Annotated in this window: 55 protein-coding genes and 1 tRNA gene (2 of these 56 running past the window's edge); 17 read left to right on the top strand and 39 right to left on the bottom strand. The window is 41.7% G+C overall.

Features of this window, described 5'->3' with window-relative positions:
• The 19 genes from OK344_RS01030 to glyA all read right to left on the bottom strand — a co-directional run.
• Positions 1 to 395, bottom strand: partial view of a glycosyltransferase family 2 protein gene (locus tag OK344_RS01030; protein WP_265143036.1) — the 5' portion only. Its footprint begins 547 nt before the window's first position; 395 of the gene's 942 nt are visible here — the first part of the coding sequence; it begins with the start codon at positions 393 to 395; its stop codon lies beyond the left edge, outside the window.
• Positions 396 to 402: 7 nt separating this feature from the next.
• On the bottom strand, positions 403 to 1,302 hold the full coding sequence (locus tag OK344_RS01025; RefSeq protein WP_265143035.1) for a glycosyltransferase family 2 protein: 900 nt from the start codon (positions 1,300 to 1,302) through the stop codon (positions 403 to 405).
• On the bottom strand, positions 1,299 to 2,465 hold the full coding sequence (locus OK344_RS01020) for a polysaccharide pyruvyl transferase family protein (protein ID WP_265143034.1): 1,167 nt from the start codon (positions 2,463 to 2,465) through the stop codon (positions 1,299 to 1,301). The genes OK344_RS01025 and OK344_RS01020 overlap by 4 nt, the downstream gene beginning before the upstream one ends.
• Positions 2,466 to 2,775: 310 nt before the next feature.
• A complete protein-coding gene (locus OK344_RS01015) occupies positions 2,776 to 3,927 on the bottom strand; it encodes a polysaccharide pyruvyl transferase family protein (RefSeq protein WP_265143033.1) in 1,152 nt (383 codons plus the stop codon).
• Positions 3,927 to 4,805: a glycosyltransferase gene (locus tag OK344_RS01010; protein ID WP_265143032.1), complete on the bottom strand. Its 879-nt coding sequence runs from the start codon at positions 4,803 to 4,805 to the stop codon at positions 3,927 to 3,929. The genes OK344_RS01015 and OK344_RS01010 overlap by 1 nt, the downstream gene beginning before the upstream one ends.
• Positions 4,805 to 6,253 (bottom strand): oligosaccharide flippase family protein, encoded by a 1,449-nt coding sequence (locus OK344_RS01005; RefSeq protein ID WP_265143031.1) that lies wholly within the window; start codon positions 6,251 to 6,253, stop codon positions 4,805 to 4,807. Before OK344_RS01005 ends, OK344_RS01010 begins: the two co-directional genes overlap by 1 nt.
• Before the next feature lie 33 nt (positions 6,254 to 6,286).
• Positions 6,287 to 7,387 carry a DegT/DnrJ/EryC1/StrS family aminotransferase gene (locus tag OK344_RS01000; RefSeq protein ID WP_265143030.1) on the bottom strand — a complete coding sequence of 367 codons (1,101 nt, stop codon included), beginning with the start codon at positions 7,385 to 7,387 and terminating at the stop codon, positions 6,287 to 6,289.
• Positions 7,384 to 7,869, bottom strand: a complete 486-nt coding sequence (locus OK344_RS00995) for an acyltransferase (protein WP_265143029.1) — start codon at positions 7,867 to 7,869, stop codon at positions 7,384 to 7,386. Before OK344_RS00995 ends, OK344_RS01000 begins: the two co-directional genes overlap by 4 nt.
• Entirely contained in the window at positions 7,862 to 8,278 is a 417-nt protein-coding gene (locus OK344_RS00990; protein ID WP_265143028.1) for a sugar 3,4-ketoisomerase, read from the bottom strand. Before OK344_RS00990 ends, OK344_RS00995 begins: the two co-directional genes overlap by 8 nt.
• The gene (locus OK344_RS00985) at positions 8,268 to 8,669 is read right to left on the bottom strand and encodes a sugar 3,4-ketoisomerase (RefSeq protein ID WP_265143027.1); all 402 of its coding nucleotides are present in this window, start codon (positions 8,667 to 8,669) and stop codon (positions 8,268 to 8,270) included. Before OK344_RS00985 ends, OK344_RS00990 begins: the two co-directional genes overlap by 11 nt.
• Positions 8,670 to 8,700: 31 nt before the next feature.
• Complete coding sequence (locus OK344_RS00980; protein ID WP_265143026.1) at positions 8,701 to 9,867, bottom strand: nucleotide sugar dehydrogenase; 1,167 nt, start codon at positions 9,865 to 9,867, stop codon at positions 8,701 to 8,703.
• A 6-nt stretch (positions 9,868 to 9,873) separates the two neighbouring features.
• Complete coding sequence (locus OK344_RS00975) at positions 9,874 to 11,247, bottom strand: nucleotide sugar dehydrogenase (protein ID WP_265143025.1); 1,374 nt, start codon at positions 11,245 to 11,247, stop codon at positions 9,874 to 9,876.
• A gap of 1,504 nt (positions 11,248 to 12,751) precedes the next feature.
• Positions 12,752 to 13,720: an SDR family oxidoreductase gene (locus OK344_RS00970; protein ID WP_265143024.1), complete on the bottom strand. Its 969-nt coding sequence runs from the start codon at positions 13,718 to 13,720 to the stop codon at positions 12,752 to 12,754.
• A 309-nt stretch (positions 13,721 to 14,029) separates the two neighbouring features.
• Positions 14,030 to 16,354, bottom strand: coding sequence for a GumC family protein (locus OK344_RS00965; RefSeq protein ID WP_265143022.1), 2,325 nt, complete (start codon positions 16,352 to 16,354; stop codon positions 14,030 to 14,032).
• A gap of 4 nt (positions 16,355 to 16,358) precedes the next feature.
• The gene (locus tag OK344_RS00960) at positions 16,359 to 17,162 is read right to left on the bottom strand and encodes a polysaccharide biosynthesis/export family protein (protein ID WP_265143020.1); all 804 of its coding nucleotides are present in this window, start codon (positions 17,160 to 17,162) and stop codon (positions 16,359 to 16,361) included.
• A gap of 73 nt (positions 17,163 to 17,235) precedes the next feature.
• The gene (locus OK344_RS00955) at positions 17,236 to 17,877 is read right to left on the bottom strand and encodes an outer membrane beta-barrel protein (RefSeq protein WP_265143019.1); all 642 of its coding nucleotides are present in this window, start codon (positions 17,875 to 17,877) and stop codon (positions 17,236 to 17,238) included.
• A 1,530-nt stretch (positions 17,878 to 19,407) separates the two neighbouring features.
• Positions 19,408 to 19,821, bottom strand: coding sequence for a regulatory protein RecX (locus tag OK344_RS00950; RefSeq protein WP_265143597.1), 414 nt, complete (start codon positions 19,819 to 19,821; stop codon positions 19,408 to 19,410).
• Between the two features lie 62 nt (positions 19,822 to 19,883).
• Positions 19,884 to 20,249, bottom strand: coding sequence for a four helix bundle protein (locus tag OK344_RS00945; RefSeq protein WP_265143018.1), 366 nt, complete (start codon positions 20,247 to 20,249; stop codon positions 19,884 to 19,886).
• 148 nt (positions 20,250 to 20,397) lie between these two features.
• Positions 20,398 to 21,663: a serine hydroxymethyltransferase gene (glyA, locus tag OK344_RS00940; protein WP_265143017.1), complete on the bottom strand. Its 1,266-nt coding sequence runs from the start codon at positions 21,661 to 21,663 to the stop codon at positions 20,398 to 20,400.
• Positions 21,664 to 22,412: 749 nt separating this feature from the next.
• Between glyA and OK344_RS00935 the strand changes: the two genes are divergently transcribed.
• Positions 22,413 to 22,733, top strand: a complete 321-nt coding sequence (locus OK344_RS00935; protein WP_265143016.1) for a DUF6370 family protein — start codon at positions 22,413 to 22,415, stop codon at positions 22,731 to 22,733.
• Positions 22,734 to 22,846: 113 nt separating this feature from the next.
• On the opposite strand, the gene OK344_RS00930 is transcribed toward OK344_RS00935, so the two are convergent.
• The gene (locus tag OK344_RS00930; RefSeq protein WP_265143015.1) at positions 22,847 to 23,341 is read right to left on the bottom strand and encodes a Smr/MutS family protein; all 495 of its coding nucleotides are present in this window, start codon (positions 23,339 to 23,341) and stop codon (positions 22,847 to 22,849) included.
• 272 nt (positions 23,342 to 23,613) lie between these two features.
• Here OK344_RS00930 and OK344_RS00925 point away from each other — a divergent pair, with 272 nt between their 5' ends.
• Together OK344_RS00925 and OK344_RS00920 are read left to right on the top strand one after the other, a co-directional pair.
• On the top strand, positions 23,614 to 24,333 hold the full coding sequence (locus OK344_RS00925; RefSeq protein ID WP_265143014.1) for a DUF3822 family protein: 720 nt from the start codon (positions 23,614 to 23,616) through the stop codon (positions 24,331 to 24,333).
• Positions 24,334 to 24,498: 165 nt separating this feature from the next.
• Positions 24,499 to 25,092 carry an RsmD family RNA methyltransferase gene (locus OK344_RS00920; RefSeq protein WP_265143013.1) on the top strand — a complete coding sequence of 198 codons (594 nt, stop codon included), beginning with the start codon at positions 24,499 to 24,501 and terminating at the stop codon, positions 25,090 to 25,092.
• 182 nt (positions 25,093 to 25,274) lie between these two features.
• On the opposite strand, the gene murI is transcribed toward OK344_RS00920, so the two are convergent.
• From murI to OK344_RS00895, 5 genes are all read right to left on the bottom strand, one after another.
• A complete protein-coding gene (gene murI, locus OK344_RS00915; RefSeq protein ID WP_265143012.1) occupies positions 25,275 to 26,105 on the bottom strand; it encodes a glutamate racemase in 831 nt (276 codons plus the stop codon).
• A gap of 201 nt (positions 26,106 to 26,306) precedes the next feature.
• The gene (gene hemW / locus OK344_RS00910) at positions 26,307 to 27,431 is read right to left on the bottom strand and encodes a radical SAM family heme chaperone HemW (protein WP_265143011.1); all 1,125 of its coding nucleotides are present in this window, start codon (positions 27,429 to 27,431) and stop codon (positions 26,307 to 26,309) included.
• A gap of 139 nt (positions 27,432 to 27,570) precedes the next feature.
• Positions 27,571 to 28,521 (bottom strand): PorP/SprF family type IX secretion system membrane protein, encoded by a 951-nt coding sequence (locus OK344_RS00905; protein ID WP_265143010.1) that lies wholly within the window; start codon positions 28,519 to 28,521, stop codon positions 27,571 to 27,573.
• Positions 28,522 to 28,564: 43 nt separating this feature from the next.
• On the bottom strand, positions 28,565 to 29,635 hold the full coding sequence (locus tag OK344_RS00900) for an RluA family pseudouridine synthase (RefSeq protein ID WP_265143009.1): 1,071 nt from the start codon (positions 29,633 to 29,635) through the stop codon (positions 28,565 to 28,567).
• 56 nt (positions 29,636 to 29,691) lie between these two features.
• Entirely contained in the window at positions 29,692 to 30,738 is a 1,047-nt protein-coding gene (locus OK344_RS00895; protein ID WP_265143008.1) for a PASTA domain-containing protein, read from the bottom strand.
• A 130-nt stretch (positions 30,739 to 30,868) separates the two neighbouring features.
• Between OK344_RS00895 and OK344_RS00890 the strand changes: the two genes are divergently transcribed.
• The 6 genes from OK344_RS00890 (at position 30,869) to lnt (ending at position 36,370) form a co-directional block, all read left to right on the top strand.
• The gene (locus tag OK344_RS00890; RefSeq protein ID WP_088468039.1) at positions 30,869 to 31,726 is read left to right on the top strand and encodes a YicC family protein; all 858 of its coding nucleotides are present in this window, start codon (positions 30,869 to 30,871) and stop codon (positions 31,724 to 31,726) included.
• Between the two features lie 60 nt (positions 31,727 to 31,786).
• Positions 31,787 to 32,350 carry a guanylate kinase gene (gene gmk / locus OK344_RS00885; RefSeq protein ID WP_265143007.1) on the top strand — a complete coding sequence of 188 codons (564 nt, stop codon included), beginning with the start codon at positions 31,787 to 31,789 and terminating at the stop codon, positions 32,348 to 32,350.
• The gene (locus OK344_RS00880; RefSeq protein WP_265143006.1) at positions 32,347 to 33,078 is read left to right on the top strand and encodes an NAD(P)-binding domain-containing protein; all 732 of its coding nucleotides are present in this window, start codon (positions 32,347 to 32,349) and stop codon (positions 33,076 to 33,078) included. Before gmk ends, OK344_RS00880 begins: the two co-directional genes overlap by 4 nt.
• A gap of 2 nt (positions 33,079 to 33,080) precedes the next feature.
• Positions 33,081 to 34,100 carry a quinolinate synthase NadA gene (gene nadA / locus OK344_RS00875; protein WP_265143005.1) on the top strand — a complete coding sequence of 340 codons (1,020 nt, stop codon included), beginning with the start codon at positions 33,081 to 33,083 and terminating at the stop codon, positions 34,098 to 34,100.
• 53 nt (positions 34,101 to 34,153) lie between these two features.
• Positions 34,154 to 34,513, top strand: a complete 360-nt coding sequence (folB, locus tag OK344_RS00870) for a dihydroneopterin aldolase (protein ID WP_265143004.1) — start codon at positions 34,154 to 34,156, stop codon at positions 34,511 to 34,513.
• Between the two features lie 225 nt (positions 34,514 to 34,738).
• On the top strand, positions 34,739 to 36,370 hold the full coding sequence (gene lnt / locus OK344_RS00865; RefSeq protein ID WP_265143003.1) for an apolipoprotein N-acyltransferase: 1,632 nt from the start codon (positions 34,739 to 34,741) through the stop codon (positions 36,368 to 36,370).
• Positions 36,371 to 36,377: 7 nt separating this feature from the next.
• Here the strand turns inward: lnt and OK344_RS00860 are convergent, their stop codons facing one another.
• Complete coding sequence (locus OK344_RS00860; protein WP_265143596.1) at positions 36,378 to 38,501, bottom strand: helix-turn-helix domain-containing protein; 2,124 nt, start codon at positions 38,499 to 38,501, stop codon at positions 36,378 to 36,380.
• A 133-nt stretch (positions 38,502 to 38,634) separates the two neighbouring features.
• On the opposite strand from OK344_RS00860, the gene OK344_RS00855 reads away from it, so the two are divergent.
• On the top strand, positions 38,635 to 39,090 hold the full coding sequence (locus tag OK344_RS00855) for a hypothetical protein (protein WP_265143002.1): 456 nt from the start codon (positions 38,635 to 38,637) through the stop codon (positions 39,088 to 39,090).
• Here OK344_RS00855 and OK344_RS00850 read toward each other — a convergent pair whose 3' ends face one another.
• Entirely contained in the window at positions 39,091 to 40,026 is a 936-nt protein-coding gene (locus OK344_RS00850) for a YihY/virulence factor BrkB family protein (RefSeq protein WP_088468046.1), read from the bottom strand.
• Between the two features lie 375 nt (positions 40,027 to 40,401).
• Positions 40,402 to 40,917, bottom strand: coding sequence for a gamma carbonic anhydrase family protein (locus OK344_RS00845; RefSeq protein ID WP_265143595.1), 516 nt, complete (start codon positions 40,915 to 40,917; stop codon positions 40,402 to 40,404).
• 121 nt (positions 40,918 to 41,038) lie between these two features.
• Between OK344_RS00845 and OK344_RS00840 the strand changes: the two genes are divergently transcribed.
• Both OK344_RS00840 and hemH read left to right on the top strand, forming a co-directional pair.
• Complete coding sequence (locus OK344_RS00840; protein ID WP_265143001.1) at positions 41,039 to 41,917, top strand: NifU family protein; 879 nt, start codon at positions 41,039 to 41,041, stop codon at positions 41,915 to 41,917.
• Between the two features lie 66 nt (positions 41,918 to 41,983).
• On the top strand, positions 41,984 to 43,006 hold the full coding sequence (gene hemH / locus OK344_RS00835; RefSeq protein WP_407936696.1) for a ferrochelatase: 1,023 nt from the start codon (positions 41,984 to 41,986) through the stop codon (positions 43,004 to 43,006).
• Positions 43,007 to 43,119: 113 nt separating this feature from the next.
• Here hemH and OK344_RS00830 read toward each other — a convergent pair whose 3' ends face one another.
• A complete protein-coding gene (locus OK344_RS00830) occupies positions 43,120 to 44,331 on the bottom strand; it encodes a type IX secretion system plug protein (RefSeq protein ID WP_265143000.1) in 1,212 nt (403 codons plus the stop codon).
• A 93-nt stretch (positions 44,332 to 44,424) separates the two neighbouring features.
• On the opposite strand from OK344_RS00830, the gene OK344_RS00825 reads away from it, so the two are divergent.
• Positions 44,425 to 45,060, top strand: coding sequence for an MBL fold metallo-hydrolase (locus tag OK344_RS00825; protein ID WP_265142999.1), 636 nt, complete (start codon positions 44,425 to 44,427; stop codon positions 45,058 to 45,060).
• A gap of 78 nt (positions 45,061 to 45,138) precedes the next feature.
• Here the strand turns inward: OK344_RS00825 and OK344_RS00820 are convergent, their stop codons facing one another.
• The 10 genes from OK344_RS00820 to OK344_RS00775 all read right to left on the bottom strand — a co-directional run bounded on the left by OK344_RS00820 (position 45,139) and on the right by OK344_RS00775 (position 53,427).
• Entirely contained in the window at positions 45,139 to 45,699 is a 561-nt protein-coding gene (locus OK344_RS00820) for a thioredoxin family protein (protein ID WP_088468052.1), read from the bottom strand.
• Between the two features lies 1 nt (position 45,700).
• A complete protein-coding gene (gene miaA / locus OK344_RS00815) occupies positions 45,701 to 46,618 on the bottom strand; it encodes a tRNA (adenosine(37)-N6)-dimethylallyltransferase MiaA (protein WP_265142998.1) in 918 nt (305 codons plus the stop codon).
• A gap of 249 nt (positions 46,619 to 46,867) precedes the next feature.
• Positions 46,868 to 47,206, bottom strand: coding sequence for a YkvA family protein (locus OK344_RS00810; RefSeq protein WP_265142997.1), 339 nt, complete (start codon positions 47,204 to 47,206; stop codon positions 46,868 to 46,870).
• 76 nt (positions 47,207 to 47,282) lie between these two features.
• Positions 47,283 to 47,834, bottom strand: coding sequence for a TlpA family protein disulfide reductase (locus tag OK344_RS00805; protein ID WP_265142996.1), 552 nt, complete (start codon positions 47,832 to 47,834; stop codon positions 47,283 to 47,285).
• A gap of 1 nt (position 47,835) precedes the next feature.
• Positions 47,836 to 48,396 carry a thioredoxin family protein gene (locus tag OK344_RS00800; RefSeq protein WP_265142995.1) on the bottom strand — a complete coding sequence of 187 codons (561 nt, stop codon included), beginning with the start codon at positions 48,394 to 48,396 and terminating at the stop codon, positions 47,836 to 47,838.
• A 29-nt stretch (positions 48,397 to 48,425) separates the two neighbouring features.
• Positions 48,426 to 49,487 (bottom strand): chorismate synthase, encoded by a 1,062-nt coding sequence (aroC, locus tag OK344_RS00795; protein ID WP_265142994.1) that lies wholly within the window; start codon positions 49,485 to 49,487, stop codon positions 48,426 to 48,428.
• A gap of 60 nt (positions 49,488 to 49,547) precedes the next feature.
• Positions 49,548 to 51,182, bottom strand: coding sequence for an LIC_10190 family membrane protein (locus OK344_RS00790; RefSeq protein ID WP_265142993.1), 1,635 nt, complete (start codon positions 51,180 to 51,182; stop codon positions 49,548 to 49,550).
• A gap of 59 nt (positions 51,183 to 51,241) precedes the next feature.
• Entirely contained in the window at positions 51,242 to 51,781 is a 540-nt protein-coding gene (locus OK344_RS00785) for a YMGG-like glycine zipper-containing protein (protein ID WP_265142992.1), read from the bottom strand.
• Positions 51,782 to 51,919: 138 nt separating this feature from the next.
• A tRNA-Cys gene (locus OK344_RS00780) sits at positions 51,920 to 51,990 on the bottom strand.
• Between the two features lie 63 nt (positions 51,991 to 52,053).
• On the bottom strand, positions 52,054 to 53,427 hold the full coding sequence (locus tag OK344_RS00775) for a DUF4403 family protein (protein ID WP_265142991.1): 1,374 nt from the start codon (positions 53,425 to 53,427) through the stop codon (positions 52,054 to 52,056).
• Positions 53,428 to 53,573: 146 nt separating this feature from the next.
• On the opposite strand from OK344_RS00775, the gene OK344_RS00770 reads away from it, so the two are divergent.
• The 4 genes from OK344_RS00770 to OK344_RS00755 all read left to right on the top strand — a co-directional run.
• Positions 53,574 to 54,575 carry an LLM class flavin-dependent oxidoreductase gene (locus OK344_RS00770; RefSeq protein WP_265142990.1) on the top strand — a complete coding sequence of 334 codons (1,002 nt, stop codon included), beginning with the start codon at positions 53,574 to 53,576 and terminating at the stop codon, positions 54,573 to 54,575.
• Between the two features lie 189 nt (positions 54,576 to 54,764).
• Entirely contained in the window at positions 54,765 to 55,886 is a 1,122-nt protein-coding gene (ribB, locus tag OK344_RS00765; RefSeq protein ID WP_265142989.1) for a 3,4-dihydroxy-2-butanone-4-phosphate synthase, read from the top strand.
• Between the two features lie 137 nt (positions 55,887 to 56,023).
• Entirely contained in the window at positions 56,024 to 57,280 is a 1,257-nt protein-coding gene (locus OK344_RS00760) for a putative DNA modification/repair radical SAM protein (protein WP_265142988.1), read from the top strand.
• Between the two features lie 3 nt (positions 57,281 to 57,283).
• Positions 57,284 to 57,671 carry the 5' portion of a TIGR03915 family putative DNA repair protein gene (locus OK344_RS00755; RefSeq protein WP_265142987.1) on the top strand. 377 nt of this gene lie beyond the right edge of the window, so only the first 388 of its 765 coding nucleotides appear in the window; its start codon is at positions 57,284 to 57,286; its stop codon lies beyond the right edge, outside the window.

Below are 57,671 nucleotides of genomic sequence, written 5' to 3'. Positions count from 1 at the left end.
AAATAATCTAAGGTGTTATTTTTTATTTCCAGTTCAGATTTATTTCTTGTATAATGTGATCCTATTATTTTTACATCAGTTTCATTATTGATTATTTCAGCATTACACGCTAAATAAAAAGGACTCCAATAATCATCCGCATCCAAAAAGGCAATATAATCATGGGTGGCTGCTGCAATTCCTGTATTTCTTGCTGCTGAAACTCCTTGGTTATCCTGTTGAATTAAATGGACTTTCCCCGAATATTTTTCTTCAATAAGCTGTGCAACATCATCTTGGGAACCATCATCTACCAAAATAATTTCAAAGTCTTGATAACTTTGCGCCAATACCGCACCAATACACCTTTCGATGTATTTTCTTTTTTTGTAATAGGGGATGATTACTGAGAACATAAAAAATTTAGATGATTTGTTGTGTCTTATACGATTCTCTTATTTTTTTTATTGAAGATTTTGAGAAAATTGGATAAGTAAATAATTCGTACGCACCGGAAAAATTCCTTTTAAAAACCTGTTGTCCTGCATAACGGTACAAAGTGCTTACTGCTTTATTATATTCAACATTAACATTCATCATAATCTCAACTTTCTTGATTGAAAGTTTCTTTTTCTCGAACTCAATACTCATTTTACCTGCTCTTTCTTCTCTTAGATGGTGTATAAAAGAATTAGGGACAATAACACATTCTTTTTTATGAAATCTTAACCTGGAAAGAAAATTCGAATCTTCGCCATAATGGAAAAAAGCGGATGAAAATAACCCTCCCATTTTCTTGACTGTTTCGATGCTGATTAGCCAAGCTGCGGCGTTTACAAAGCCAATAGAATAATATTCTTTTGGATTGCCTAAAGACATATCCGAAATGTAATTAGGACAAGAACCTGAGGTGATATATTCTTCAAACTTTTTGTCTAATTTATCACCATTGTCGTTTAAATGCAGAGGCGACACTACCCCAATTGCAGAATTACTCTCATGAATTTTGATAAGCTTTTCTATAGTATTGGGATAACTTATGGTATCCTGATTTAATAAGTAAACAAAATCGGCGTTGTTCTTTAAAGCCATTTCATAGCCAATATTATTTGCGCCTGAAAACCCTAAATTATCATGCTGAGGCAAAATTTTAATATCTGGAAAATTCTCTTTTATATATTCCACAGTTCCATCTGTAGAATTATTATCAATAACAACTATTTCTAATTGAATATGATCTTCTTTAATCGTTGCGATACATTTATCAATCCACCTCATTGCATTATAAGTAACAATAATGCAGTAAACTTTATAATAACTCATGTGAAAAATATGGTATTTAAGTTTTTATAAATAAGATCTTTCTGCTTTTGAGTGTTAATTTTTTCCTTTTCTGCATCGTAATTCAGAAAGCTCTTTTCTATTTTTGAAGTATCGGAAAAATGCCCCTGTATATCTTCTGGGTTATCAAACCATGTATCTACATAGATTTTAAGTTTGCCAATTTTCTCAGGAAAAATAAAAAAGGGGACATTAAAACTTTGAGCGGTAACAACACCATGCAAGGAAGTCCCAATATACATCTTAGTATTCTTTAGAAGATACATTGTTTCATACAAATTTTTAGGTTGATAATAATGCATGTTGGGAAACTTTGCTTTTATATATTGTAAAACAATATCGTCGCCATGATCCAAAGCCAATCCAATAGGACAAAGTATAATTTCCAACGAGAACTTATTTGCAAAAGTTTGAATTTTATTCATAAAATCAGCTATATTTTCAGGCCCTTTCTTATCTCCAATTTGAAAAAAAACATAGTTTTTACACGCTAGTTTTTTACATGAATCTGTAACAAACTCTTCTAATTCATATATAATTAAATCGGACATAATTAATGCAGAGTCCGGCACTAATGAATATTCAATATTGAAATCCTTGAAAATCTCTGCAGAGTTATTATCCCTAACACTCAAATGCTTAATGTTCCTGAAATAGGTTTGATAAATATTTCTATTGGTCAATAATTTTTTAGATCCTTGTGCTCCTATTGAATTATAATAAATATGATCTTTGGAAAATATACTTCCATCAACAATAAATGGGCGACTTTGTCCTGCCTTGTAGAGCATATACTTTTCCAACAATCCTATTTTATTGATCAAATATCTAAAGTATTTATTATGATGCAATTTGTTCCAAAATTCACTTACAAATCGCAAGATATTTAGCCATCCTCCTCCGATTACTTCGCCACCCGCAATAATAATTTTATTATTTTGATCGTTTTTATAATTTGCCGCCAGATCAATTGAAGACAAAGTTGGTAATGCTCCAAAGTAACTTAAATCAGAAGCTATAACGCCATAATTATATATTGAAAATGTAATGTTTTTCGATTCCAAATACTTTTTGATAATTATTGGAAATAATAAATCTCCGTAATTATTTCGATCTCCTGCTGATAGTACATAAATATTCATCATGATTTTTATAATAATTAACTTTTTTTTTGATCAGTTTTGCCGCTACTCTAGCCGCTAAAAATTTTGCAAGAACATCTTTGGTCATCAAAGACCCTTAGTACGATTGCCCAGCCATCTACTATTTGCACTCATCCGGGTATCCTTTTTGCCGATTCATACGTAATTTCTAATAAACATCGACTGAGTTAGTTCTCTATCATATTATCTTTTGTAAAATCACCTATCAAAATAATTTTAATGTCCCTAGTTTTACACCATTACCGCATCACTCTATCAACGTATTATATTTTATTTTTGTAGGCGGGGATAATTACTGAGAACGTTGGTTACATGAATTAATTATTTTATCCAATTCTACAAAATGATTTTGAGATTTTGTTACTATAGAATTATCAACGAAAAACTTCTTCGGAATAACTTTACTAACATCAACATTTTTTGCAATATCTTGGATATTAATATAATTACCTGTATAACCTATATCATCTAATACATTCAACATTTTTTTGCTATAAATAAATGGCACAATTTTCTGTTCGCCTAACAGACTTAATATTGTCGCGTGAAAACGCGTAGTATACATTATTTCAACGCTTAAATAGGTCCGGAGAAAATCATCGATATTACCTTCATAAAAAACTTTATTGACCGATTTTTGGTACGGTAAACTAAGTTTTTGAGAAATTCTTTCTATAGCTCTTGTATCGCCTTCGTAAGTACAAAATGAGAAAAGATTTATGGTATAACCAAGTTCAATATATTTTAAAATTAATCCTAAACAATAATCTTCATAAACTTGTAAATACATTTTTAAATCAGGACGATAAAATAAGTCTATAATAGAAAAACCGATAGTTTTTGGTATTTTCTCCACCTTTGGAATTTTATATCCAAATATAATATCGGGAGCCATTCTGGTATTTGGTAAATCATCAAAAAGAGATACTGAATAAGAATCTCTAAAACAAACATCTGAATATTTGCCAAGCAAATTTCTGTAGAATTCGCGGAATTCTATAGATTTGTACGGTCCAAAATTAGTTCCAAGAATAAAAGTTGGTTTATTTGAGAAAATTCGCTGGAGAAGATCTAATGTATTCAATTGAGGGATGATTTCATTTTTCCCTTCCATAAAAATAGAACCTCCAATTACCACCAATATATCGTTTTCATTTTTGGTTCTATTTAGAAATTTCTCTGTATAACCAGTGATTAATTTAATCCAAAGTGGTCTATTTAACTTTACAAATATTTTCTTTATAAATTTATTTTCAAATAAGCTTTTTCGCCGAGCAATTGTCTTGACATTATGATTAGGGAATATATTATTATAACTACTATTCTGAGATAATAAACAAAAGTGGATCTCGGGATACCTTTCGAAAAGCATCTTGAGAAATAAATCATCACCTAAATTCTTATGGGTATATGCTTTTACAAGAATTCTTTTCTTATTTACCATTATTGAAATTTATATTTGATTTTTATTAACCTTCGTTTAATAATTTTTATATATTTATTTAGATCAGAATATATAATTATTCTCCTTTTGTGTTCATATTCAAATCTCGCTAATAGTCTTAGCAGAAATTCGTCTGAAATAAGGGAATTGTCATAAAGTGTAATTGCATCCTTTATGTATTGGGAAACAATTCTTATGTTTGACATTTTTTTTAGATTCGCTTCTGTGGAAACATTTTCGGAATGTCTTCTGTATAAAATAGGTGATTTGTTTAACCTGCAATGCTTTCCAAGCAAAAGCGACCGTACCACCAATACAGAATCTTCTGTAGGACATTGGTGTGAAATGGGAAAAAAATAAGATAATAATTCCTTTCGTATCATACGACCAGGAGCAAAAGATGGGACTGCTTCTAATGCCAAGTAGTTTTCTAAACCGCTTAGTTTTTGATCATATTCCAAATCGGTCGCTCTTCTTGAAATCACTCCATTTTCATCGATGATATCTGCATTCACATCGACCATCATGATCTGGTTATCTTTCTCAAATACGGCTAAAACTTCTGCAAAGTAATCGTCCTTGATTGCATCATCACCTCCTAATGTAACCAAAAAATCTCCCGTTGCTAATTCCCCAAAAGTCTTATTGAAATTACCGGCTAAACCTAAATTGATTTCATTTCTGTTGAGAATAATATGATGGGACGATTGCGCATGAGCAACAATATCCTGCACAATTTGGTAGGTATTATCTTTTGAACAGTCGTCAGAAACAATAATTTCTAAATTGTCATATTTTAATGCAAGAACACTATGCAAACATTTTGCAATGAATTTTTCGTGATTAAAGGTCAGAATACCTATTGTAATTTTATTCATTACGATTTCCTAATTTTATTTTTTAAACCTTTTATCATATCTGTCTTTTTATTTAACTGATAAAATGAAAAAGCAGAAACCATAATCACCATGGTACCACCCAGCAAATATGCCGGTAATTCCTTAAGGTTTTGTACGATGCTAAAGCATAATATTCCGATAGCGAGAAATAATACAAATTGCTTAGCCACTCCCTGTTCTAAATTGAATCCATATTTTATTTTGGTAAAGAAATAGATTTGTAGAAAATAAATAAAGTAGCCGACTAAAAAACTAATTCCCAACCCTTTTAATCCAAAGAAATAGTACCCCAAAATATTAAAAATCAGCAAATAGATATTTGCTGTCAGTTCGTTCCAAAAATAATGTTTTGAATGCCCTTTTGCCGCTACCAAGACACCAATTGCCCAACCTAAAGTTTTAAAAAAAATTGCCAGTATTCCCCACTGTATCATTTCTACAATTGCTAAAAATTTAGAAGAATAAATAAGAATAATAATCCAATTCACAAAGATTAAAAAGGCACATATCAGGGGTGAAACGATATACAGAGCAACTTCTATCTGCTGGTTCATCATAGTATTGAATTTTGTATTATCTTGCTGGACCGCTGCCAAGCGTGGATAATAATCAGTAATCATAGCGGAGAACACCATTCCCACATACGTATTAATAATGGCGAAACCTGCAGTATATAAGCCCACATCTTCCAAACTTCCTGAGTGTGAAATAAAAATACGAATCAAATACGAGGCGCCCGTGGAAATTAACCCATTCAGACCCAGCACTATTCCTAACTTAATCATTCCATTCCCTTTTTGGAAAGCTTGTTTAAAAGTTAAAGGCTGTGTTCTTATATTAATTCTCTTTGCGAAATAATGCTGGATAAAAAAAACTGAAACAGAAGAAACAAGAATGGCAGGAACGATTCCTTTTATCCCATATAAATAATACAATGGAATGCTGGTGATTAATCCAATAACAGCGGAATAAATCCCTGCTTTAGCGAGCCAAGTTATTTTTCGTAACCCTTGTAATAACACACTTTGCCCTACCGTAAGTTGCCCAATAAGTAATGTAGAAGACAAGAAAACAAAACTAAAGGTATAATCATAATTTCCAAAAGTTAGTAAACTTAATAAGGGCGAGAGTACAAGAGTCGCTATCAAACCGATGCCACCGGTAAGCCAGACCAGTTTTCTGAAAACCGATACAGTTTCGCTAATTTTATCTTCGTCATTAGTAGCATTGGCGGCAGAAACATCACGAACAGCACTTCTGGCCAATCCTAAATTGGTAATCGAAGACATTAAACCCAATGTAGTAGTAAACAAGCCGGCAATTCCCATCCCCGCAGGACCTAATAAAATTGCCACCAATTTTGAACGAATGATTGTTATCAAAATGTTGAATACCTGCACTCCTCCAAAAATGGAGGTCGCTTTCATAATTTGGCGGTATGAGGATTGGTTTTCGGACACTTAATAATTGTTTAGCGCATCGATGACAACACCAACCTCTTCATCGGTCATCACCGGCGAAATGGGCAAACTCAGCACCTCTGCATGGATTTTTTCCGTAATCGGGAATGATAAATCATTCCAATCTTTGTAGGCCTCCTGCTGATGCGGTGGAATCGGATAATGAATTAACGTTTGTACTGCATTTTCGGTTAAATATTTCTGCAGACTTTCTCTTTCCGTTGTTCTGATGACAAATAAATGCCAAACATGCTCATTTTCATCGGCAAGATTTTCAGGAAGGATGAATTTCGGATTGTTTATTTCAGCTAAATAACGATGGGCAATTTCTCTTCTTCTTTGATTCTCGGCATCAATGTATTTCAGTTTTACATCTAAAACTGCCGCCTGTATTTCGTCCAAACGGGAATTCAAGCCTTGGTAAATATTAACATATTTTTGATTGGAACCGTAATTGGCCAGCGCACGTATGGTTTTTGCAAGTTCCTCGTCATTCGTGGTAATTCCTCCCGCATCGCCAAGGGCACCCAAATTTTTCCCGGGATAAAAACTGAAACCGGCTGCGCCACCCAAATTTCCGGTTTTCACGCCAGTCCATTCCGCACCGATGGCCTGGGCATTGTCTTCTATAATTTTCAGCTGATGTTTTTGAGCCAGTGCCCTCAGGTCTTCTGAAAAGACAACCCTTCCGTACAGATGCACAATCATCAGTCCTTTGGTGCGGGAAGTCATTTTTTCTTCAATTTTTGAAAGATCAATATTGTAGGTGCTGATATCAGGTTCTACCAAAACAGGTACCAGTCCGTTATCGGAAATCGCCAGAATAGAAGCGATATAAGTGTTTGCCGGAACGATGATTTCATCCCCTTTCTGCATCACCCCCATTTCAATATAAGCTCTTAAAATAAGACGCAACGCATCCAACCCGTTGGCCACACCAATGGCATGCTGGGATCCTATATATTTCGCTAAATTATCTTCGAAAGATTTTACTTCGTTGCCCAGAAGATACCAGCCTGAACGGAAAGTCTGTAAGAGTTTTTCTTCAATTTCCTGCTGATGGGCAAGATTGATTTTCTGTAAGTCTAAGAATTTAATCATTGGTAAGTTATATTTCCTTTTTCATCTATGGTTCCTCTCTGTTTTGCCGGGTTGCCAAACCAAACCGTGTTGGCAGGCACCTCCTTGGTTACCACACTGCCTGCACCGATCAGTGCAAATTCACCGATTGTATTTCCGGCGACAATGGTGGCATTGGCTCCGATGGAAGCGCCTTTTTTAACCAAAGTTTTTGCAAAGGCTTCAGGATACTGTTTCGATCTCGGCACCAGATCATTCGTGAACGTCACATTAGGACCAATAAAGACGTTATCTTCTAAAGTCACCCCATCCCAAATCTGAACACCGGGTTTGATGGTGACATTATCTCCAATTTTCACATCATTTTCTATGAATACCTGACAGTTAATATTGCAATGATCACCAATGACTGCGTCTTTTAAAATAACGCAGAACTGCCATACGGAGGTATTGTCGCCGATATTCAGCGTCTGAACATCTGCAAGGGGATGGATTTTAGCCATTTCTGAAATTTAAAAATTCCTGGTAATTTCTTAGATAATCACTTTCATTATAAGCTTGTGAAGCTAAGACAAGGCAGATCGCTCCCGAAGAAAAATTAATTTCAGAAGCCCACACCCCGGGTGGAATATGCAGTCCTATATTGGGACGGTTCAGGAAGACTTGTCTTTGGTAAATGCCATCATCCAGACTCACTTCAAAACTGCCACTTGCTGCGATGAGGAACTGATGACATTCTTTGTGGGCATGTGCGCCTCTGCTCTCACCTCCTGCAATATCGTATAAGTAAAAAACCCTCTTCACATCAAAAGGAAAAGCGGAATTATTTTCTACTACTGTGAGATTTCCTTCGGCAAAATTGACTTTCCCGAGATCAATAACCGAACAGTCAAATACTGATTTATTGTCCATTTCTAAACTGTTTAAATTCTTCAAAATCCCTGATATAGTCTTGATCATCAAAATGCCTGTCAGAAACAATAAGCGCTAAAGCATTCGTAGAAAAGTTCTCGAGTTTTCTCCAGTACATTTTGGGAACGTATAAGCCGTAATACGAACGGTTTAACGGGAATTTTATTTCCTGGGTTCCATCATGAAGCACAATATCAAAACTTCCAGACAATGCTACAATAAATTCCTGCTGTTCTTTGAAAGCATGACTTCCACGCGTTTCACCGCCGGGTACATCATAAATCCAGTAGGTTCTTGCAATCTCAAAAGGAAGCTGTTTCGGGCTTTCAAAGAAAGAAAGATTCCCGCGGGGATCTACTATTTTGGGGAGTTGTATAATCTGAGGAATCATATCTATTTTTTTAATCCATTAAAATCGTGCATCAATCATTCCCAAACAAATCTCTTGTATAGACTTTCTCTTCCACATCGGCGAGTTCGGGGGCTTTGCGGTTGGAGATGATGACATCGCATTCCTGTTTAAAACTTTCCAAATCTTTGGTGACGCGGGAACCGAAGAAGGTTTCTTCTTTCATTACGGGTTCGTACACCACCACTTCCACGCCTTTGGCTTTGATGCGCTTCATCACGCCCTGGATCGCTGAAGCCCGGAAATTGTCGGAACCGGATTTCATAATTAAGCGGTACACGCCCACTTTCCTGGGATTTCTCGCAAGCACCGAATCCGCGATAAAATCTTTTCTGGTTCGGTTGGCATCCACAATGGCCTGAATGATATTGTTCGGCACGCTGTCGTAATTCGCCAAAAGCTGCTTGGTATCTTTCGGAAGGCAATAACCACCATAACCAAAAGACGGGTTGTTGTAATGAGAACCAATGCGGGGATCCAAACCTACGCCTTCGATAATCTGGCGGCTGTCGAGCTGATGCGTCTGCGCATAACTGTCGAGTTCGTTGAAATACGCCACCCTTAATGCAAGATAGGTATTGGAAAAGAGTTTAATCGCTTCGGCTTCTGTGGAATGGGTGAATAACACCGGAATGTCTTTTTTGATCGCGCCTTCTTTAAGGAGTTCGGCAAAAACCTCTGCTCTTTGGCTTTGTTCGCCAATAATGATTCTTGAGGGATATAAATTATCATACAACGCCTTACCTTCCCGCAAGAATTCCGGTGAAAAGATGATATTCTGAAAATCCAGTTTCTTTTTTAAATCTTCAGTAAAACCCACCGGTACCGTGGATTTGATGATGACCACCGCTTGCGGTCGGTATATTTTAACGTCAGCAATCACCGTTTCCACGCTGCTGGTGTTGAAGTAATTGGTTTTCGGATCGTAATCGGTCGGAGTCGCCACGATCACATAATCGGCGTTCTGGTACGCTTCCTGCTGATCGGTTGTGGCTTTGAACTGTAAAGCTTTATTTTGAAGAAAATCACTGATTTCGTGATCCTCAATGGGCGACACCTGTGCATTGAGCATCGCCACTTTTTCAGGAACAATGTCCAACGCCACCACTTCATGGTGCTGCGCCAGTAAAAGCGCATTGGAAAGCCCTACGTAACCGGTACCGACAACTGTGATTTTCATAACTTCTTATAATGTGTTTTCTGCTCCTTCCAAAACGCCCTTAACATCATACACCACCGCTTTTTCTTTAAGGCTGAGGTTGAGGTTGAGGTTGAGGAATTCGTTGTGTGCTACTCCGAGGACTACTGCATCGTATTTCTCGATGGATGCTGAGGTGCTTTCCAGCTGCGCGGCGGAAAGAGATTCCTCGCTGCGCCCGGAATGACAGGGTAAAGTATTATAACAGGTCAATCCGTACTCATGTTTTACTTCTTCCGGTTTTGCCCAGGGGTCGTAAATGGTGACCTTCATGCCGTAGTCTTTCAATGCGGCTACAACATCTACAATCTTGGTATTGCGGACATCCGGACAGTTTTCTTTAAACGTGATTCCCAGCATCAGCACTTCGGCACCGTTCACCGCAATGTCTTTTTTGATCATGGCTTTTACGACCTGAGAGGCGACATAGGCGCCCATGGAATCATTCATGCGTCTTCCTGCCAGGATAATCTCGGGATGATAGCCAAACTCCTGCGCTTTCTGCGCCAGATAATAGGGATCCACGCCAATGCAGTGTCCACCCACAAGGCCGGGTTTAAAAGGAAGGAAATTCCATTTGGTGCCGGCTGCTTCCAGCACATCATGGGTATTGATGTCCATAAGGTTGAAGATCTTCGCCAGTTCATTCACAAACGCGATATTGATGTCGCGCTGGGAGTTTTCAATAACCTTAGCTGCTTCCGCCACTTTAATCGTCGGTGCGAGATGGGTTCCTGCGGTGATGACCGATTTATACAGATCATCAACGGCTTTTCCAATCTCCGGCGTAGAGCCTGAGGTCACTTTTAATATTTTTTCTACGGTATGCTCTTTATCGCCAGGATTGATCCGTTCCGGAGAATACCCCGCAAAGAAATCTTCATTATATGTAAGTCCTGAAACTTTTTCGAGCACCGGAATACACTCCTCCTCAGTAGCACCCGGATACACCGTAGATTCATAAATCACAACATCTCCTTTCTTCAGGACTTTCCCAACAGTCTCGCTGGCTTTATAAAGTGGCGTAAGATCGGGTTTATTGTTCTTGTCCACCGGCGTTGGGACGGTAATGATGTAGGTGTTGGCGTCTGCGATATCAGAAAGTTCGTGGGTGCAGTACAGTCCGGGATGCGGGATGCGGGATGCGGGATGCTGGGAGCCGGAAGCCATCGGGTTCTCCGAAACAAGTACCGATTTGAGCAGATTTTCTTCCACCTCGAGGGTGAAATCATTTCCGGCATTGAGTTCCGCAATCCGCTGTTGGTTGATATCGAACCCTACAACTGGGTATTTCGTAGCGAAAAGTCGGGCCAAAGGAAGCCCTACATAGCCAAGGCCGATGATGGCGATTTGATGTGTCATATAAATACTTTAAAAGAACGGTATTAAACAATAAAATATTGGTTTAAAAGTATTTACAATAAAATACTTCCGGTACTTTTCTGTTTTTTGAAGCGACAAAGGTAAGTATTTATTTGCAAATGTTGCGGTGTTGTGAAGGGAAGTTAACATAATTATTGGGGCGGGGTGTGATGGAGTGGTTGAATGATCTGGTGGATTAGCGGCCTCTATAATAAAAATTTTCTGAGCCTTATCTCGCCGGCGGCAGTCAATCGTCTGTTTGCTGAAACCACATTGTAAAAAATATCTTTTGCCATTCCGTAGGGGCTTCACCGCGCCGGAGGTGAAATGGTGCAATAATACTGTTCTTTTTTTCTTGATAAAAAAAGAACGAAAAAAATCAAGACTGGATCTTTATGCTAAAAAATCAAGATTTCTTCTAAGAAAATCCCCAAAACTCGGGCGGATACGCCACTGGGATGTTCAAGGAAAAGTTTTGCCGCCACTCAAACAGTGGGGATTTTTAGGCAGTTATTATTAAGAAGAGCGGTACACGAAGAAATCTCGATTTTTCTTTACGCATAAAGCTCCTAAGTCGGTGGCTGAGTTGAAAGATAAATTTATTAAAAATAGATTTTTCTTGAGTCTAAAATTCGTTAAATGGTTTGGTTAGGTTACTCTACACGCAAAATCACTGTTTTTTTTTCTTTTTGTCTTGACCCAACTGCGAAGCATATCACGAATACCAAGAAAAATAAATAAGAGGATGAGTAAAAAAGAACGAAAAAATGACTCCTCTTCTCTATTTATTTTATTTGAATCGTCGAAACTTCGTTTTCAATACTGGATCTTTTTGCCTCATTGTGTTTATATTTTTAATGGAATCGGCGATCCGCCTATGGCGGATTGCTAAAAAAGTTGAATTTCTTCTAAGAAATTAACTCCCTGCGTTCGTTTAACCACTCCGGTAGATTTCCCCAAAATTGACTCCCGCTGGTCGTCGAACCGCAAGCGGTTTGACTCCCTGCCATCGTTGAAGCACAAGCGGTTTAACTCCCTTCGGTCGTTGAACCACAAGCGGTTTAACTCCCTTCGGTCGTTGAACCACAAGCGGTTTAACTCCCTTCGGTCGTTGAACCACTTCGTTAGGTTTCGGGCGGGTAGGACGATTATCGCTTTTAAAGAAATGTACTTCCGCCACTCGAACAATGGGGATTTTTATGTCTGATTATTGAAAAAGCAGTTACGGAAGAAATTCAACTTTTTCTTAACGCAAATAACTCCTAGGTCAATTGTTTGTAGAATTTCAGGGAAGTAAATTTCTTCTGAATTGCAACAAATCTTTAACAAGAGTGTTTGTCACCCCCGTAGGAAACCTAGCGCAGCGGTTCGACGAAGTCAATCTCACCGAGCCGAAGGCGTGACGGTGCAGTCACCCAACTTCCAGCATCCAGCTTCCAGCTTCCAGCCTCCCTCACTAACCCACTAACCCACTACACCACTACACCACTAACCCACTCCTCCACTACCTCAGATTCTCCCAATACCACGTCACCGCCTCTTTCAATCCGGCTTGTATGTTGTGCGTAGGTTCGTAACCTAAGAGTCTTTTCGCCTTTTCTACGGAGGCCAGCGAATGCGGGATATCCCCTGCGCGCTCCGGACCGTAAATGGTTTCCACTTTCAAAATTTCCGGATCGAAATTGCCGAGATATTCTTTGAGATAGGCGACCAATGTATTCAGCGTGGTGCGGTCGCCCACTGCCGTATTATAAACGGTGTTCACCGCCGCCGGGTTCTCGGAAAGCATCGCCTTCTCATTCATCTGGATGACATTGTCGATATACGTAAAATCACGGGAATAATCCCCTGTACCGTTGATGACCGGACTGTCATGGTTCATGAGCTGAATGACAAATTTAGGAATCACCGCGGCATAGGCTCCGTTCGGGTTTTGCTTCCTCCCAAAGACATTGAAATAGCGCAGACCGATACACTCCATACCGTAAGTTTTTGAAAACACATCAGCGTAAAGTTCATTCACATACTTGGTGATGGCATAGGGTGACAAGGGTCTGCCGATCACCTCCTCCACTTTGGGCAGGGAAGCGGAATCTCCGTAGGTCGAAGAACTGGCGGCATAGATAAAGCGTTTCACTTTCGCGTCGCGCGCAGCCACGAGCATATTCAGGAAACCGCTTACATTCACGTCATTACTTGTAACAGGATCATTGATGGACCTGGGAACCGAACCCAGCGCGGCCTGATGCAGCACATAATCCTGACCTTCGCAGGCTTTGGCGCAGGTTTGCGGATTACGGATGTCGCCTTCGATCAAGGTAAACTGCGGATGCTCCAGCAGATGCTCGATATTATGCATAAAGCCGGTTGCGAAATTATCGAGACAGGTGACCTGATCGCCTTTTTCGATGAAATATTCGCAGAGATTCGAGCCGATGAATCCGGCACCGCCGGTAATGAGTATTTTTTTCATAGTATAATGGTGAACAGAATGCCCCGTTCCAATAATGTTAACAGGCCGCAAATTTACAAAATACAGACCAGTATGGGTGAGGTTTGTGGTAATTGTGTGAAGGAGAGGAGAGATTTTTGATTTGAGATTTTTGATGCTGGAAGCGCGGTGCTAAGTTCTGGGTGTTTTTTAGATGCCAGAAGCTAAATGCCATAAGCCAAACGCCAGCCTCCATCACCCGCATTCCTCACTAAACCACTACACCACTTAACCACAAACCACTCAACCACTACCACATTCAAGCACTCCATCACTCAACCATCCAGCATCCTACAGTCCAAATCTCTTCCACCACTTGATTTTCTGGCGGTGTTCTTCGGAATAGTAGCCATAGCCAATCGTAGTTCCGTAACGGGTATTCTCAGGTTTTACACTGTTGAGGACGAAGGCCATATTATCGATTCTGTTTTCGTTGCGGAACCCGTAAGCGAAGTCGATCATATCTTTCTCGGTAAAATCTGATTTCACGACATAGAGTACAGCGTCGGCATGTTCGATGAGGTGAAGGGTATCACTCACCAGCATCACGGGCGCGGAATCGAGGATGATATAATCATAGCGTTTTTTAAGTCCGGCAAGCATGGTGTCGAATTTCTGCATGTCGAGCAGGTCATTCGGGTTCGGGGCGATTTGTCCGCCAAACATCACATCCAGATTTTCATGCAGACCTGAAGGCCTTATAAAAGCATCCGGCTCCTGATCGTCAGAGACCAGATAATCGGTGAGCCCGGTATTTTTGCCCTTAAAAAAGCGGTCGAGTTGAGGATTACGGATATCGGCCCCGATGATGAGTACGGAACTGCTTCCGGCTAACGTCACCGCTGTATTCATGGAAACCGTGGTTTTACCCTCTCCTTTGATGGAGGAAGTAACGAGCACCACGCCTCCCTTTTCCTGATTTTTTGCCTTGAGAAGGAATTTAAGGTTGGAACTCAGAATCCTGAAGGATTCGGAAAACACAGAAAAATCATTGGCATGCACCAGCTCATCCGGCGTGTCCTGTACCGGGATTTCACTGATGATGGAAGCGTCCGGAAAATGTGCCAGGATATGTTCCTTCGTATGCACCTTGGTATCCAGCGTGTTTTTGGCGAAGAAGAACACCAGCGGAAGCAGGAAACCTGCTGCAAGTGCGCCCAGAATAATCTGCTGGTTCTGAGGCTGTACTTTGCCGGTGGTAAACGCCGGGTTTACGATTTTGGCTTTGGGAGCCGTAACCGCCAGGGTAATGGCATTCTCTTCCCTTTTCTGTAAAAGGTAGAGGTACAGCTGTTCTTTCAGCGTCTGCTGACGGTCGATGCTTCGGAAAATCTTTTCCTGAGTCGGGTATCGGCTGATATTGCCTTTCGCAACATTGAGCTGGGCATTGGCCTGGGCGATCTGAAGCTGCAGGGTCTCGCGGCTTTCCATCAGATTCTTGCGGATGAGGTTGCGCAGCGCACCGATCTGTTTGTTCATCTCTACCACGGCCGGATTCTCTCCGGTGGCCTGCTTCAGCACGCGGTTCCGGGTGAGCAGCAGTTCGTTGTACTGTGTAATTGCCGTTTCAGCACCGGAATTAAGTCCCATTCCCGAAGGAAGGAGCTGCTCACTGCTGCTGGCGGAGAGTACCGAGTTTACGACATCAAGCTGCATGCTTTTCTCAACAACGGCTTTTGTATTTTCTTCGGCACTGCCTAAAGCGATACCCGCCTGCGCATCGAGGTTGGTAATCTGGTTGGAACGCTTGAAATTTTCTTTCTGTCCTTCGATGCCTGAAAGGTCTTCCGTGATGATTTCCAGTCTTTCATTGATGAAATTCTGGGTATTCTGGGCCTCCTCATTTTTATCGTTCACCCCGTCAATAAGGTACTGTTTGGTAAGTTCATTGAGAATATCCTCAGACTTTTGGGGAACAGGACCTACCATTGAGACTTCCATCAGCATTCCTTTGTTGGGCGGAAGACTTACATTGATGCTTCCTTCCAGTCCGCCAACTACCCTTGCAAGATTCTTAAAGACCACTTTCAAAGGGACTTTATTCCTGCTGCCGGGCTTCGCATCTACCTGAATCACACCAAAAGAAACCTGTACCGGGGTTCCGAAACGGTAGATTTTACCGGAGCCGGAAAGGCGGTACGAATTATTGCCCACGGGCGTCATTTCATACGTCGCACCACTGAAACCGGATGGATTGTTTAAACTGATGATTCTGATCTCGTAGGGAGAATTCTTATAGAGCTCAAATTCCTTGATCTTTCCTGAACTGTACACGGACACATCGAGGTTAAGATTACGCGCCACCTTCTGTAAGATGGGCTTGGAAACAATCAGCGTGGTTTCACCCTGAAGTTCATCTGAACCGCTGACTCCCATTCCGAGGTTTTTAAGATCGTTAAGGGCCGTCGTATTTTTACCCTTGGATTCGAGGAGTTTAAGGGAGGTTTTGGTATGGTACTGCGGCTCAGCATACCGCAGATAGATTTGTGCAGCGGTATAAAACACCGCCATGCTGATGAGGAACCACGGCCATTTCCTCAGGTATTTTATAATTTCTTTCTTAATGTTAAGGGGTTTCGCCTTCTGTACGGGTCCCGAAGTTTCTAAAAGTTCCATGTTTTTATTTTCGGGTTAATGAAATAATAAGCGTAACAAGTCCCAAAGCGATACCGCCATAACGGATCCATTTATCGGTTGCTGAATCATTGTTGACGGCCACCTGTTTGTTTCGGTCGGGCTCTACATACAAAATATCGTTCTGCTGTAAATAATAGTAAGGGGAATTGACGATCGAGGCCTCAGAAAGATCCAAAGACACGGTTTCATCTTTCCCTGTAGCTTCGGAAGTTCGGATGAGTTTCACATTCGTGCGGTTTGCGTCGTAAGTTAGATCTCCCGCCAGCGCAATGGCCTGAAAAATATTGAGTTTTTCTGTCGAACTGGTCTTCTGTCCGGGACTTTTCACCTCTCCGAGTACACTGATGTTGAAGTTGGTGAGGGTAATGGTCACCATAGGATCTGTCAGATAACGTTTAAGTCTGCTTTCAAGGTCTTCCTTAAGCTGCTGCTTCGTCATGCCTTTGCAGTACACCGCGCCAAGAACCGGGAAAATAATGGTCCCATCGCTATTGATGGTATATTCACTGGGGCTGCTTCCGGTATTGCCACCTGAGGTTCCTGATGTGGTATTTCCCGTCCGGTTCATGGTTGCAATATTGAATGGTCTTACCGCAATCTCATCGAAAGCAGAAACGAGGATTTGAAGCCGGTCACCTTCCTGGAGATGAAGGCCCGCGTATTTAGCCTGTGAAACTTCCTGTTGGAAGTTATCATTGGACATATAAACGATATTCTTTTTTGGTTTACAGGAAATCAGGAAGAGCGCAATAAATAAGATATGAAATACGGCTGCGTATTTTTTCATTGTTAAATTTTAAGATTACAAAAGTAAAGATATTTTCATCAGGCTGTAATCTTGGTCAAAAACCGTGCTGTTTCTACCACCAGTTTTCGTTCAGGTAATAATTTACGCCTAAAGCGATCAGCCTGTTATAGGTATTGTTACGGTCGTTATTCGGATATACCTTGCTGAAGCCTCTGTCGTAGCGAAGAAAGGCAGACCACTGCTGGGTGATCTTCAGACCTGCCCCGAAAGATACGCCGTATCCGAATTTATTAACTTCATCATCTAGATTATACTTATAATGAATCACATCATATGCAGGATCAACGGTTTCCTTCTGCCTTACCATATACTCAATCCGCGGTCCGGCAAACAGGAAAACGTCTCTCTTCATATTCCCTTTGTGGAAAAACCACTTGAGATAGATCTGCATGGCGGCATAATCATAATGGTATTTCTGTACCCCGAAACGGTCCACATTAACCTCTGCGTTTTCGCCCTGCATGCTGTATTCGATCTGTGGCACAAGATAAAGCCACGCAGAATCGAAGACATCATTCTCCACCAATGGAATCTCGGCGAAAACCCCTAATCCACCTCCGTATTTTCCTATAGATCGGTCGTGAACACCCACGATAGAGCCTCTGTGAATGTTCCCTGTTATTCCGTACTTAAGTGACTGCGCACTAAGGGTAACGGCTACGAATATGGCAAGGACTGTACTTATTTTTTTCATATCGGACAACATTGACTGTTTGTGTGTAACGTAATATTTGTGCAAATTAATTAAAATTATTTCAATAATGGGTATTTTTTTTAATCCCACCGCAGATTAACTTTAGTTAAAACGCCATTTTCAGAGAAGAATTGCCTGCAAGAGATGGGAGATGGGTGATTTTGGATGATGGATGATGGAAGATGGGTGATGGAAGCGGGAAGCAGGATGCAGGGATGGGGGGGGGGGTGCAGGATGCTGGGTGTTTCTGTGGATTTAGTGGGTTGGTGGATTAGTGGGTTAGTGGACTGGTGGAAGAATGCCGGACCGGGAAACCGGAAACTTTAACGGGCTAAACTTTGTCAAAGTTCTGTTCACGCGCATAAGCACTTTGACAAAGTTTTTTTCGGTTGCAGCGTTGGTTTCCCTTCGAACTTTGTCAAAGTTCTGTTCATACGAGTAAGTAATTTGACAAAGTTTGTTTGGGTAGCAGATTCGGTTGCCATTTTGAACTTTGTCAAAGTATTGTTATGCTGTTTAAAACTTTGACAAAGTAGCAAATTCATCCCATCACCACTCAAATACTCAATCACTCACCCACTAAACCACTCACCACTCACCCACTCACCCACTTTATTCACAAACCTTTGTCACGCTGTAAGCGTCTCTGCAAAGCAAGAAACCATTGTTCCGTTTCTGGAAAAATACAGGACTTAGGTTTCGGCTAAAGCCGGATACTACCGTAATTATTAAAATGGGCTAAAGCCCATTCCTATTGATATTTTGATAATGACTGAGAATACAGCCTGAACAGAACGCTGATAACGTGGAAGGAAAACCCCGTCACCACTAAAATACTCAACCACTAAACCACTCAACCACTCACCTTGAGAATCTCCTCATATAGGCATTTTGACAAAGTTAGTTTCGGCTGCAGCGTTAGTTTCCCTTCGAACTTTGTCGAATTATTGTCATGCCGTATAAAACTTTGATAAAGTAACAAATTCATCCCATCACCACTCAGGTAAATAATCACTAAACTACTAAACCACTAAACCACTCATCCACTCACCCACTTTATTCCCAAACCTTTGTCACTTTGTAAGCGTCGCTCCAAAGCAAGGAAACCATTGTTCCGTTTCTGGATAAATACAGGACTTAGGTTTAGGCTAAAGCCGGATACTACCGTAATTATTAAAATGAGCTAAAGCACATTCCTATTGATATTTTGATAACAACCCAGAATACAGCCTAAAAAGAACGCTGATAACAAGGAAAGAAAACCCCGTCATCACTCAAATACTCAATCCCTCAGCCACTAACCCACTCAACCAGTCGTCCATTAAATCACTAACCCATTCATCCACTAAACCACTCTGAATTCCTCCGCATTCGTGAGCCTCAGGCATCGGCAAAGCAGTATGATGAATGATGAGCAATAAGTGATAAGTAATGAAGCGTACTCCGGCGAATTTGGAGATACCTTCCAACACCCAGCTTCTAGCTTCCCTCTCCCAGCTTCCAGCACCCCTCACTAAACGACTCACCCACTCACCCACTCACCTTAAGAATCTCCTCATATTCAAAACCCCGCCCCAGCAGGTATTTAGTGGTCTTCGATTTCTTCTGATATTCCTTACCCGTCTGGCGGGCGTAGTACTGTTCATAGATTTTGAGGAGCGTCTTTTCATAATCCGCGTCATCGATTTCATCAAAACAACTGTTGATCAGCTTCTCCGGCACGCCTTTAAACTTCAGGTGGTTCCGGATTTTGTTGCGTCCCCAGGATTTGATATAAAATTTCCCACGGATATAGCTTCGGGCAAAACGCTCCTCATTGAGATAATTTTCGCGCATCAGGTAGAGCAGGATTTCTTCCTTCGCCTCCGGAATCAGCAGAAAATCCCGCATCTTCTGCTCCACTTCCTGGTGACACCGGTCCTGATAGCTGCAGTAAGCGGCCATTTTCTGTTTGATTTCGAGGAAAGTGTAAGATTTGTGTTCCAAGGCTGAGGTTGAGGTTGAGGTTATTTTCCCTTGTTCTCTATAGTTTTAATGATTTTATAAAGTTCGTGAACCAAATCTTCAATTTTTGAAATAATGGCAGATGACTGCTGCTCTTCAAAATACTTTACCAAGGTTCCGTAAATAAGGTGGTTTTTTGTTTCGTTTGCTGAGCCCCGAGAAAACCTATAAAACATTATCTTTTCCTTATCTCCACCTCTTCCAAATCCTTCAGAAATATTGGAAGAAATACTTTCGGCAGCTCTTCGGATTTGCGAAGTAAGTGCATAATCTTCTTTCTTCGGAAGCGATTTTGAAATCTCGAAAACTTCAACCGCGATATCCATCGCATGCTTCCAAACCGGCATTTGGGTAAAATCGGTGTACATAGATTGAGGTTAAGGTTAAGATTTAGGTTAAGGGTGAGGATGAGGATGAGGTGAATTTGGGGCATTAATGAAAGAAGCTGAACATAATACAACCTTACTTTTTACTTAAAACAAATCTCACTCAACCTAAACCTCAGCCTCAACCTAATTAATACTGAAACAGGGGCTTCTCATCCATCAGCGCATTCACTTTTTTGCGGACATCGCTGATAACGGCGTCGTCTTTAAGGTTCATCACGACCTCATTGATGAGTCCGGCGATGGTCGACATGTCGTTCTCCTTAAGGCCGCGTGTGGTGATGGCCGCCGTACCGAGACGGATTCCCGAAGTAGTAAATGCTGATTTATCATCAAACGGCACCATGTTTTTGTTGCAGGTAATGTCGGCTTTTACAAGGGCTTTCTCGGTTTCCTTGCCGTTGACCTTTTTATTTCGGAGGTCTACGAGCATCAGGTGATTGTCGGTTCCGCCACTCACGATATCGAAGCCGTTATCCGTCATGGCTTTGGCTAAAGCGCGGGAGTTGGCCACGACCTGTTTTGCGTAGATTTCGAATTTCGGGTCGATGGCTTCGGCGAAAGCCACAGCTTTTGCGGCGATGACATGCTCGAGCGGACCACCCTGAATTCCCGGAAACACAGAATTGTCGAGCACCGCGCTCATGAGTTTGGTTTCGCCTTTCGGCGTTTTGTGGCCGTAGGTATTTTCAAAATCTTTCCCCATCATGATCAGTCCGCCTCTCGGACCTCTTAACGTTTTATGGGTGGTGGTGGTTACGACATGGCAGTGTTCAAAAGGCGAACTCAGGAGTCCCTTCGCGATTAAACCTGCAGGATGCGCGATATCTGCCCAAAGCGTAGCGCCCACTTCGTCTGCCACTTCACGGAATTTCTTAAAGTCGATATCTCTGGAATACGCAGAATAACCCGCGATCATCATTTTAGGCTTTACTTCTAGGGCTTTCTGGCGCATCGCTTCGTAATCGATGAGTCCGCTTTCACGGTCTACGCCGTAGAAGTTGGCATTGTACTGAATCCCTGAAAAGTTTACGAAAGATCCGTGGGTCAAATGTCCGCCCATGGAAAGATCGAGGCCCAGGATTTTATCGCCCGGCTTAAGGATCGATAAGTAAATCGCGGCATTGGCCTGAGAACCTGAGTGAGGCTGAACATTCGCATATTCCACGCCGAAAAGCTCTTTGGCACGTTCAATCGCCAGGGTTTCCACTTCGTCCACCACTTCGCAGCCGCCGTAGTATCTTCTGCCGGGATAACCTTCCGCATATTTATTCGTGAGCACGCTGCCCATGGCTTTCATCACGTGATCTGAAACGAAGTTTTCTGAAGCGATCAGTTCAATTCCGTGGGTTTGTCTTTGTCTTTCCTGTTCGATAAGGTCGAAAATTGGATCCATATTTCTGAGTTATTATTGATAAACGATTATTAAGAATCCAAAAATACGGAAATTTTTCGGTAAGAATTTGGGACATTTCCGATAAAGTTCAGGACTTTGTTGAGGTTGAGGCTAAGTTTGAGAATAAGAATGAGGATGTGGATGGATTGAGGGTGGAGTTAAGGATGTAAGTGTGGACAATGAATAACGGTGGGCTTTGGACGTTGCCAGTCGAACGCTGTTAAAGTATTTTTATGGTCGCTTACTTTGTCAAAGTTCTGTTCATGCGCGTAAGTACTTTGACAAAGTTTGTTGGGTGGCAGCGTCGGTTACCATTCGAACTTTGTCAAAGTAGTGTTATGCTGTATAAAACTTTGACAAAGTGGAGGCTCACTTACTTTGTCAAAGTTCTGTTCACGCACATAATCACTTTGACAAAGTTTGTTTGGGTAGCAGGGTCGGTTACCATTCGAACTTTGGCAAAGTAGTGTTACGCTGTATAAAACTTTGACAAAGTGGAGGCTCGCTTACTTTGTCAAAGTTCTGTTCATGCGCATAAGTACTTTGACAAAGTTTGTTTGGGTAGCAGGGTCGGTCCCTTTTGACCTTTGTTAAAGTAGTGTTATGCTGTTTATAACTTTGACAAAGTAGCACATGCATGAGCAGTCTGATAAGGTTTAAAGCGTCTTCCTCCGTCTGATAAAGGACACCGTGACGGTAATCCTATTGAAATTCAGCAGAAAAACCTACTTTTACCTGAAATAATGATTATGAAAAATCTTCTTTTTGTATTCCTCATGTTTTCAGGAATCGCCATGAGTTCCCAAACGACCAAACAGAATACTCAGGTCGTAGAAGCAGCCTGCGGACAGTGCCAGTTTAAAATGAAGGGCAAAAAAGGCTGTGATCTGGCCGTAAAAATCGACGGAAAATCTTATTTTGTGGAAGGGACAAATATCGATGACCATGGCGATGCCCATGCTAAAGAAGGCTTCTGTAACACCATCCGCAAAGCTGAAGTCACAGGCAGGGTGAAAGGTGATACATTTGTTGCCACTTCCTTTAAACTTTTGCCAGCGGAGAAAAAGTGAGATTGCTGGGTGCTGGGTGTTTGAGTGGTATGGTGGTTTAGTCGTGTCGTGGTATCGTAATGAGCAGTTTTCGGTAAACCATTAACTCAATAACTTTTCCACTAGTCCACTCCTCATCTCAGTGTCACCATCACACTGCCTCTCTGATGGTAGAAAAAATCATGATCGTCGAACTCCAGGTTGGTTTGTCCGGTGAGGTAATCGTGTACCATGCGCTGTAAGACGCCGTCGCCGATGCCATGGATGATTTCGAGTTTCTTAAGGTTGTTTTTGCGGCAAAAGCCGATGGTTTCCTCCAGTTTTTCTTTCTGGATGAAAATTCTTTCAAACGCGTTATAATCCGAAGGGTTTTTCACCAGGTTTTCGAAATGTAAATCGAGTACCATATGCTTTCTGTTGTGTTTTTTAGAGCGCGGTGCGGAGATCTCCTTTTTGATGACGGTGGGCACCTGCGCGTAAATTTCAGGATCCTGCAGCACGAGTTTTTCTTTCTTTTCCTGGTGCGTAAAGCCGTGTTCATCCTTAAAAACCACCACTTCACCTTTTACAGAAATAATGGTGCCTTTCAGATTGTCATCAATGAGTGATATTTTATCGCCGGTTTTCATGAAATCGTTGTAGAATGCAAAAATAGGAATTTCTTACTTGTTCTTTTGACTGTGGAGGCACTTTGACAAAGTTTCTTTTTAGCGGGTCGGTTTCCGTTTTGAACTTTGTAAAAGTAGTATTATGCTGTTTAAAACTTTGACCAAGTAGCAGGCAAGGTATGCACTTTGACAGAGCCCGGCATACCAAACTGATCATTCCTGTTTTCAGCAGGCGATAATGTTTGCGGCGCGGACTCCTATTTTTTTATTAAATTTGCTCACGACAAAAAATTATGCAGAAACTTTCGCTACTTTTCACCAAAGACGGTTTACAGTACCAGATTTCTAAAAACAAAACCGTTTTAGAGGAACATTCTTATTTTGCTGAAGAAGAAAATCCGACAGCAACCGTCTCCCAAAAACTGGATGAAATTCTTGCGAAAAAAAACTACAGCGAAATCGCTGTAGTTTCGGCACTGAACCACTTCACCGTAATGCCCGAAGGATTTCCGGAACATGAGCTGGGCTATGATTTAATATCGTTCAACGCGCCTGTGGATCGGGAACACGAGGAGCTGATGCTTTCGGTGAACAAAAAACAGGGCGTTCAGTTTTATTATACTTTTCCCCGGAACCATTATCAGTCCATTAAAAAGCTGAACCTGCCAACGAAATTTAACTTCTCGGGCGAAAAATTCCGCCAGTCGCTGAATCTCAGAAATCAGAAAGAAATCCACATCAATCTCTACCATCACCAGTGCGAGTTTTTCGCTTTCGACCGTAAGAAAATGGTGCTGTACAATAATCTGGATGTGAATTCGGAAGTCGATTTTCTTTATTTCATCATGTTTACTTTAAGTAAAATAGGTTTCGGCATCAGTGAAACCCACTTTTTCGTGTACGGCGAAACGACCGAAAACGAAACTTTTATCACCGAACTCCGCAAATTTGTAAAAAACCTGAAGATTGTGTTTGATAACATTCCGAAGCGGAATTTTGTAATGAATGGATAATATTGGCTGGATGTGGAGTGATGCATGCGGGATGTAAGAAAAGTTTCCTGCTCAAATAAATCCTTTAAAATAATGAATCACATCATCGCATCTAGAAATAAACTTGATTAAACACCAAACATCCATCACCCAGCAACAGACACCCTTCACCCAACACCCATCATTATGTACAGAATTATCTCCGGAAAATGGAAATCCAAAAGAATCGCCGCTCCCAAAAATTTTGAAGTAAGACCAACCACCGATTTTGCGAAAGAAGCGCTCTTCAGCATTATTGAAAACCGTTACAATCTGGACGTGGCGTCAAGTTCGGTGCTGGATCTGTTTGCCGGAATCGGCTCGATTTCCCTGGAGTTCGCTTCGAGGGGATGCAATGATGTAAATTCCGTGGAAATGAACGCCAAACATTCAGGATTTATTCATGCCACCGCTGCAGAATTGGAAATGGGAATGCAGGTGAAGGTTCACCGTGGTGATGTTTTCGAATTTCTGAAGAAAAACAGAAACCGCAAATCGTATGAAATCGTTGTGGCCGACCCGCCTTTCGACATGGAAGAAAAGAAATATGACGAACTGATTTCGCTGGTTCTGAACAACAACTATGTGAAGGAAAACGGCGTCTTCATCCTCGAACACCAAAGCCGGATGAAGCTTCAGCACCCAAACTTACTCGACACCCGAAAATACGGGAATGTAAGTTTCTCTTTCTTTAAACCGAATGAGGCAGAGGATAAGGTTGAGGATGACGATAGAGATTAAGGTTAAGACAAGCAATTTCTTTTCAGATTTTAACCGCAAAAGCGAGAAAAGTTCCTGCCGTTTAAGCTTTTCAAAAGTCAAAAAAGGTGGGCATATCATAACGACGCATATAATCTCTGTAGAACTGCCGACTTCCCACTTCCAACTTCCCACTTCAAGCTTCCAACTTCAAGCTTCCAACTTCAAAGCACCTTCAGTTCCAGATTAATGGAGTTTCCGAAGAACTTCTTTGAAATCTTCTCGAAATTTTTCGTGAGATCCGAAAGATAAAACTGGTATTTCGGCTCCGGATTTCGGTCATTCAGCAGATGGTGTTTGTCAAGAATCATCTTCAGCTGGTTTGCGACAATGCTTGGCGAATCGATGACACGCACGCGGTTGCCGTAATACTGGCGGATTTCATCGATCAGCAGCGGATAATGCGTACAGCCCAGTATCAGCGTCTCGATATTCTTCAGCTTGCTGTTGCTGAGATAATTATAGATGATGGAATGCGTAATCGGATGGTTTTTAAAACCTTCTTCTATCGCGGGTACCAAAAGTGGCGTCGCGAGTTCGTCAACCTTGATAAACTTGTTGTGCCTGCGGATGGATTTTTTATAAAGTCCTGAATTTACCGTGGCTTTCGTTGCAATGACGCCCACATTGTTGTGAATTTCATACGCAACTTTTTCGGCTACAGGATTGATGACATCGATGACCGGAACTTTGCCGTCCACGAGCTCCAAAACTTCTGTGAGCGCATTGGCCGTGGCAGAATTGCAGGCAATGACGATGGCTTTACAGTTTTTCTCGAGCAGGAAACTCGTGATTTTGGTGGAATAACCTACGATGGCTTCCCTGGATTTTTCGCCGTACGGAAGATGCTTGGTATCGCCAAAATAAATGAGATCCTCGTGAGGCAATAATCTTTTAATCTCTTTAGCCACCGTTAAACCTCCCACACCGGAATCGAAAATCCCGATAGGCTGCTTTGCGGAAAGGTGACTGAAATCCTGTTGTTTCTTTTTCAAAGGGAAAGAAGTTTTTGCAAAAATAAGAAAAATGCGGGATGCGGGATGATGGGTGCCGGATGTTTCTTGACCGAATTCTAACGTTGATTTATGAAGTCTCCCGCAGATGACTCTGGTTACGCAGATTTATTTGTTGGTGAATCGCTCGAAACACCCAACTCTATGCCTACTTCCTGCTTCCAACTTCCAACTTCGGACTTCCTACACCATAAACAAATCGGAGGCGATTCCATCCGCCATGAACCAATGCTTTTCCGGAATTTTCAGGTGACTATTTTCAATGATTAAAATTCCTTCTTCAAGTTTGAACTGAATTTCTTTCTGAAGATGCGCCAGAACCTGTTCACTAAATCTTTCATTCAAAACCGTCAGGTCAACGCCCCAAACGGTTCTTAACCCAATCATAATCATTTCATTGAACTGATCGGCTTCCGATAAAATTTCGGTTTCCTTCGGAACTTTGTTCTGAACCAGCGAGTCGATGTAAAGTTTATTGTTGGCGATATTCCAGCTCCTTTCATTACTGCCGTTGTAGGAATGCGCAGAAGGTCCTATTCCCAGGTATTCATGGGATTTCCAGTAGGCGGAATTGTGGCGGGAATGAAAACCGGATTTCCCGAAATTGGAGATTTCATAATGATTGAAACCGTGATCTTTCAGGAATTCCGACATATAATAAAATTCACGGTTCTGTTCCGCTTCTTTCGGTGCGGGAATCTTATGCTGTTTAATCCATTGGTTAAGGGCGGTTTTCGGTTCTACGGTTAACGCATAAGACGAGACGTGAGGCACCTGAAGTGCAATGGTTTTGTTGAGATTTTCTTTCCAGATTTCAAAATTCGAGGTCGGTGACCCGTAAATAAGGTCAATACTGATATTTTCGAAACCGAAATCCTGCGCGCGCTTGATGGAAGATTCCGCTTCTCCGGCGTTATGGGCACGGTTCATGAGCATGAGATCTTCATTAAAGAAACTTTGAGTCCCGATCGAAAGGCGGTTGATTTCAGTTTGTGCAAGTTCCTTTAAAAATGGCTGATCCAGATCATCGGGATTGGCTTCGAGGGTAATTTCGATGTCCTCATTAAAGCTGAAATATTTCAGAACCTCATCAATGATTGATTTCAGTTCATCGACTTTCAGGATGGAAGGAGTTCCGCCACCAAAATAAAGGGATTTCAGGTTTTTGTCCTGGAGTTCATCTTTGCGCAGAAAAATCTCCTTTTTTATCGCAGCCATCATCTCTTCCTTAAAATGTAAAGAAGTGGAAAAATGAAAGTTGCAGTAACTGCATTTCTGTTTGCAGAAAGGAATATGGAGGTAGATCATGTCTGTTGTGGGGTGATGGGTGCGGGGTGATTGGGTAGCTGGTGGCTGTGGGCGAAAATTTTAAGTTTACAACTTCAGATTTATTCTGTCATTTGATGACATCAAACTTCCAGCATCCATCTTCCATCTTCCAGCGCTCCTAATACCTGTACCCTCTGGTATTGATAAAGTTTTCGATATTATACCCTACGCTCAGCATAAAACTACTGCCGGCATACTGCTGTATATCCGAAAGCCCGAAATTATAACTCGCGCCAAAAAAGAAATTGTTTACGGTCGCTTTCAGGATGGGCGAAATTCCAAGATTCTGGTTGCCGAATCTGTTTCTTGAAGTTCTGAAACTCGCTCCGGCCGAAAAAGAACTTTCGTCACCCAATACTGTAGCCATCAGGTTAAAATCTGTTATTCTGGAGGAATTGGTACTGAAATTCATCAGAACCGATGGCGACACATAAAACTGATCACCCAGGTAATAATCATACCCCGCATTCAGAATAATCTTGGTCGGTTCCGGCTCGATGCCGTTGACGATTGGGATATCATTGGTTAGCGCAATATCGTTTACGGAAACACCGGCAAATAAATTTCGGTAAGTCACTGCCAAGCCAAGATTTGCGTACACGAGAAACAGGCTGTTGGTATCCGAAGCCAGCGTAGGATCTCCCGGATCCTGAGGATTCAGTTTCGCGAGATCTATATTCATGTTGTAAAAATTCACGTTTGTTCCAAAGGAAAACTGGCTTTTCCTTTCGCCATCGTCGTCAATCGGAATGAAATAAGAAGCTCCGGCCCCAATTCCGTTGGAAGAAACCGGCCCGTTCTGGTCGCGGAAAAACGAAAGTCCCGCCCCTACCCGGTCGAAAACATTGGCATGAAGCCCAATCGACTGTACATTGGGCGACTCGGCGAACTGCGAAAACTGTTTCTGGTAATTTAAATTCAACACCACATCGTCGGTTTTACCGTAAAGTGCAGGATTAAACAGGAAATCACCGTCGAGCAGATACTGCTGATAATATGGAAGTGTTTCCTGCCCTTTGTAGTGTACAAAAAACAGTAAAACAGAAAATAAGGCATAAATTTTTCTCATAATGGCGGAGTGAAATTTAAACAAATATAAAAAACTTTTCGGGTTATCCGCGTTCCTGATAATTTCTCCATTTTTTCATGGCTTCCTCCATATCTGCGGGCATGGGACTTTCGAAATACATCTCTTTTTTGGTAACGGGATGGATGAAGCCCAGCGTATGGGCATGCAGGGCGTGGCGGGGCAGCACCTCAAAAACATTTTTTACAAACTGTTTGTATTTCGGCAGGTTAATTCCTTTCAGAATCACATTGCCTTCGTACCTTTCATCATTAAAAAGCGTGTGCCCGACATGTTTGAAGTGGGCGCGGATTTGGTGCGTTCTTCCGGTTTCCAGTTTACATTCTACCCAGGTCATGTATTTAAACCTTTCGAGGACTTTGTAATGCGTAACCGCGTGTTTGCCGAAACTTCCGTCCGGGAAAACCGCCATCTGCATCCGGTTTTTCAGGTGTCTGCCAATATTTCCCGTAATCGTTCCTTCATCGTCGGGCATATTTCCCCATACAAATGCCCAGTAAAGCCGTTTGGTGGTTCTGTCGAAAAACTGTTTCGCCAGGAAACTCAGCGCATATTCATTTTTGGCAATGACCAAAAGTCCGGAAGTATCTTTGTCGATCCTGTGCACGAGTCCTACCCTGTCGAGATCAGATTTCTCACCGTTTTTTTCGAAATGATAAGCCAGGGCGTTCACCAGCGTTCCGGTATAATTGCCGTGACCCGGATGCACCACCATGCCGGGATCCTTGTCTACCACCACCAGATCATCATCTTCATACACGATGTTAATGGGGATATCCTGAGGGATGATGATATTTTCGCGCGGCGGATGGGCCAGCAGCACGGATATTTCGTCGCCGGGTTTTACGCGGTAGTTCTGCTTTACGGGTTTACCGTTCACCACCACATTGCCTGCGCGGCAGGTTTGCGAAATCTTGTTCCGGGAAGAGTTCTGCCGGAAGATGAACAGAAACTTGTCGATGCGCAGCGGCTCTTGGTTTCGGTCAACTTTAATGTTGAGGTGCTCGTAGAGTCCTGCCGATTCGGCATCATCAGCTTCTCCGGATTCGCGGCCGGGTAAGTCTTCTTCTAAAAATTCGTCGGTTTCGTCGGACATAGATTAAAAAAAGCTTCAACTTTCCGCTGAAGCTTTAGGTGATTACTAAATGAGTATTATTCTACTATTACTTTTTTGGCTTTCGGCTTTTCTGCAGGTTTTGCGGGGGTTGCAGGTGCCGTAGTTTTCGGTTTGCTGTCGGCCCCGGATTTGGGCGTCTCCGATTTAGGGGTCTCCGCCTTTGGGGTTTCGGCTTTTTGCGTTTCACGCGTCGGGGTTTCCGGTCGCGGCTCTACGGTTCTCGGTGCAGGTTCCCGGTAAGCCGGTGGATCCACAAATTCCGGAAGCGGCTCTACATCCTGAAGTTTAATTCTGTAAATCGCGTTAAGCTCGCTTATTTTTCCGCCCATTTCCGCAGGGGTCTTTTTACTCGACCAGATATCAATCTGCATTCCCTGATCGCGGACATCAAACGGTGCCGGATCCTGATAATACACAATATCCGATTCGTCCTGCTTGCCGTCTTCACTTTCCACAAGACCTACTTCGAAAAGATTCTGTTTGATGATGGCTTTCGCTTCCTGTACGGTTAATCCCACCAGATTGGGAACGGTAATATTTCTTTTGGGGCCTGCGCCAATGACCAGATCAATGGTTGAAAAACGTTGCAGCAGCGTTTCCGGCTTCAGCACTGTTCCATTATACAGCATCCTGAGCACGGCGTCGCGCTGAATACTGGGCTCGTAAATGGTATCGCCAACCTTCAGCCCTACCTGTTCCAACTGCCGGAAGGCCAAACCTTTGTACCTGTCCAGAACATCAGGAACCGAGACCTGTGCGTAGGTTCTGGGGTTTACTTTAAGGATAATCGTCCTGCCGTCTTTCACACGGGAACCCGGTGACGGATAAATCTGTAAAACCTGAAAAGGGCGGTATTTGGGATCGTATTTGAAACTGTCAACCTCATAATCCAGTCCGGAATCATCGAGGATTTTTATGGCATCATGTACGGATCTGTTCATCACATTGGGTACTGCGATCTCCTTGCCGTGATTCGTATGAAGCTCCAGCCACCGGAATGTTAACCAAACCAATCCTGTGAAAACCACAGCTGCCAAAATGATATTAACCAGGACTTTCCAGTGGAAAAGCGATTTAAGCATATTTCTAAATCTTTAAATATAGTTGCAAATATATAAAATAATCTTTTTCGTAAATGAGAGAAACTTATTGCTCCGCTTTTTAATGTTCAAAAGTTTTGAAATATTTATCTTTGCAGACTAAAGCAAATCCATGATTTTATCCATGACCGGCTTCGGAAGAAGCGAAGGAGTGTTCGAAGGAAAAAAAATTACTGTCGATATCAAGTCGCTCAACAGCAAATCATTCGACCTGAATATAAAGATGCCCCTGCGGTATAAAGAAAAAGAATTCGAACTGCGGAAAGTCCTCAACGACAATATCCTGCGCGGTAAGGTAGACTGCTACATCAATCTCGAAGCGCTGGACGATTCCGGTGATGTGAGCGTAAACCATGAACTGGTGAAAGCGTACATGGATGATCTGAAGAAAATTGCCGCTGACGGACCCGATTTCGAATACCTGAAAATGGCCATCAGAATGCCCGATGCCATCTCTACCCGCCCCGACGAACTGAATGAAAATGAATGGATCTTCCTGAGCGGCCTCATGAAAGAAGCCCTGGCAAAATTCGACAGTTTCCGCAAAACCGAGGGCAATAACCTCCACGAAGAGCTGAAACGCAACATCCACAATATTGAAAATTACCTATCGCAGGTGACGCCTTACGAAAGCATCCGCCTGGAAACCATCAAAGAAAAATACCGGAGCACCCTGAATGAATTCGACAATATTGATGAAACAAGATTTTATCAGGAAATGGCTTATTTCACTGAAAAACTCGACATTTCTGAAGAAAAGGTCCGCCTTGCCCAACACCTGAAATATTATAACGAGGTGATGAAAAACGAAGAGTTCAACGGAAAGAAACTCGGCTTCATCTCCCAGGAAATCGGCCGCGAAATCAATACATTAGGCTCAAAAGCCAACCACGCAGAAATCCAGAAACTCGTGGTGATGATGAAAGACGACCTGGAAAAAATCAAGGAGCAGACGCTGAATGTTCTGTAAAAAGAGCCAAGGAAAAAGTACAAAGAGCCACAAGCAAAAAGCCATTAACCAGTAGCAATTATGAACAAAGTCATCATATTCTCAGCGCCTTCCGGAAGCGGAAAAACCACTTTGGTAAAACATTGTCTACAGCAATTTCCGCAATTGCAGTTTTCCGTTTCAGCCACTACCAGAGCTTTGAGAGGTGAAGAAATTCACGGGAAAGACTATTTTTTCCTTTCGGTAGAAGCATTTAAGAAACTGATTTCAGAAAATGCTTTCGTGGAATACGAAGAAGTGTACCACGACAAATTCTACGGAACCCTGAAATCGGAGGTCGAAAGAATCTGGAAAAGTGGTAAAACCGTTATTTTCGATGTGGATGTAAAAGGCGGTATCGCCCTAAAAAAATATTTCGGCGACAAAGCCCTCTCGGTTTTCATTATGCCTCCGTCTGTTGAAGAGCTGGAGCGAAGACTGGTTTCCCGCGCCACCGATGATCCGGAAACCATCAAAACCAGAGTCGCGAAAGCTTCTGAAGAAATGACGTATAAAGACCAGTTCGATGCAATCATCGTCAATAATGATCTTGATGAAGCGAAAAATACGACAGAAAATATCCTGAAAAACTTCCTTCATTCATGAAAATTGCCATTATCGGCTGCGGATGGTTAGGCAAAAGGTTGGCGAAACATCTTACCGGCCGGAATCATCACGTCATCGTGACGACTACTTCTCCTGAAAAAGTTGAGGAGTTGAAGGAAGTTGCGGCAGAAGTTCATGTGCTCGATTTCAGTAAAGATTTTGATGCAGATTTCCTGAATGCTGCCGAAGTTGCTATTTTCAGCATGCCTGTTTCCCGCCATTCCTGGTTTGAAGGTTTTAAAAAATTGGGAACTCAGTTCAGAAAATCCCTTTTTTTCAGCTCTACCGGAATTTATCCTCAGCAAAACGGAATCTTTACCGAAGAACATCGTGAAAATCTTCGCCGAGATCTTCTGGCTTCAGAGCAATTGGTTACAACCAAATATCCTGAAACCATTATTCTGCGTTTGGGTGGTTTGATGGGTGACGAAAGATCCCTGAAGAATTTTTATGCAGACAGACAACCGCCTGATCCCAAAAAAAAAGTAAATTACATCCATTACGGAGATATTTCAGCAATGGTAGAACTTTTGCTCTCTGCGGACCATCAAAATAAACCTTATAATATCGTTGCACCGGAACATCCTACGGTTCTTGAGGTGTTAAACGCTGATCAAGAAGCAAGCAAAACGAGTTCAAATGAGGACAGAGACCGAATCATCTCGTCTGATCTTTTCATTAAAGAATTTAATTATAAATTTATACATCCGAATCCTAAATATTTTTAATCATGAGTACAGCGAATTTAGATAAAGCAAAATCGAATCTTCCGGTAAGGGGATTCTTAAAAATAGATGATCTTGTAATTCCTCAGGGCGAAGAACTGGTACAGGCCATTCTGGATCTTAAAAAGGAAAAAAATGCAGTAATCCTTGCACATTATTACCAGCCGCCAGCCATCCAGGATATCGCAGATTTCTTGGGAGATTCCCTTCAGTTGGCACGTCAGGCAAAGGAAACCGATGCCGACATGATCGCGTTCTGTGGAGTACATTTCATGGCCGAAGCCGCAAAGATCCTGAATCCTACCAAAAAAGTGGTCCTTCCTGATACCCAGGCGGGTTGTTCCCTTGCCGACGGCTGCAGCGGCGAAGGGTTAAGAGCCATGCGCGCCAAACATCCTAACGCCTTAATCGCCACCTACATCAACTGTAACGCGGAAACAAAAGCGGAATCCGACATCATCGTGACGAGCTCCAACGCCGAAACGATCATTAAATCTTTACCGGAAGACCGCCCGATTATTTTCGCACCTGATAAAAACCTCGGTGCTTATCTTGCGAAGAAAACCGGCCGCGACATGATCCTGTGGGACGGAAGCTGCATCGTGCACGAAGCATTTTCTATGGAAAGAATCGCGAAACAGCTGGCAGAAAATCCCGACTCCAAACTCATTGCGCATCCTGAAAGTGAATCCGCAGTCCTCGATCTTGCGCATTTTGTGGGTTCCACTTCAGCACTTCTGAATTACGTGGAAAAAGACGACTGCCAGAAATTCATTGTCGCGACAGAAGAAGGCATTCTTCACGAAATGAGAAAACGGGCGCCGCAGAAGGAGCTGATTCCGGCCCTTGTTTTTGATGAGAGCTGCAACTGTTCGGAATGTTTTTACATGAAGAGAAACACGATGGAAAAACTGTACCTCTGCATGAAATACGAGTTGCCCGAGATTTTAATTGATGAGGAACTGCGCCTGAAAGCCCTGAAACCCATCGAAGCCATGCTTGAAATGAGCAAGACGATTAAATAATTAATTAACATTGCTGTTAGAGCTTAAAACCCTAACAGATTCTGAATAAAACGATGACCTCTAAAATCATTTTCGACCACCTGAAAATATACGCCTATCACGGTGTGCTTCCCGAAGAAACCATTATCGGAACCTATTTCATCCTGAATGTTGAAATTCACGCTGATGTATGGAAAGCGACGGAAAGTGATGATTTGCACGACACCATCAACTATGCAGAAATCAATGCGCTGATTCATGAGGAAATGAAAATTCCGTCGCAGCTGATGGAACATGTCTGTGGCAGGATCATGCGGAAAATTAAAGACACCTTCCCGCAGATCAGCTTTCTTTCAGTAAAAATGACGAAAACAAATCCGCCAATGCAGGGCGAAATGGACGGTGTATCGGTGTATTTTGAAAAGAAATTCTAAGGGGAATTAAATCAGATTTAAGAAAACATGAATAGCAGCGGGCTTCAGCCCGCTTATCTTTTGTCCCAGCGCGTGGGCTTTAGCCAAAACATAAATCCTTAAAATCTGCGACCTTTATCAGATTGGCGAAAGTTCCTGCAGCCTTGATCCCAAAATATTTTCAGTAAATTTGTGCGGCCACAAAATTTTTCAGGCCCGTACCATCTCAAATAAAGACAACATTCAATGAAATATATTGTACTTTCATTAATCTCTGCCATGCTCCTCAGCATTTCGTGGCCCACCTACGGAATCCCGTTCTTCATCTTTTTTGCCCTCGTTCCTCTTCTGATGATGGAACACGACATTTCGAAATTTTCGGGAATCAAAAACAAAGGCAGTCTTGTTTTCGGACTTTCCTATATCTGCTTTCTGATCTGGAACATCGTAACCACAGGCTGGCTCTACGGGTCGAAGAATCCAGACGGAACCCACTCGCTTTTTGCAGTCGCTGTTCCTGTCATCCTCAATTCGCTGTTCTACTCCTTCATCTTTCAGCTCTATCACTGGTACAAAAATGCGCAGGGCACCTATTGGGGGCTTACTTTCTTTGTCGCCATCTGGATGTGTTTCGAGAAATTTCACCTCAGCTGGGAACTGACCTGGCCGTGGCTGAATTTGGGCAATGTGTTCGCAGATTACCCGAAAATCATTCAGTGGTACGATACACTGGGCGCTACGGGCGGAAGTTTCTGGATTTTACTCATCAATGTGTATGCTTTCTATACGCTAAGAATCTGGGAAGCCGGCCGCAAAAGAAAATCTTTAATCATCAATTCTTCGGTTTTGGTGATTGCTATTGCCGTTCCGATGCTGATTTCTTTGGTGAAGTACAATAATTTCGATGAAAAACCAATCGGGTCAGTGAATGTACTCATGCTGCAGCCGGAATTGGATCCTTACACCGAAAAATATTCGAAAGACAGTTTAACCATTCTGAATGATTTACTCACGCTGGCGGAAACAAATTCCAAAGGACAGATCGATTATTATATCGGTCCGGAAACCTCGATTCCCGGTTTCGGTTCGATTTCCGAAAACGGTTTTGAGCAGAGCATGCTTTTGAATACCGTAAAAGGTTTTCTTGCCAAACATCCGAAATCGGTTTTCGCGACAGGGATTTCTTCCCACCGTTTTTACGCGGATGAAAATGAAAAATCTGAAACCGCTTACCAAACTTCACAGGGTATGTATGTTGACAGCTATAATTCTGCTGTTCAGATTATTCCGAATCAGAAAGTAGAAGTTTACCACAAAGGGAAACTAGTTCCCGGCGTTGAAATTTTCCCGTATATCAACGTACTGAAACCGCTTTTAGGCGATGCCATGCTGAATCTTGGCGGCACCACGGCTTCTTTAGGAATCGATAAAGAAAGAATCGCATTCACCAACCCTTACAATCCCGGAAAACTGGCTCCAATCATCTGTTATGAAAGTATTTATGGCGAATTCGTAACGGATTACGTAAAAAAAGGAGCCAACTTTCTGGCTATTATGACCAACGATTCCTGGTGGGGCGTTACCCAGGGCCACCAGCAGCTCATGGCGTATGCAAGACTGCGCGCGATTGAAACCCGCCGCGAAATCGCCCGTTCCGCAAACAGTGGAATTTCTGCCCACATTAATGCCAGAGGAGATGTACTGGCTGATACGCTGTACGGCGACAAAACGACGCTCTTCGCCAAAATTAATCTTTATGACGGCATGACTTTTTACAGCAGAGCCGGCGACTTGCTGTCAAGAATTTCTGTTTTCATCCTCGGATTTCTGGTATTTTACACGCTGATTAAGAAATTCCAGAACAGGAAGAAAGGTTAAAGTTAGGTTAAGAATTTTTCCTGAAATTGTAATGGTTCATCAGAATCCGGATTTCGTTGAATTCAAAATCATTTGGCAGGATTTTCTTCCAGTCGGATAAGGTTTCGGCGCTGCTGTTTTTTTTGAATTCTTTTTCGAAAGTTTTTATCTTTTCTTTATCGAAAATCCTCGTAAGATCGAGCAAACCCTGATCTGCGAATTTGGCGAGATGTCCGTAAATAGTTTCGGTCACCAACCCTCGGTCTCTTGCGATTTCGGGGATGGTTTTCCCTTCCTCAAAAAGCTGGAACGTAAGGATGTGCGACGGAATTTTCGCAATTTTAGTCGTCACTTTCACATCATTCTCGGGATCGAAAAGCTGCGTTTCCAGCAAATGAAGGTCTTTTAAACCGTTCAGATAATCTTCCAGATCATCCAGAAAAACCCGGAAGTCTTCGTTATACTGTTTCAGCCCTTTCACGCCTTTACTTTCGGCATAAAATTCTTTCAGCGGACTGAAAATCTTCGCATTTACATTCGTAAAAAAGAAATTCACCGCCCCTTTTGCCTTGGCTTCAATCTCACTCCATTCCTCTTCGCCACTAATGAATTTGCGCGTTTTCTGCTGAATGATCTTTTCGAATTTTTCGCAGACTGACGAAAATTTTTCAGTTTCGGGTTTGATGCCGTGATAAAGAAATTTTACTTTCTCTTTATCCAGCATTTTGCTGTGATTCGCTGAATTATGCCATAGCTGCAACGCAGGAAGAATCCATTTACAGTCGATCCTGCTTATGATTTTATGGATGCTGTAATCGTATTTTTCAGTATTCAGAATTTCTTCGATGCGATTATTGGCATTCGTTTCATCCTGAAATTTCGAAACCCTACGGTCGGAAAAAATAACATCAGGAGTAATTTTAGATTTCAGGACGATTCCTTCCAAAGTCCGGCAGCGGGAAAGTGCGACATATACCTGGCCGGAAGCAAAAGATTTTCCGGCATCGATGATGAGCCGGTCGAAAGTAAGGCCCTGAGATTTATGGATCGTAACCGCCCAGGCCAGACGGATGGGATACTGTTTGAAACTTCCCAGCACCTCTTCCTGAATGCTTTTGTCTTCACCCCAAGAATAGCGTTTCTGCTCCCAGGTTTCTTTCTTGAGTTTATAAATTTCGTCTTCACCATCGATGATGACGCTGATTTCCTTTTCGTTAACTTCAACCACTTCTGCAAGTTTACCGTTGAAATATCTTTTTTCGCCGCTGGCATCGTTTCGGATAAACATAATCTGCGCACCAACTTTCAGCTCCAGGATTTCGTCATTCGGAAATTGGTTTTCATTAAAATTTCCGATGATTTCCGCATCATAAAAATGCGCTTTCCCCGGAAGTGCTGCCAATTTTTTCTGATTGATTTCATAGGCCATCCTGTTGTGCGAAGTGAGATAAACATAAGGTTCATCTTTGGGTTCGAAATCCGGCAGATATCTTTTATTAAGCGTCTCGAAATCGATGTCGCCCACTTCTCCGTCTCGGATTTCGTTCAGGATTTCGAGGAATTTCTCATCTTTCTGCCGATAAACGGTGGTAAGTTCAAGCGTGATGAGCGGAAGTTCCTTCAACGCATAGCTGTCGAAGAAAAACGGTGAACTGTAATACTGTTTCAGAACATATTCGTCGCGTACCACCGGCGGTAACTGATAAAGATCGCCGATAAAAAGCATCTGCACACCACCAAATTTCTGTTGGTTCCGACGCACATGCCTCAGCGAAAAATCCATCATATCGAGCACATCTGCCCGAAGCATGGAAACCTCATCAATGATAATCATTTCAATTTCGCGCAGCAGTTTCAGTTTGTCTTTGCGGTATTTGAAATGATGCATGAGATCGGCAATATTGTTGGCCAGATTACTGTCGACCCTTTCTGTGGTAGGAAGAAAAGTACGCAGCGGCAATCCGAACATCGAATGAATTGTAACCCCGCCGGCATTAATTGCAGCAATTCCGGTAGGCGCTACCACGATATGTTTCTTGCGGGTTTTGCTCACAAAATCGTTAAGAAAAGTGGTTTTTCCCGTTCCCGCTTTTCCGGTAAGAAAAATACTGCGGCTGGTATGTTCTGCCAAATTGAAGAGAGATTCATTCATCATCCAAATTTAAAGAAAATCATTAATCTTTCCACAAACCAGACGGATTAAATAAGTTCTGTATTTTAGAGTTCAAAGCTGTGTAGTCTCGGGAAAAGGCAATATTTTTGCTTTAGCATTATAAATTATGAAAATGAAAAACATATTCATCATCGGCATCGCTTTACTTTCACTCGTTTCCTGCAAAACAAAAAAATCTGCAGAAAACACCGATACCCTTCCCAAAGATATCTCGCTGAAACCTGAAAACAATATGGCCCAGCAGGAAGATCGACAGCAATTAACTTCCCTAATGAGAGAAATCGATGCCTTTATTGCGCTGGAACCGTGCACCAATCCTGCTGATTGGAAATTTACAGCCATCGGAGCAAAACCATGTGGCGGTCCGAGTTCGTATATTGCCTATCCTGCAAAATTTGAAGCGCAGATTCTCCCAAAAATTGAACATTTCACGCAGATGCAGTCGGCATTCAATAAAAAATACAATTTAATGTCGGACTGTGCGATGGTAATGCCTCCTTCTGAAATAAGATGCGAAAATGGAAAGGCGGTTTTGGTGAGAGATTCCGGAGTGACGGCAATCCAGTAATCAGCCAACGCTCTGGTTGCTGTCGGTTTTATGCATGGTGTCCTTCAGTAATTTGGCGGCGCTCCATTTTGCATGTTTTGAAGGCCTGATGTTGTGGTTCATTTTGTTTGCATACACTTTGGTAAATTCAGCACCGAAGAACACCAGCTGGCACGAGTAATTCACCCACATCATAAGGAGAATAATTGTTCCTGCGGCTCCAAAAATTGATGTAGGTTTCGAAATTTCAAAATAAAAACCGAGAAGGAATTTTCCGATATTAAAAAGCAACGCAGTAACGAAAGCACCCATCCAGACCGACCGCCAGGAGATTTCAACATCGGGCAACACCTTGAACATCAGCGCAAAAAGCACAACAATCACGGCAAAACTTAAAACAAAGTTGAGAACCTGAACCATTAAAAAGGTTTCGAGGCCAAAATGTCGTGTAATCCATTCATTGGCCAATCCAAGCATCGATGATAAAATAAGGCTGGTTAACAGCAAAAAGGCGATAATGAGAATCATCCCCAGCGAGTTGGCACGGTCGAGTACATATTTCTGAAAGGCTTTTTTAGGAGCCGCTTCCACATCCCACAGCGTATTTAGACTGTGCTGCATCTGAAAAAACAACGTGGTTGCCCCAAAAATAAGCGTCAGAATTCCGAAGATTTTCATCAAGACATTCTGGTTGTCCCACACGGCACTGGCAATCATGGTTTGCAGACTGTCGGCAATTTCTTTACCGGCAATTCCGCTTGCCTGCGCCGTAATCTGTCCCTGCACGGCTTCGTTACCGAAAAAGATTCCGGCAATCCAGATGACAATAATGAGCAATCCCGGCAGCGAAAAAATCGCGTAATAGGCAAGACTTGCCGAATCGCGTGACGCATTGCCGCTGTTCCATTCCGTAAAGGTTTCTTTCAGAAGCTGCCAGGTGAATTTTAGGTATTTCATAACGAATTTTAAGATCAAAAACATTCACCCTCCATGAGAGCCCGTTTCGAAGGTGATTTGGATGAATATTTTTTATCTTTCTTCAAAATTCGTTCCTACTTTTCTGGAGCGGCTTTGTCAGATCTTAAAATCACACAGATATTTTAATCACATTTTCAGAACACACGCAAAATATATATATACGAATCAATGCAGATGCACAAAATTCATCCAAGTCCTCCGCATCCAAAAAAGGTAAAATATCAGAAGTAATACACAAATGATGATGACATAATTTCTGGCGCTGCTTTTTCTGAACCTGTAATACAGTCCAAATATGGCGGATAACGGAATTGCAACAAAAATTAAGATTACAAGAGCAAAGAATCCAATCATTTATTCCTTATACCAACCAGAATATTTTACGTAGTTGTTGGCGATACGGTTTACTTCGCCTTCCAGCAGTTCCGATGAAATATCCTTGATTTTTCTCGCCGGAATTCCTCCCCAGACTTCACCCGATTTTATATGGCTTCCCTGAGTGACTACAGAACCTGCCCCGACAATAGAATTACTTTCTACCAGGCAGTTATCCATTACAATTGCGCCCATGCCAATCAGTACATTATCCTTAATCGTGCAGCCGTGAACAATTGCATTATGCCCGATAGAAACGTTATTCCCGATGATGAGAGGGAATTTCTCAAAAGTACAGTGCAGCATGGCATTATCCTGAACGTTTACCTTATCGCCCATTTTTATAAAATGCACATCGCCGCGGATTACTGCGTTATACCAGATACTGCAGTCTCTGCCCATCGTTACGTCACCAATTACGGTTGCGGTTTCCGCGAGAAATGTATTCTCGCCAATTTGTGGGTTCTTTCCTAAAAGTTCTTTAATTAATGCCATTTTCTGTCTTGCGCTAGCGTTATTGATAATTGATTTTTCCCGGATTGATAATATCTTAATTTCAGATTCCCAAAGCCGGTTTATAATCCGTATTTTTGTCATCCAAAATTAACGAAATAAAATGAGATCAATACTTATAGAGCCTACCGAAAATCCAAAAGTGATGAAGTTTGTCGCCGATTATAACCTGATTCCCGGATCGCTGGAGCTCGACCGAACCTCAGATCTTTCTGAAATTCCTTTGGCACAGGAACTTTTCAATTATCCTTTTATAGAAAGGATTTTTATAACCGCAAATTTTATTGCAGTCGCCAAACAGGATACGGTAGAATGGGAATTTTTTACCGACAGTTTAAAAAATATCATTGAAGATCAACTTATTGCAAACCCAAGGATTTACAGACAGAAATCAAAAGAAGCCCATCCGGTTTTTGCGGAAATGACTCCGAATCCAATGGTAATGAAATTCGTTTCAGGAAAACCGCTGCTTGAGGGTTTCGTAGAGGTAAAATCGAGAGAAGAAGCCGCAGAAATACCTTTGGCAAAAGCGATTTTTGATGAATTTGAATTCGCCAAGGAAGTTTTTATTTCTGATAATTTTGTGGCGATTACCAAAAATGTTTCTGTGGAATGGCATGAAGTGATGGTTCCGGTGCGCGCGTTCATTACAGAATATCTGGAAAACGGTGGAAAAATTTCAAATATCTCGCCCCAGAAACATTCAAGTCCGGTAGAAAGCATCATCAACAGGGATTACACCGAAAGCGAGCAGAAAATTTCGGATATTTTAAATGAATACGTTGCTCCTGCCGTTGAAGGCGATGGCGGAAAAATCTCGCTCATCGGGTATGATGAAGATACCAAAACCGCAAAAATGCTGCTTCAGGGCGCATGCTCGGGCTGCCCAAGTTCTACAGCGACGTTGAAAGGCGGCATCGAAAACCTCCTGAAAAAGTTTGTTCCGGATTTAGTGCAGAATGTAGAAGCTGTAAACGGATAAATTCATCAGCGATGAGTAATGAGCGATAAGCAATTACTCATTTCGTATTACGCATTACTTATTTTTATGAAAGGAATTTTATTAGTCAATCTCGGGTCTCCGAAATCAACAGATGTAAAAGACGTTAAAGAATATCTCGACGAGTTTTTAATGGATGAGAAAGTGATCGATTACCGATGGTTTTTCCGTTCGCTTCTGGTACAAGGCATCATTCTGAATACCCGTCCACCGAAATCTGCGGCTGCCTATAAAACCGTTTGGACTCCAGAAGGTTCACCGCTTATTGTCATCACGAAACAGATTCAGGCAAAATTACAGAAACTGGTCGACGTGCCCGTAGAAATCGGGATGCGATACGCTGAACCCAGCATCGAAAACGGAATCCGTAAACTTACCGAACAGGGCGTTACCGAAATTGTGCTGTTTCCTCTTTATCCGCAATATGCGATGAGCACAACAGAAACGGTGATTGACAAAGCCGAGGAAGTGCGCAAAAAATTCTTTCCTGAGGTGAAAATCAATTATGTACAGCCATTTTACAACCGCGAAATTTACATCGACTGTTTAGCGGAAAGCATCCGGGAGAAACTGCCTGAAAACTTCGATGCGCTGCAGTTTTCTTATCATGGTGTGCCGGAGAGACACATCTACAAAACCGATCCTACAAAAACCTGTAATCTCAACGACTGCTGCTCCCGCGACCAGAATCCGAGCCATCAGTTCTGTTACCGCCATCAGTGTTTTAAGACTACAGAACTTGTGATTCAGAAACTGAATATTCCAAAGGAAAAAACGGTAATTTCTTTCCAGTCCCGCCTCGGAAAAGACAAATGGATGGAACCTTACACTGATGAAATCTTAGAAAACTTACCAAAAAAAGGCGTGAAAAATCTGGCCATCGTTTGTCCAGCGTTTGTATCAGACTGTCTTGAAACGCTGGAAGAAATCTCTGTTGAAGGGCGTGAAGAGTTTCTTCATGCAGGCGGTGAAAATTTCCACTATATCCCATGTCTGAATGATGAAGACCGATGGATTGAAGTCGTAAAAACTTTATGCGAAGAAAAACTCGGGGAATTTTATCTGGTTTAGGACCGAATTAAATTTTGCAACGTTTCCGCTAGCCCCGATAGGAGCGGCATCCTTTTGTGATGAGGCACGAAGAGCAAAAGATACGCGGATAGCGGGATTAAGCTCCTGAAATACTACCTTACCGGTTTTCGGAATTCCCCGTAGCCTATTAATCCATCGTAGTTGCGGCCGAAAGGTCTGTAGTAAAGATAGGCCTGATAAAGATTTTCTGTCTGCCAGAAACTGCCGTTGATTTCACCGAAATTCAGACTTCCGTCTGTGTTTTTAGTAGCCAGGATATAATTGTAGAACCCCTGTTTCAGGTAGATTTTTGCGATATATTTCTTGGCGGTTTCATCGTAAAACATTTGGTTTTCTTTGGTGGGAATAAAATCATTGAAACCACCCAGTACATAGATTTCTTTATCTGTTTTTTCGGAATCGAGCGCAAAATATACCCAGGAGTAATCGGCTTCTTTATCAGCCACGCGCTCAATTCCCAAATCGTTTCTTCGGAAATAAAAGGCACCGTTTACATCGGGCTGGTACTGGTAATTCAGCGGAAACGCCCAAACCGGATATAAATACGTGTAATTGATTCCTTCTACCGTTTCTGCTCCGGCAACCATATCGAAAGCCTGGTTCATGTTCTTGTTGTCGAAATAATAAAACTCGTTATTTCCCGGAAAAGTGAGATTCATCTGCTGAAACAGAATTTTGTTTCCAAGGGAAGAACTTGGCCGCTGGTTGTACACCGCCGTGTTCCAGTTGTTGTTTTGGATTACATTCAGGCTTACCGAATTGATGTTCTGCGACAGTGCGGCATTATTGCCAATGGCCTGCACCTCAACGCGCTGGTTGATCTGTGGTCTCCGTGCATCGGTAGTGCGGCTGATATTCAGGGCAACATTAGCGCCGTCTTCTACGACAGAAAATCTTTTAGTGAACAGCGGTTTGTTTTGGGAATCTTTATAGACGATAATCTCGAAATTTCCGGAAATCTTCGGCTCGATTTTATCATTCGGAAATGCCAGCGTATAGTTGGTATAAGGCTGTAAAGTATTGAAAGAATACTGAAAATTATCGATGAGACCGTTCAGGCTTCCGTTGGCGTATTCGGTAAAAAATAGCCCGTCATCCTGCCAGTTTCTGTCGAAATGCTTGAGGGTATACCGGTAAACTGTACTGGAATTCGATAAGTCATCAAATTTAAGAATCAGCTGTTCGTTAAAGCCGATCACGGGAGTTTCGTCATTGGTTTGCGGATTAAACAGCTGAATGCTTCGGATATCCTGACCCAAAACAAATGACGAGAGCGCGATAAGAAAGAGAGATAAAAATTTCATTCGTACGAAGTTAACGAAATTTACGCCAATTTGTTGTAACCATTCTGTACAGTTCTCCGTAAAAACGTATTTTTGAAACTTAATTTGCTTCCTATGTTACAGATAAGATCATTCGTTTTCAATCCTTTTTCGGAGAATACGTATGTGGTTTATAATGGCCATAAAAATGCATTCATCATCGATCCGGGAAACTTCGGCACTGAAGAGACCAGGCTTTTGCAGAACTTTATTGAAGAAAATGATTTAAAAATCCAGAATATTCTCCTCACCCATGCCCACATCGACCATGTGTTGGGTTTACAGACGGTTTACAACCTTTACAATGTTCCTGTACTCCTTCACGAGACTGAAAAGGAAATACTCGACAGAAATCCCATGGATGCCAACCGGTTCGGGTTTTTCTTTAAACCTTTTGAAGGCGAAATCCAGTTCCTGAAAGAAAATGAAGTATTGAAACTTGACAAAGATGAATTTAAAATCCTGCATGTACCGGGACACTCTCCGGGACATATCGCCTTCCACAACGAAGCGCAGAAATTTGTAGTTTCCGGTGATGTGCTGTTTGAAGGAAGCATCGGACGCACCGATCTTTACAAAGGAAACCACGAGCAGTTACTCGAAAGCATCAGAACGAAACTATTTATTCTGGATGGCGATACCAAAGTGTATAACGGACATGGTAACCCGACAACGATTGGTTTTGAAAAAGATTATAATCCCTTCTTCTAAAATAAAAAGATAAAAATAAAAAGAGCCAGGTCTATCAAACACCTGGCTCTTTTTACATGCCGCTTTATCTTGCTCTTATTAAGACTTCCACTTGATATTGCAGCCTAAGCTTGGTCTTTGGAATTCTTCCTGAGGCGCTCCTGCAAGAAGATTTTCGAAAGCGATAATTAAATCTTCGCCGGTAATTTCTTTTTGATTTCCGGGTCTGGAATCATCCATCTGGCCGCGGTAAATTAAGTCGAGTTTTTCATCGAAAAAGTAGAAATCAGGGGTGCAGGCAGCATCATAAGCTTTGGCAACCGCCTGGCTTTCGTCGTAGAGATACGGAAAATCAAATTTACGTTCTACCTGAAATTCCACCATTTTTTCCGGGGAATCTGCCGGGTATTTCTCCACATCATTAGCATTGATTGCGATGAACTCGATGCCTTTATCGCTGTAATCTTCATACAATTCCGTAAGTTTATCGATCACATGAAGCACAAACGGGCAATGATTGCACATGAAGATCACCAGCGTTCCTTTTTCACCTTTCAGCTCTTCAAGCGACTGAATTTCGTTGCTGTGCGAAGGATTGGGAAGTTCGAAAAAGGGAGCTTTTGTTCCCAGCTCGAGCATATTTGAAGGAGTATCTGCCATTTTATTGATTTTTAGGTTTAATATTTAAGTTGCTGAGCAAAGATAAGGATTCCTGAACTGAATTTTCAAAATTAACCCAGTGGATATCTGTTTCTTTACGGTACCAGGTCAGCTGTCTTTTTGCGAAACGGCGCGAATTCTTTTTTATTTCCTCCACGGCAAAATCCAGCATCCATTCGCCATCGAAATATTTGAAGAGTTCGGTATAGCCCACGGTACGCAGGGAAATAAGATTCCGGTAAGGCAGCAGGGATTTCACTTCTTCAGCAAGACCTTGTTCCAGCATTTTATCAACGCGCAGATTAATCCTCTCGTAAATAGTTTCGCGCGGTGCTTCAATTCCAATTCTGATAACTTCAAAATCACGTTTTTTTACCTGCTCCGAAATATTTTCGGTGTAGGTTTTACCGGTCTGCCAGATGATGTCGATGGCGCGGAACAGTCTTCGGGGATTATCCCGGTCTACGATATTAAAATATTCAGGATCGAGATTTTCCAGGATTTTCTGCAGTGCTTCAATGCCTTCTTCACGAAAGATTGTTTCCAGTTTTTGCTGGTTTTCTTCGTTGGCTTCGGGAAGTTCGTTGAGTCCTTCGATGACGGCTTTTTCATACATCATGCTTCCGCCGACCAAAATCACAACGTCATGGCGTGTAAAGAGGTTCTCGATTTTCTGGATTGCATCTTTTTCAAACTGACCGATTGAGTAGTAATCCTGCACGGATAGATTTCCGATAAAATGATGGGGAACCTCTGCCAGTTCTTCTGCTGAAGGTGTTGCGGTGCCGATCTTCATCTCTCTGAAAAACTGCCGCGAGTCACAGGAAATAATCTCGGTCCCGAAATGCTTCGCCAGTTCGATGGCGAGTTTTGTTTTGCCGATGCCCGTAGTGCCGATAATGGAAATGAGTTTTTTCACGGCGCTAATTTCCTGATTTTTTCTGAGATGTACTAAACGGAAATTTACAGAAACATTTAGAGCAGAAAACAACAAAAAGAAACAACTGATAAATACGGAATCTTATTGACGTTGACAATTATCTGATAATTGACTGACATTGCCAACACCTTCCTTTGACCTTCCTTTGACCTTGCTATGGTTTCAATTTCTGTCAAAAAAAAAACCGCTCAAGTTTTTGAACGGTTTGTGTTATAAATTTTTTAACAATTATTTGATGATTTCTGCATCGATGACTTTTGAATCAGCTTTCTGGGAAGCTTCCCATTCCACAAATTTTTCAGCTTCTGCAATCAGCATCGGTATAGCGAATGCCAGCAGCGCCAAATCATCGAATACGCCGATTACAGGCAGCCAATCCGGAATAATATCCAGCGGAGAAATCAGATAAAGCAGCACCAGTCCCGGAAGGATGATGTTCTTAAACTGAGGTTTATAACCGCTTTTACTCATGATGGATTTAATCATCCGGATGATTACGGGGATTTTCTGTATCAATCCTTTGTGTTTGAAAGCTTCTTTAGCCAGTGCAATTTTTGATAATTTCATTTTCGTGTTTTGATTTTTTAGAAACGGAATAAATTTCACAAATTCTGTACCATTAAATATTAATTATTAGTTAAAGTTATTGGGTCACATTATCGATGAAATCGTTAACAGATTTGCTGTTCCAGTCTTTCGAGGCATCTTCTTTCAGCAGGATTCTTCCGTTTTTATCGAGCAGAAAAGTGGTGGGAAAAGATTTGGGCAAAATATTTTTGGAAACCGGGCTTTGGGCGATGTACACCGGTGCCGTGTAGCCTTTCTCTTTCATAAATTTCACCACATCCTCTTCCTTGTCCTGCATGGCGATGAGCACAAAATCGATTTTATCTTTTCGGGCCTCATAAAGATTCTGAATCGTAGGCCACTCTTCGCGGCACGGCGCACACCAGGTTCCCCAGAAATTCAGAAATACGAGTTTGTTTCCTTTCAGGTTTTTAAGATTGGTGCTCGGCACATTGATGCCTTTCAGCTGCACATCATAATCCTCATCCTGAAGGGTTACCGCACTTTCTATGGCAGCCACAGGAAGGAAAAGCTCTTTAAGTTTAGTCTGTACAGACGGGAAAAGAAATACCACCGCCACCAGGGCAATGACGATTAAATACAATACATTTTTCTTAAAAAACGTCATACTAAATTAAGTTTATAATTTCTTCAATGGCGTCTGCACCGCGGTTTTTGGCATAATATACCTGCAAATCGTTGTAAAAATCTTCACGTGGATAAGTATCCTGATTTTCCTTGAATTTCTTCAGCAGTTCCAATCCGTATTTTGGTCTTGGTCCCCAGACATTTTTTACCGTTAAATCTTCGTTCAGAATCAACACCATAGGAATCGACTGGGTTCCGTTTGTTAAAAACTGATTGATCAGCGAATGGTCTTCATCTCTCAGAAATATTCTTACTTCATTGCCGGCAGCTTCGAAAAATCTGGATACTGCAGGTACGGTTGCACTGGCGTCGCCACACCAGGGCTCAGAAATAATCAGGATTTTTCCTCCGAAATTTTTTGATTTTAAACTTTCCAGAGTTTCGGCATTAACTTTAAAAGTTTTCAGCGTACGCTCCATTCTCTGGAGACCCAGCTCATAATATTCATTGTGATCATCGCCATCTGCAGGATTTTCAGCCCGGTCTTTGGCTACTGCCATATACGCTTCGAAACTGATTGATTTGTCCCAGTACTTTTTCATATTTTTAGCTTGAATTGATTTATGTATAATTAAACTCTGCGTAATTTGTTGATCAGGTACAGATCTGCCAACACGAAAGCAGCCAGATTTTCAACCACCGGAACTGCGCGGGGCAAAACACAGGGATCGTGCCTTCCCTTACCTTCTACAATAACTGGATTTCCGTCTTTATCCATACTTTCCTGAGGACGCAGAATGGTTGCTACCGGTTTGAACGCCACACGGAAGTAAACATCCATTCCGTTGGAAATCCCTCCCTGGATTCCGCCGGAAAGATTGGTTTTGGTAGAAAAATCATCATTGAAGAGATCGTTGTGATCTTTGCCTGTCATTTTTGCACCGCAAAATCCGCTGCCATATTCAAAACCTTTGCACGCATTGATGTTGAGCATGGCTTTGGCGAGTTCTGCCTGTAGTTTTCCGAAAACGGGTTCGCCGATTCCCACGGGAAGATTTCTGATGACGCAGGTTATAGTCCCGCCGATGGTATTTCCTTCTTTTTTGATTTCCTTTATTTTCGAAATCATTTTTTCTGCTGTTTCAGGGTCTGGGCAGCGTACATCGTTGGACTCCGTCTTAGAAAAATCAAGATCCTGATAAGGTTTTTCACAGAAAATTTCGCCCACAGAAGACACATAAGCGTTGATTTCTACATTTTGCGGGAGCAACTGTTTCGCCAGGCTACCGGCCACCACCCAGTTTACGGTTTCGCGTGCTGAAGATTTACCGCCACCACGGTAATCGCGGTGTCCGAATTTCTGGTCGTAGGTAAAATCTGCATGGCTGGGGCGATACGCTTTTGAAATATGGTCGTAATCTTTGGATTTCTGATTTTCGTTTTCAATGGTAAATCCAATGGGGGTTCCCGTAGTTTTCCCATCAAAAATACCGGAAAGGAATTTTACGGTATCGCTTTCTTTTCTCTGGGTAACAATGGCCGACTGGCCGGGTTTTCTGCGGTCCAGCTCCTGCTGAACCTTATCTAAATCCACTGCCAACCCTGCAGGAAAATTATTGATAATGCCGCCGTAAGCAGCGCCGTGACTTTCACCAAAGGTGGAAAGGGTAAGAAAATTTCCTAAATCGAACATAGGACAAAGTTAATCAAAAGTTGCGAGGTAGACACGCAGAAAATTTTAACGGAGAGGATTTCAGTCATGATTTTCAGCAGCCCATTCGTCCAGGATCTTCTGAATCTGAATTTTTTCTTCTTCTGAAATATTACGCCAAATAAAGCCTTCTTTTAAGGTTTTTCCTTTCAACTGCGGAAAGATTCCGGCATCCAGATCCTCCTTAATAAACTGGGGCGAAATAGCAGGCAGAGGCGTATCGAAACTGAACGGATAATTCTGCACTACGTTGAAACGGAGATTTCCTACCTGATAGGTTTTAAATTTTTCGAGTTTAAAGGTTGAGGGTTTATACAGTTGGTCAAATTTGAAACCTGTCATGAAATTTCCCGGCCGGAAAGTCGGGAAAGCGGTTTTAAGAACATTGGGAAACGAGAGAAACACGCCCAGTAAAAATGACAGTACAGCGAAAATCATTAAAGAATTTTTTTGAGAACATTTCTGATAAAAAAAGACAAACAGGATCACAAAAAACACATCAATAAAAAACCGGTACTGGGCTGAAAAGAGCAGCACCAATACACTTTTTATAAAAACCGCAATGAACAGCAGCCAAATGAGTTTGGATTTCTTTTTAACCGCGAAGATGAGAAATACGAAGAGACTGATGATAAATAGAAGATGTATTTTACCTTTAATTCCCTCCAGAAACAGCCAGTTTTTCAGGTGATCAATGAACGAGAATTTTTGAATTTCAGCAGCGGTAAACTGCATGTCATACGTTTTCTGAACTGCCATTTCAGAAGAGTTTTTCATAAGTTCTGCATTGGGCTTCCATGGCAATCCCAAATCCAGCACCTGTACCGGAAAAACAGGATAACCAAAAGTCCAGAAGGTTTTGAACAGAAAAATACAGAGCAAGATAATTCCCGGAAGAAAAACCTTAAGGCTTGATTTTGAAATAAATACCATGTGAAGTACAACAAAAATAGGCAGCCAAATGATTGTTGGTTTTATGGCAAAAACCAATACCGAAATGGTAAATAGAAGCCCGGGATTTCTATTTCCTCTAAATAACTCTGTAAGGATGATGAAGTAAAATACCATTGCAGGAAATTCGGGACTTGGCGACTGGATGAAGAGCAATAAAAAAGGCAGGAGAACCAGATGAATCCACACTTTTTTCTCCCAAATGTACATCAGGAAGGCAATGGCAGCAACCAGATTTAAGCGCAGAAAAGGGTCTGAAAAATTAGAGAAGCCCGCCTGCAAAATATGCCAAACAGACATTTGCCCCAGTAATAAATCAAGATTTGAAATCCCGCGAACCAGGCCTACTTCCGCAATCCATTTTATTGTCGGGACGTAATACCCGAAATGGTCGAGAATAAAAGGCGCAAAGGATGCGAAGAAAATTGCCGCGAGTGTGGGCAGCCAAAAAGAAATTTTAACGCTGCTGAGGAACTTCCAGAACTGATGGTAAGTTCCGTAAGAGAAAAATGCCAGCAAACCCACTGAAACCGTAGAAAGTTCGATGGCGATATTCAGTGGTGTGAAAAAGGAGAAGACCGTCCAGATCACGGAAACCGTCAGCATTCCTGTGACTATTTTTGCCGAAATTCCAAAGGAAAACTTTCCAAATGTTCTTTGAAAAATTTCTCCGAAACCTATGAAAACAGGAATCAGAACGATAAGTGAAAACAGGAGATAGAGCATAAAAAAGATTGCTTAAAATTAAGCAATCTTTTCTTTATATGCATGTGAAATTTGGTCTTCTACTGTACTCTACCGTCTTTTCTGTCGCCGGCTCTACCGATGGTATAACCTGTTGCACCACCAATAATTCCGCCGACTACTGCACCGGCTGCACGGTTCTTCTTATTAATAATGGCACCTGCTGCTGCACCACCTACCGTACCGATAATGGTACCTTTTGCGGCTTTACTCATCCCCTGTTTTTGGGTTGTACCCTGTGTTGTACCTGCGTACGTTTCAGAGTTTGAACCTGAAGAACTGGATGACCTTCTTGGCGTATTGTTAACATACACGGTTTTCGTTTCACGAATTACCTGTGGTCTTGCAGCAACAGCCTGAGCTTTAGCTTTCTTATCTTCTTCAATACTGTCGAGCTTTTTCTGTGTTTCATACGCCATTTTTTCTTTCTCGATGGCGAGTTTCTGTTTCTCAATTTCAAGCTGTCTTGCCTGGAATTCCATTTTTTGCTGTTCCAGAGATTTTTCTGCTACAGAGTTATCCTTTGTACAGGCTGTCATTAATAGAACTAACATAAATCCTGCTGTGAGTATATTTTTCATAATCTTTCTTTTTAGTTCATATTATTTTCCTCTATAAGCCAAAAACGAAACCATTATTGTGTTAACGGAATGTTAAAAATGTTAAAGTTTCCTAAAAAATAAAAGCAAGTTACTGTAAAACAGAAACTTGCTCATAGGAGGTTCCTAGCGGATTCGAACCGCTGTAGATGGTGTTGCAGACCACTGCCTAACCACTCGGCCAAAGAACCATTTGGGTTTGCAAATATAGAAAATTTTTTAAAATGTAAAGAAACAAAATTCAAAAAAAGCATTTACATCCCCTGTACCTGAAGTTTCAGCTGTGCTTCCGTATCGATTATGGCGGTAATGCCAGATGGATTTAGAATAATTTGCGACGGTTTGAGGTCGAATACTTTTCCCTGCATTTTCAGACCTTTATAATATTCTTTATTAAAAGTTTCTTCGATACTTTTCCGCGATGCATCCTCCAGATCAGCGGTTGGGATGCCATATTCCTCTTCAATCATCTTCACTATTTTCCCCTGAAAAAGCAGCGTTGCGGTCTTGTGAAGAACGTTCTTCGTTTTCAGTTTAAACTTCGTATCGGTTAAAACAATCTTCCTTTTCTGTTCGTCATACACCGGAATTCCCGAGATATACGAAATACCATTCACCATTCCTTCTGTTTTTGCTTCAATCATCACTCTTCCATCCTCGCCATAAACTTTTATGGAAGTAATTTTAATTTTTGACTTGCCTTCCCGTAAATCAAATTCTTTACCTAAAAACATAGTTTCAGCAATTTTTGTGGCTTCGGTAAATGGAATATTGGCGGTAGTCTGAAGTAAAAACTTTTGCGGTAAAGCCTGAACTGAATTAAAATTGGCTATGGTTTTTATTAAAGGTGTGGACACCGGTTTATTCCCTGTAAAAGTTTCGGAAAAAGTATCGATACCGATATTGGCTTCAATCTGGTTTCCGTAAAAAACCAGCGGGGAAATATTGATACTTAACGGAGTTATTTTCAGCCAAGTGCTGAACTCTTCTGAAATATTGAAGGGTTCGGCAAACTGATTCCAGGCCATTACCGCATACTTCTGAAAATTAAGCTGAGAACGCATCATTTCATCAATGGTTTTGGAAAAATCTGCCTGTTGCTGTCTCAGGCTGGTTTCGACCAGGGAAGTAATGGGAACTTTAATTTTACCGTAATCGAGCACGGGTTTCAATACCCATTTAAAACCCATCGGCGATGTTTTTGTCGTCACCGTCCAGTTATTATTGAAGGTAAGCTGGGTATTGAAGTACATCACGGTTTCGAACATCGTGTTTTGGTAAGAATAGATACCGAGCGTGCCGATTCCTTTTTCCGCCCATATTTTCAGTGGAACTTCGATGAGCAGATTCTGTTTTGTTCCCCCAACCAGACGTATAGGCCTGGTTTTCCAGACTTTTACTTTAAACTGGTCGTTATTGTTATCGGTATAGGAATTATCTTGAAAGATTAAATTCTGCACCGAAGCGTTAATCAGGTTCCCAATCTCAGAAAGCGGTATGTTCACCGGCATGGTGACCGAAGACTTTATCCTCGGAAAACCGGAAACCTCCGTAACAGAGATCGTATTTTGCTGAGAAAACAAACTTAAAGTAAAGGTCAACAGCAGGAGCGTAAGGAATTTTCGCACGTTTTAAATTTTCAATCAAACGCAAATTTCCACAAAATTTTATACATCGTTAAAAAAAATGCCGGCAATTTGTTTTAAGTATCAGCAAAATTATTTTTAAAGATTTAAAGGCCGTATTTTTGAAGTCTTATTTAAAAGGATTTTACATGAAAAAATTCGAATTGTCTGTACTGGATTTAGCTCCGGTAAAACAGAACAAAACCATACACGATACTTTTAACCAAAGCCTGGAACTTGCAAGATTTGCAGAGCAATTAAATTATAAAAGATTCTGGCTTGCCGAACACCACAATATGGCAAGCATCGCAAGTTCTGCAACCTCTGTATTAATCGGCTTTATCGCCAACGGAACCGAAAAAATCCGTGTTGGGTCTGGCGGTGTAATGCTCCCCAATCATAGTTCACTCGTTATTGCCGAACAATTCGGAACTCTGGAAAGTTTATTCCCCGGAAGAATCGATCTCGGCGTTGGGAGAGCACCCGGAACGGATGGTTTAACAGCCAAAGCTTTAGGCAGAAATCCAATGATCATTAATGAACAATTTCCGCGACAAATACAGGAATTGCAACAATATTTCTCGGTAGAAAATGCCACGAGTTTGGTAAGAGCCATCCCCGGTGAAGGTTGCGATATCCCGATTTATATTTTGGGATCGAGCACCGACAGCGCCTGGCTGGCGGCGGAAATGGGTTTACCTTATGCATTCGCGGGACATTTTGCACCCGATATGATGGTGAACGCCTTTAATATTTACCGAGAAAATTATAATCCCAGCGATAAATTTCCGCAGCCTTATATCATTGCCTGCGTCAACGGAATAGCCGCCGAAACCAATCAGGAGGCAAAAAAACTTGCGACAACACTCTATCAGGCTTTTCTCAACATTATCAGAAACGACAGAAAACCCTATTCACCGCCGGTAAATGATATCGATGATGTTTGGAATCCGATGGAGAAGGCGCACGTGATGCGAATGCTTCATTACAGTTTTATTGGTGATGAAGAAACGATAAAAAACCAGCTGCTGAACTTTCAGGAAGCCTTTCAGGTAGATGAATTGATGATTACCACCCATATTTACGAGCAGGAAGCGCGTCTTAAATCTTATGAAATATTTAAAAATGTCGTAGACGGAATGTTCCAATGATTACCTGATTTGCTGATTGATTACTTTATTTCATCTGCTGAATTATAAAATTCTCCGAGGTTTTTAAGGATCTGTTTTTCCGATATTTTATGAATAAGAATAACAGCGCACGTGCAAAAAAACGCTGTCCAAATAATCGTTGCCGAATTTCTTAATTCTCAGTATCTTTGCGCCATCTAAAAAAGTAAAATGTCAGATATTAAACTTAACACGATTCCCGAAGCAATAGAAGACCTGAGGAACGGAAAAATAATCATCGTAGTAGATGACGAAAACCGTGAAAACGAGGGCGATTTTTTATCCGCAGCAGAATTAACTACTCCGGAAATCATCAACTTCATGACGATCTACGGAAGAGGGCTTATTTGTACTCCACTTCCTGAAAAAAGATGCGACGAATTAGGGCTTGACATTATGGTGACCCGAAGCAGCGACCCGAAAGAAACCGCATTTACCGTCTCTGTAGATCTTTTAGGAGAAGGCGTTTCTACAGGTATTTCGGCAAGCGACCGCAGCAAAACCATTTTAGCATTGATGGACGAAAATACAAAACCAACCGATTTCATGAGGCCCGGTCATATTTTCCCTTTGAGAGCAAAAAAAGGTGGCGTACTGAAAAGAGCAGGCCACACCGAAGCCGCGATTGACCTCACCAAATTAGCAGGCCTGAAAGAAGGAGGCGTCATTTGTGAAATCATGAACGCTGATGGATCAATGGCTCGTCTTCCGGAATTGGTAGAATTGGCAAAAAAACATGATTTGAAAATTATTTCCATCGAGGATCTTATTCATTATCAGCTGAAAAAAGGCGATTTGATCGAACGTATCGAAGAGCGAAAAGTGAAAACCTTCTATGGTGACTACGATTTCTATGCATTTAAAGAAACCAGCACAGACCAGATTCATTTTGCTTTAACTAAAGGCACCTGGGTTGCAAATGAACCAGTTTTGGTGCGGGTGCAGGCATCTAATTCTTATTTTGATGTCCTCAACAGACTTTCTTCCGGTGAAAAACCTTTGCTGGAAAAAATCACCAAAATGATTAATGACGAGGGAAAAGGTGCAATCATATTCATCAACAATGTATCGAACGCTGAAAACACCTTGAGAAAGTTGCAACAGTTTATCGATTTCCAAGATGGGCAGGAGAAAAGACCTACTTTAGCTTCTAATTTCCACGATTACGGAATTGGAACCCAGATCTTAAAGAATTTAGGAATTACCAAATTCCGCGTGATCACTCAAAACGTGAATCAAAAACCATTGGTCGGTGGATACGATGTGGAAGTTACGGAGATGGTTCCACTTTAAGACCCCTCTTCGACAACAAATTATTCCCATCTTCGGATGGGATTTTTTTTGAAAAATAATTCAAATTTAGTTATCGAAATACTACTCTTGTTCATCATTTTTTTATTAAATTTGTTTGTTGAATTTAACATAATATAATGGATTTCTCACGCATTCAGGAAAAATTAGAAATACTTGCAGATGCTGCAAAGTACGATGTTTCCTGCTCTTCAAGTGGCGGAAACCGTAAAAACAATGCTGGTTTAGGAAATAGCCATGCTTCGGGTATTTGCCATTCGTACACCGAAGATGGGAGATGCGTTTCCCTGCTTAAAATTTTGTTGACCAATCACTGTATTTTTGATTGTGCATATTGTGTTTCCCGAAAATCAAACGACATTAAACGTGCCGCTTTCACGGTGGAAGAAGTTGTGGATTTAACCATCAATTTTTACCGCAGAAATTATATTGAGGGTCTTTTTTTAAGTTCAGGAATTTTCAAAGATGCAGACACCACCATGGAACGTCTGGTTCGTGTTGCCAAGAAATTACGCACGGAGCATCGTTTCAATGGTTATATCCATCTAAAATCAATTCCTGGAGCTAGCGAAGAGCTGATGAAGGAGGCAGGGTTATATGCAGACCGCCTTTCTATTAATATCGAAATTCCGACTGAACAAGGGCTGAAACTATTGGCTCCCGACAAATCCCACGCAGAAATGATAAAGCCGATGGATTTTGTCAAAAATGAATTGATTTTGTATAAAGACGAAAGAAAAATATTTAAAAAAGTTCCGAAGTTCGCACCTGCCGGTCAATCTACACAGATGATCGTGGGAGCTACCAACGAAACCGATTTAAAAATCATAAAAGTAGCCAATCATTTTTACCAAAACTTTAATCTAAAACGCGTTTATTACTCAGGCTATGTACCAGTTTTGGAAGACAGCCGCCTTCCTTCTATTCATTCGCAGGTTCCAATTCTCCGGGAAAACCGCTTATACCAAGCGGATTGGCTGATGCGTTTCTATGGATTTGGTGCCGATGAAATTTTAGATAAAAATAATCCGTTTCTTGATCTGGAAGTGGATCCAAAACTAGCATGGGCGCTAAGAAATCGCGAGAATTTCCCTGTGAACATCAACACCGCGCCGAAAGAGATGATTTTGCGCGTGCCCGGAATTGGGACAAAATCGACAGGTAAAATTTTGATGGCCAGAAAATTCCAGAAACTTACGTTGGAACATCTCCAAAAAATGGGAGTTGCAGTAAACAGAGCCAAATATTTTGTGGAGTTTGAAAGTGAAAATATTTTCAACCGCCTGATTGATGAGCAAAATTTGAGAAAAATTTTACTTTCCGGTATGAAGTCCAAATTTCAAAATCCATTTTCTCAACAGCTTAGTTTATTTTAAAATATGAACATCCTGCTATATGACGGAAGTTTTGAAGGTCTTCTGACCGCTATTTTCGAAATTTTCGAATATAAATTTAAGGACGCAGAAATCATCAGTTCATCAAACTATCAAGAGGAAAATTTCTTCGCTGAAGTACACGAAGTGATTGCCCAAAACGATAAAGCGGATCGCGTTCTGCAAAGATTGGAGAAAAATTTAGGCAAGGAGGGCATCAAAAATTTACTATGGGTTTACCTTTCCGAAAGAAAAGACCGTGAAAGACTTATTTTAAGTGCTGTGAAACACTCGCTGAAACATCCTAATGAAAATGTTCTGCAGGATTTTGGGAATGCGGATATTTTAGAAGTTTCTAAAATTTGCAAAAGTGTGGGCAGGGAAAAACACCGAA

It is taken from the genome of Kaistella yananensis (assembly GCF_026107505.2).
GTDB lineage: Bacteria > Bacteroidota > Bacteroidia > Flavobacteriales > Weeksellaceae > Kaistella > Kaistella yananensis.
The sequence above is the reverse complement of the archived record's forward strand: the minus strand, read 5'-3'. Positions and strand labels throughout refer to the sequence as shown.

Excerpts from the sequence above, each read along its gene's own strand:
- OK344_RS01020 (WP_265143034.1), bottom strand. The coding sequence starts at position 2,465 with ATGATGAATATTTATGTACTATCAGCAGGAGATCGAAATAATTACGGA.
- OK344_RS00955 (WP_265143019.1), bottom strand. The coding sequence starts at position 17,877 with ATGAAAAAAATAAGTACAGTCCTTGCCATATTCGTAGCCGTTACCCTT.
- OK344_RS00975 (WP_265143025.1), bottom strand. The coding sequence starts at position 11,247 with ATGACACATCAAATCGCCATCATCGGCCTTGGCTATGTAGGGCTTCCT.
- OK344_RS00840 (WP_265143001.1), top strand. The coding sequence starts at position 41,039 with ATGAGATCAATACTTATAGAGCCTACCGAAAATCCAAAAGTGATGAAG.
- folB (WP_265143004.1), top strand. The coding sequence starts at position 34,154 with ATGACCTCTAAAATCATTTTCGACCACCTGAAAATATACGCCTATCAC.
- OK344_RS01015 (WP_265143033.1), bottom strand. The coding sequence starts at position 3,927 with ATGGTAAATAAGAAAAGAATTCTTGTAAAAGCATATACCCATAAGAAT.
- hemH (WP_407936696.1), top strand. The coding sequence starts at position 41,984 with ATGAAAGGAATTTTATTAGTCAATCTCGGGTCTCCGAAATCAACAGAT.
- OK344_RS00995 (WP_265143029.1), bottom strand. The coding sequence starts at position 7,869 with ATGGCTAAAATCCATCCCCTTGCAGATGTTCAGACGCTGAATATCGGC.
- OK344_RS01005 (WP_265143031.1), bottom strand. The coding sequence starts at position 6,253 with ATGAAAGCGACCTCCATTTTTGGAGGAGTGCAGGTATTCAACATTTTG.
- OK344_RS00880 (WP_265143006.1), top strand. The coding sequence starts at position 32,347 with ATGAAAATTGCCATTATCGGCTGCGGATGGTTAGGCAAAAGGTTGGCG.
- OK344_RS00895 (WP_265143008.1), bottom strand. The coding sequence starts at position 30,738 with ATGCTTAAATCGCTTTTCCACTGGAAAGTCCTGGTTAATATCATTTTG.
- OK344_RS00860 (WP_265143596.1), bottom strand. The coding sequence starts at position 38,501 with ATGAATGAATCTCTCTTCAATTTGGCAGAACATACCAGCCGCAGTATT.
- ribB (WP_265142989.1), top strand. The coding sequence starts at position 54,765 with ATGTCAGATATTAAACTTAACACGATTCCCGAAGCAATAGAAGACCTG.
- OK344_RS00845 (WP_265143595.1), bottom strand. The coding sequence starts at position 40,917 with ATGGCATTAATTAAAGAACTTTTAGGAAAGAACCCACAAATTGGCGAG.
- OK344_RS01010 (WP_265143032.1), bottom strand. The coding sequence starts at position 4,805 with ATGAATAAAATTACAATAGGTATTCTGACCTTTAATCACGAAAAATTC.
- OK344_RS01025 (WP_265143035.1), bottom strand. The coding sequence starts at position 1,302 with ATGAGTTATTATAAAGTTTACTGCATTATTGTTACTTATAATGCAATG.
- OK344_RS00965 (WP_265143022.1), bottom strand. The coding sequence starts at position 16,354 with ATGGAACTTTTAGAAACTTCGGGACCCGTACAGAAGGCGAAACCCCTT.
- OK344_RS00810 (WP_265142997.1), bottom strand. The coding sequence starts at position 47,206 with ATGAAATTATCAAAAATTGCACTGGCTAAAGAAGCTTTCAAACACAAA.
- OK344_RS00935 (WP_265143016.1), top strand. The coding sequence starts at position 22,413 with ATGAAAAATCTTCTTTTTGTATTCCTCATGTTTTCAGGAATCGCCATG.
- OK344_RS00945 (WP_265143018.1), bottom strand. The coding sequence starts at position 20,249 with ATGTACACCGATTTTACCCAAATGCCGGTTTGGAAGCATGCGATGGAT.
- OK344_RS00990 (WP_265143028.1), bottom strand. The coding sequence starts at position 8,278 with ATGGACAATAAATCAGTATTTGACTGTTCGGTTATTGATCTCGGGAAA.
- OK344_RS00980 (WP_265143026.1), bottom strand. The coding sequence starts at position 9,867 with ATGAAAATCACAGTTGTCGGTACCGGTTACGTAGGGCTTTCCAATGCG.
- lnt (WP_265143003.1), top strand. The coding sequence starts at position 34,739 with ATGAAATATATTGTACTTTCATTAATCTCTGCCATGCTCCTCAGCATT.
- OK344_RS00970 (WP_265143024.1), bottom strand. The coding sequence starts at position 13,720 with ATGAAAAAAATACTCATTACCGGCGGTGCCGGATTCATCGGCTCGAAT.
- OK344_RS00930 (WP_265143015.1), bottom strand. The coding sequence starts at position 23,341 with ATGAAAACCGGCGATAAAATATCACTCATTGATGACAATCTGAAAGGC.
- OK344_RS00985 (WP_265143027.1), bottom strand. The coding sequence starts at position 8,669 with ATGATTCCTCAGATTATACAACTCCCCAAAATAGTAGATCCCCGCGGG.
- OK344_RS01000 (WP_265143030.1), bottom strand. The coding sequence starts at position 7,387 with ATGATTAAATTCTTAGACTTACAGAAAATCAATCTTGCCCATCAGCAG.
- OK344_RS00820 (WP_088468052.1), bottom strand. The coding sequence starts at position 45,699 with ATGGCAGATACTCCTTCAAATATGCTCGAGCTGGGAACAAAAGCTCCC.
- OK344_RS00960 (WP_265143020.1), bottom strand. The coding sequence starts at position 17,162 with ATGAAAAAATACGCAGCCGTATTTCATATCTTATTTATTGCGCTCTTC.
- OK344_RS00855 (WP_265143002.1), top strand. The coding sequence starts at position 38,635 with ATGAAAAACATATTCATCATCGGCATCGCTTTACTTTCACTCGTTTCC.
- OK344_RS00770 (WP_265142990.1), top strand. The coding sequence starts at position 53,574 with ATGAAAAAATTCGAATTGTCTGTACTGGATTTAGCTCCGGTAAAACAG.
- OK344_RS00830 (WP_265143000.1), bottom strand. The coding sequence starts at position 44,331 with ATGAAATTTTTATCTCTCTTTCTTATCGCGCTCTCGTCATTTGTTTTG.
- OK344_RS00850 (WP_088468046.1), bottom strand. The coding sequence starts at position 40,026 with ATGAAATACCTAAAATTCACCTGGCAGCTTCTGAAAGAAACCTTTACG.
- OK344_RS00920 (WP_265143013.1), top strand. The coding sequence starts at position 24,499 with ATGTACAGAATTATCTCCGGAAAATGGAAATCCAAAAGAATCGCCGCT.
- OK344_RS00790 (WP_265142993.1), bottom strand. The coding sequence starts at position 51,182 with ATGCTCTATCTCCTGTTTTCACTTATCGTTCTGATTCCTGTTTTCATA.
- OK344_RS00905 (WP_265143010.1), bottom strand. The coding sequence starts at position 28,521 with ATGAGAAAAATTTATGCCTTATTTTCTGTTTTACTGTTTTTTGTACAC.
- OK344_RS00925 (WP_265143014.1), top strand. The coding sequence starts at position 23,614 with ATGCAGAAACTTTCGCTACTTTTCACCAAAGACGGTTTACAGTACCAG.
- aroC (WP_265142994.1), bottom strand. The coding sequence starts at position 49,487 with ATGTTCGATTTAGGAAATTTTCTTACCCTTTCCACCTTTGGTGAAAGT.
- OK344_RS00950 (WP_265143597.1), bottom strand. The coding sequence starts at position 19,821 with ATGGCCGCTTACTGCAGCTATCAGGACCGGTGTCACCAGGAAGTGGAG.
- glyA (WP_265143017.1), bottom strand. The coding sequence starts at position 21,663 with ATGGATCCAATTTTCGACCTTATCGAACAGGAAAGACAAAGACAAACC.
- OK344_RS00900 (WP_265143009.1), bottom strand. The coding sequence starts at position 29,635 with ATGTCCGACGAAACCGACGAATTTTTAGAAGAAGACTTACCCGGCCGC.
- OK344_RS00805 (WP_265142996.1), bottom strand. The coding sequence starts at position 47,834 with ATGACGTTTTTTAAGAAAAATGTATTGTATTTAATCGTCATTGCCCTG.
- OK344_RS00825 (WP_265142999.1), top strand. The coding sequence starts at position 44,425 with ATGTTACAGATAAGATCATTCGTTTTCAATCCTTTTTCGGAGAATACG.
- OK344_RS00890 (WP_088468039.1), top strand. The coding sequence starts at position 30,869 with ATGATTTTATCCATGACCGGCTTCGGAAGAAGCGAAGGAGTGTTCGAA.
- OK344_RS00785 (WP_265142992.1), bottom strand. The coding sequence starts at position 51,781 with ATGAAAAATATACTCACAGCAGGATTTATGTTAGTTCTATTAATGACA.
- gmk (WP_265143007.1), top strand. The coding sequence starts at position 31,787 with ATGAACAAAGTCATCATATTCTCAGCGCCTTCCGGAAGCGGAAAAACC.
- OK344_RS00800 (WP_265142995.1), bottom strand. The coding sequence starts at position 48,396 with ATGAAAAAGTACTGGGACAAATCAATCAGTTTCGAAGCGTATATGGCA.
- hemW (WP_265143011.1), bottom strand. The coding sequence starts at position 27,431 with ATGATCTACCTCCATATTCCTTTCTGCAAACAGAAATGCAGTTACTGC.
- OK344_RS00760 (WP_265142988.1), top strand. The coding sequence starts at position 56,024 with ATGGATTTCTCACGCATTCAGGAAAAATTAGAAATACTTGCAGATGCT.
- nadA (WP_265143005.1), top strand. The coding sequence starts at position 33,081 with ATGAGTACAGCGAATTTAGATAAAGCAAAATCGAATCTTCCGGTAAGG.